General features: G+C 62.2%; 57 protein-coding genes and 1 riboswitch (2 of these 58 cut by a window edge). Of the genes, 39 read left to right on the top strand and 18 right to left on the bottom strand.

What is annotated here, in order from left to right:
- The 12 genes in view from tssF to HX839_RS00340 are tightly spaced (at most 33 nt apart) and all read left to right on the top strand, a layout consistent with a single transcriptional unit that may run on beyond the window.
- Positions 1-425: the 3' end of a type VI secretion system baseplate subunit TssF gene (gene tssF / locus HX839_RS00285; RefSeq protein WP_177066577.1), read on the top strand. It extends 1,351 nt beyond the left edge of the window; the window shows 425 of its 1,776 coding nt (coding positions 1,352-1,776); the start codon falls outside the window, past its left edge; the stop codon is at positions 423-425.
- Complete coding sequence (gene tssG / locus HX839_RS00290) at positions 389-1,396, top strand: type VI secretion system baseplate subunit TssG (RefSeq protein WP_177066578.1); 1,008 nt, start codon at positions 389-391, stop codon at positions 1,394-1,396. Before tssF ends, tssG begins: the two co-directional genes overlap by 37 nt.
- 12 nt (positions 1,397-1,408) lie before the next feature.
- Complete coding sequence (tssH, locus tag HX839_RS00295; RefSeq protein WP_177066579.1) at positions 1,409-3,973, top strand: type VI secretion system ATPase TssH; 2,565 nt, start codon at positions 1,409-1,411, stop codon at positions 3,971-3,973.
- On the top strand, positions 3,973-5,505 hold the full coding sequence (locus tag HX839_RS00300; protein WP_087694178.1) for a sigma-54-dependent Fis family transcriptional regulator: 1,533 nt from the start codon (positions 3,973-3,975) through the stop codon (positions 5,503-5,505). Before tssH ends, HX839_RS00300 begins: the two co-directional genes overlap by 1 nt.
- A gap of 33 nt (positions 5,506-5,538) precedes the next feature.
- Complete coding sequence (locus tag HX839_RS00305; RefSeq protein WP_003208049.1) at positions 5,539-5,670, top strand: hypothetical protein; 132 nt, start codon at positions 5,539-5,541, stop codon at positions 5,668-5,670.
- Positions 5,671-5,688: 18 nt separating this feature from the next.
- Positions 5,689-6,870 carry a type VI secretion system-associated FHA domain protein TagH gene (gene tagH / locus HX839_RS00310; protein WP_177050087.1) on the top strand — a complete coding sequence of 394 codons (1,182 nt, stop codon included), beginning with the start codon at positions 5,689-5,691 and terminating at the stop codon, positions 6,868-6,870.
- Positions 6,871-6,875: 5 nt separating this feature from the next.
- Entirely contained in the window at positions 6,876-7,358 is a 483-nt protein-coding gene (tssJ, locus tag HX839_RS00315) for a type VI secretion system lipoprotein TssJ (RefSeq protein ID WP_177028311.1), read from the top strand.
- A 1-nt stretch (position 7,359) separates the two neighbouring features.
- Positions 7,360-8,688, top strand: a complete 1,329-nt coding sequence (gene tssK / locus HX839_RS00320; protein WP_134326852.1) for a type VI secretion system baseplate subunit TssK — start codon at positions 7,360-7,362, stop codon at positions 8,686-8,688.
- A 4-nt stretch (positions 8,689-8,692) separates the two neighbouring features.
- Entirely contained in the window at positions 8,693-9,553 is an 861-nt protein-coding gene (icmH, locus tag HX839_RS00325) for a type IVB secretion system protein IcmH/DotU (RefSeq protein ID WP_177008249.1), read from the top strand.
- Between the two features lie 15 nt (positions 9,554-9,568).
- Positions 9,569-12,955 carry a type VI secretion system membrane subunit TssM gene (gene tssM / locus HX839_RS00330; protein WP_177066580.1) on the top strand — a complete coding sequence of 1,129 codons (3,387 nt, stop codon included), beginning with the start codon at positions 9,569-9,571 and terminating at the stop codon, positions 12,953-12,955.
- Complete coding sequence (locus HX839_RS00335; protein ID WP_134326849.1) at positions 12,952-13,689, top strand: PP2C family serine/threonine-protein phosphatase; 738 nt, start codon at positions 12,952-12,954, stop codon at positions 13,687-13,689. The genes tssM and HX839_RS00335 overlap by 4 nt, the downstream gene beginning before the upstream one ends.
- Positions 13,677-14,555, top strand: coding sequence for a serine/threonine-protein kinase (locus tag HX839_RS00340; protein WP_177008247.1), 879 nt, complete (start codon positions 13,677-13,679; stop codon positions 14,553-14,555). Before HX839_RS00335 ends, HX839_RS00340 begins: the two co-directional genes overlap by 13 nt.
- On the opposite strand, the gene HX839_RS00345 is transcribed toward HX839_RS00340, so the two are convergent.
- The gene (locus HX839_RS00345; RefSeq protein WP_087694170.1) at positions 14,552-14,881 is read right to left on the bottom strand and encodes a DUF6388 family protein; all 330 of its coding nucleotides are present in this window, start codon (positions 14,879-14,881) and stop codon (positions 14,552-14,554) included. The genes HX839_RS00340 and HX839_RS00345 overlap by 4 nt on opposite strands.
- Positions 14,882-14,908: 27 nt before the next feature.
- Positions 14,909-16,204 (bottom strand): serine hydrolase domain-containing protein, encoded by a 1,296-nt coding sequence (locus HX839_RS00350; RefSeq protein WP_371315615.1) that lies wholly within the window; start codon positions 16,202-16,204, stop codon positions 14,909-14,911.
- 254 nt (positions 16,205-16,458) lie between these two features.
- Between HX839_RS00350 and HX839_RS00355 the strand changes: the two genes are divergently transcribed.
- Positions 16,459-18,552, top strand: coding sequence for an EAL domain-containing protein (locus HX839_RS00355; protein ID WP_177066582.1), 2,094 nt, complete (start codon positions 16,459-16,461; stop codon positions 18,550-18,552).
- Here the strand turns inward: HX839_RS00355 and HX839_RS00360 are convergent.
- The gene (locus tag HX839_RS00360) at positions 18,530-19,396 is read right to left on the bottom strand and encodes a LysR family transcriptional regulator (protein WP_177066583.1); all 867 of its coding nucleotides are present in this window, start codon (positions 19,394-19,396) and stop codon (positions 18,530-18,532) included. The two genes, HX839_RS00355 and HX839_RS00360, sit on opposite strands and share 23 nt — an antisense overlap.
- Before the next feature lie 92 nt (positions 19,397-19,488).
- Here HX839_RS00360 and HX839_RS00365 point away from each other — a divergent pair, with 92 nt between their 5' ends.
- Positions 19,489-20,043: a DUF4865 family protein gene (locus HX839_RS00365; RefSeq protein ID WP_087694166.1), complete on the top strand. Its 555-nt coding sequence runs from the start codon at positions 19,489-19,491 to the stop codon at positions 20,041-20,043.
- Positions 20,044-20,083: 40 nt separating this feature from the next.
- Here HX839_RS00365 and HX839_RS00370 read toward each other — a convergent pair whose 3' ends face one another.
- Positions 20,084-20,812, bottom strand: a complete 729-nt coding sequence (locus tag HX839_RS00370; protein ID WP_087694165.1) for a CbtA family protein — start codon at positions 20,810-20,812, stop codon at positions 20,084-20,086.
- A 15-nt stretch (positions 20,813-20,827) separates the two neighbouring features.
- The gene (locus HX839_RS00375) at positions 20,828-21,040 is read right to left on the bottom strand and encodes a CbtB domain-containing protein (protein WP_003208073.1); all 213 of its coding nucleotides are present in this window, start codon (positions 21,038-21,040) and stop codon (positions 20,828-20,830) included.
- A gap of 31 nt (positions 21,041-21,071) precedes the next feature.
- A riboswitch (cobalamin riboswitch) is annotated at positions 21,072-21,211 on the bottom strand.
- 27 nt (positions 21,212-21,238) lie between these two features.
- On the opposite strand from HX839_RS00375, the gene HX839_RS00380 reads away from it, so the two are divergent.
- Genes HX839_RS00380 through HX839_RS00390 form a run of 3 tightly spaced genes read left to right on the top strand, consistent with a single transcriptional unit; the run spans position 21,239 to position 23,348 of the window.
- Positions 21,239-21,802 (top strand): histidine phosphatase family protein, encoded by a 564-nt coding sequence (locus HX839_RS00380; RefSeq protein WP_177066584.1) that lies wholly within the window; start codon positions 21,239-21,241, stop codon positions 21,800-21,802.
- Between the two features lie 58 nt (positions 21,803-21,860).
- Positions 21,861-22,616 (top strand): precorrin-6A synthase (deacetylating), encoded by a 756-nt coding sequence (gene cobF / locus HX839_RS00385; protein WP_003208076.1) that lies wholly within the window; start codon positions 21,861-21,863, stop codon positions 22,614-22,616.
- 12 nt (positions 22,617-22,628) lie between these two features.
- A complete protein-coding gene (locus tag HX839_RS00390; RefSeq protein ID WP_003208077.1) occupies positions 22,629-23,348 on the top strand; it encodes an alpha/beta hydrolase in 720 nt (239 codons plus the stop codon).
- A 145-nt stretch (positions 23,349-23,493) separates the two neighbouring features.
- Here HX839_RS00390 and HX839_RS00395 read toward each other — a convergent pair whose 3' ends face one another.
- Positions 23,494-24,072, bottom strand: a complete 579-nt coding sequence (locus HX839_RS00395) for a hypothetical protein (RefSeq protein WP_003208079.1) — start codon at positions 24,070-24,072, stop codon at positions 23,494-23,496.
- Positions 24,073-24,144: 72 nt separating this feature from the next.
- Positions 24,145-25,953 carry a monovalent cation:proton antiporter-2 (CPA2) family protein gene (locus tag HX839_RS00400; protein WP_008437055.1) on the bottom strand — a complete coding sequence of 603 codons (1,809 nt, stop codon included), beginning with the start codon at positions 25,951-25,953 and terminating at the stop codon, positions 24,145-24,147.
- Positions 25,954-26,312: 359 nt separating this feature from the next.
- On the opposite strand from HX839_RS00400, the gene HX839_RS00405 reads away from it, so the two are divergent.
- The 3 genes from HX839_RS00405 (at position 26,313) to HX839_RS00415 (ending at position 27,991) form a co-directional block, all read left to right on the top strand.
- Positions 26,313-26,678, top strand: a complete 366-nt coding sequence (locus HX839_RS00405; RefSeq protein ID WP_003208083.1) for a type II toxin-antitoxin system RelE/ParE family toxin — start codon at positions 26,313-26,315, stop codon at positions 26,676-26,678.
- A complete protein-coding gene (locus tag HX839_RS00410) occupies positions 26,671-26,976 on the top strand; it encodes an XRE family transcriptional regulator (RefSeq protein WP_003208085.1) in 306 nt (101 codons plus the stop codon). Before HX839_RS00405 ends, HX839_RS00410 begins: the two co-directional genes overlap by 8 nt.
- Before the next feature lie 118 nt (positions 26,977-27,094).
- Positions 27,095-27,991, top strand: a complete 897-nt coding sequence (locus tag HX839_RS00415; protein ID WP_256579771.1) for a LysR family transcriptional regulator — start codon at positions 27,095-27,097, stop codon at positions 27,989-27,991.
- Here HX839_RS00415 and HX839_RS00420 read toward each other — a convergent pair.
- Positions 27,981-28,382 (bottom strand): RidA family protein, encoded by a 402-nt coding sequence (locus tag HX839_RS00420; RefSeq protein WP_003208087.1) that lies wholly within the window; start codon positions 28,380-28,382, stop codon positions 27,981-27,983. The two genes, HX839_RS00415 and HX839_RS00420, sit on opposite strands and share 11 nt — an antisense overlap.
- 181 nt (positions 28,383-28,563) lie before the next feature.
- On the opposite strand from HX839_RS00420, the gene HX839_RS00425 reads away from it, so the two are divergent.
- Together HX839_RS00425 and HX839_RS00430 are read left to right on the top strand one after the other, a co-directional pair.
- Entirely contained in the window at positions 28,564-30,117 is a 1,554-nt protein-coding gene (locus HX839_RS00425; RefSeq protein WP_177066585.1) for a DUF726 domain-containing protein, read from the top strand.
- Positions 30,118-30,158: 41 nt separating this feature from the next.
- On the top strand, positions 30,159-31,478 hold the full coding sequence (locus tag HX839_RS00430) for an Nramp family divalent metal transporter (RefSeq protein ID WP_087694160.1): 1,320 nt from the start codon (positions 30,159-30,161) through the stop codon (positions 31,476-31,478).
- Between the two features lie 10 nt (positions 31,479-31,488).
- On the opposite strand, the gene HX839_RS00435 is transcribed toward HX839_RS00430, so the two are convergent.
- The 3 genes from HX839_RS00435 to HX839_RS00445 all read right to left on the bottom strand — a co-directional run bounded on the left by HX839_RS00435 (position 31,489) and on the right by HX839_RS00445 (position 33,305).
- Positions 31,489-31,866 carry a type II toxin-antitoxin system VapC family toxin gene (locus HX839_RS00435; RefSeq protein ID WP_003208092.1) on the bottom strand — a complete coding sequence of 126 codons (378 nt, stop codon included), beginning with the start codon at positions 31,864-31,866 and terminating at the stop codon, positions 31,489-31,491.
- Positions 31,863-32,234 (bottom strand): type II toxin-antitoxin system Phd/YefM family antitoxin, encoded by a 372-nt coding sequence (locus HX839_RS31495; RefSeq protein ID WP_003208094.1) that lies wholly within the window; start codon positions 32,232-32,234, stop codon positions 31,863-31,865. The genes HX839_RS00435 and HX839_RS31495 overlap by 4 nt, the downstream gene beginning before the upstream one ends.
- Positions 32,235-32,372: 138 nt before the next feature.
- The gene (locus HX839_RS00445) at positions 32,373-33,305 is read right to left on the bottom strand and encodes a LysR family transcriptional regulator (protein ID WP_102604793.1); all 933 of its coding nucleotides are present in this window, start codon (positions 33,303-33,305) and stop codon (positions 32,373-32,375) included.
- A gap of 118 nt (positions 33,306-33,423) precedes the next feature.
- On the opposite strand from HX839_RS00445, the gene HX839_RS00450 reads away from it, so the two are divergent.
- The 3 genes from HX839_RS00450 (at position 33,424) to HX839_RS00460 (ending at position 34,632) form a co-directional block, all read left to right on the top strand.
- Positions 33,424-33,909 (top strand): DMT family transporter, encoded by a 486-nt coding sequence (locus HX839_RS00450; RefSeq protein WP_026078275.1) that lies wholly within the window; start codon positions 33,424-33,426, stop codon positions 33,907-33,909.
- A gap of 4 nt (positions 33,910-33,913) precedes the next feature.
- Complete coding sequence (locus HX839_RS00455) at positions 33,914-34,369, top strand: DMT family transporter (protein ID WP_003208100.1); 456 nt, start codon at positions 33,914-33,916, stop codon at positions 34,367-34,369.
- Positions 34,370-34,461: 92 nt separating this feature from the next.
- Complete coding sequence (locus tag HX839_RS00460; RefSeq protein ID WP_008437063.1) at positions 34,462-34,632, top strand: metallothionein; 171 nt, start codon at positions 34,462-34,464, stop codon at positions 34,630-34,632.
- A 117-nt stretch (positions 34,633-34,749) separates the two neighbouring features.
- On the opposite strand, the gene HX839_RS00465 is transcribed toward HX839_RS00460, so the two are convergent.
- Complete coding sequence (locus tag HX839_RS00465) at positions 34,750-34,992, bottom strand: DUF6555 family protein (protein WP_003208104.1); 243 nt, start codon at positions 34,990-34,992, stop codon at positions 34,750-34,752.
- Between the two features lie 116 nt (positions 34,993-35,108).
- On the opposite strand from HX839_RS00465, the gene HX839_RS00470 reads away from it, so the two are divergent.
- The 3 genes from HX839_RS00470 (at position 35,109) to HX839_RS00480 (ending at position 37,126) form a co-directional block, all read left to right on the top strand.
- Positions 35,109-35,873, top strand: coding sequence for a helix-turn-helix domain-containing protein (locus HX839_RS00470; RefSeq protein WP_102369315.1), 765 nt, complete (start codon positions 35,109-35,111; stop codon positions 35,871-35,873).
- A gap of 89 nt (positions 35,874-35,962) precedes the next feature.
- The gene (locus tag HX839_RS00475) at positions 35,963-36,136 is read left to right on the top strand and encodes a DUF1427 family protein (protein WP_003208108.1); all 174 of its coding nucleotides are present in this window, start codon (positions 35,963-35,965) and stop codon (positions 36,134-36,136) included.
- 30 nt (positions 36,137-36,166) lie between these two features.
- On the top strand, positions 36,167-37,126 hold the full coding sequence (locus tag HX839_RS00480; RefSeq protein WP_177022769.1) for a zinc-binding alcohol dehydrogenase family protein: 960 nt from the start codon (positions 36,167-36,169) through the stop codon (positions 37,124-37,126).
- 126 nt (positions 37,127-37,252) lie between these two features.
- Here HX839_RS00480 and HX839_RS00485 read toward each other — a convergent pair whose 3' ends face one another.
- Entirely contained in the window at positions 37,253-38,290 is a 1,038-nt protein-coding gene (locus HX839_RS00485) for a purine nucleoside permease (protein WP_102369313.1), read from the bottom strand.
- 20 nt (positions 38,291-38,310) lie between these two features.
- Positions 38,311-39,267 (bottom strand): nucleoside-specific channel-forming protein Tsx, encoded by a 957-nt coding sequence (locus tag HX839_RS00490; RefSeq protein ID WP_032899590.1) that lies wholly within the window; start codon positions 39,265-39,267, stop codon positions 38,311-38,313.
- 224 nt (positions 39,268-39,491) lie between these two features.
- Here HX839_RS00490 and HX839_RS00495 point away from each other — a divergent pair, with 224 nt between their 5' ends.
- Positions 39,492-40,301 (top strand): aminoglycoside phosphotransferase family protein, encoded by an 810-nt coding sequence (locus tag HX839_RS00495; protein ID WP_177066586.1) that lies wholly within the window; start codon positions 39,492-39,494, stop codon positions 40,299-40,301.
- On the opposite strand, the gene HX839_RS00500 is transcribed toward HX839_RS00495, so the two are convergent.
- The gene (locus HX839_RS00500) at positions 40,271-41,218 is read right to left on the bottom strand and encodes an AraC family transcriptional regulator (RefSeq protein ID WP_177066587.1); all 948 of its coding nucleotides are present in this window, start codon (positions 41,216-41,218) and stop codon (positions 40,271-40,273) included. The two genes, HX839_RS00495 and HX839_RS00500, sit on opposite strands and share 31 nt — an antisense overlap.
- A 214-nt stretch (positions 41,219-41,432) precedes the next feature.
- Here HX839_RS00500 and HX839_RS00505 point away from each other — a divergent pair, with 214 nt between their 5' ends.
- Complete coding sequence (locus tag HX839_RS00505; RefSeq protein ID WP_134326840.1) at positions 41,433-42,743, top strand: sugar ABC transporter substrate-binding protein; 1,311 nt, start codon at positions 41,433-41,435, stop codon at positions 42,741-42,743.
- A gap of 22 nt (positions 42,744-42,765) precedes the next feature.
- On the top strand, positions 42,766-43,539 hold the full coding sequence (locus tag HX839_RS00510; protein WP_008437073.1) for an L-iditol 2-dehydrogenase: 774 nt from the start codon (positions 42,766-42,768) through the stop codon (positions 43,537-43,539).
- 163 nt (positions 43,540-43,702) lie between these two features.
- Here the strand turns inward: HX839_RS00510 and HX839_RS00515 are convergent, their stop codons facing one another.
- Complete coding sequence (locus HX839_RS00515) at positions 43,703-44,410, bottom strand: NUDIX hydrolase (RefSeq protein WP_177066588.1); 708 nt, start codon at positions 44,408-44,410, stop codon at positions 43,703-43,705.
- A gap of 147 nt (positions 44,411-44,557) precedes the next feature.
- Here HX839_RS00515 and HX839_RS00520 point away from each other — a divergent pair, with 147 nt between their 5' ends.
- Genes HX839_RS00520 through nadE form a run of 3 tightly spaced genes read left to right on the top strand, consistent with a single transcriptional unit; the run spans position 44,558 to position 47,259 of the window.
- Positions 44,558-45,205, top strand: a complete 648-nt coding sequence (locus HX839_RS00520; RefSeq protein ID WP_003208124.1) for a nicotinamidase — start codon at positions 44,558-44,560, stop codon at positions 45,203-45,205.
- 10 nt (positions 45,206-45,215) lie between these two features.
- Positions 45,216-46,442, top strand: coding sequence for a nicotinate phosphoribosyltransferase (gene pncB / locus HX839_RS00525; protein ID WP_003208126.1), 1,227 nt, complete (start codon positions 45,216-45,218; stop codon positions 46,440-46,442).
- A gap of 1 nt (position 46,443) precedes the next feature.
- Entirely contained in the window at positions 46,444-47,259 is an 816-nt protein-coding gene (nadE, locus tag HX839_RS00530; protein ID WP_087694155.1) for an ammonia-dependent NAD(+) synthetase, read from the top strand.
- On the opposite strand, the gene HX839_RS00535 is transcribed toward nadE, so the two are convergent.
- Together HX839_RS00535 and HX839_RS00540 are read right to left on the bottom strand one after the other, a co-directional pair.
- On the bottom strand, positions 47,239-48,669 hold the full coding sequence (locus tag HX839_RS00535; RefSeq protein ID WP_177066589.1) for a serine hydrolase: 1,431 nt from the start codon (positions 48,667-48,669) through the stop codon (positions 47,239-47,241). The two genes, nadE and HX839_RS00535, sit on opposite strands and share 21 nt — an antisense overlap.
- 25 nt (positions 48,670-48,694) lie before the next feature.
- Positions 48,695-49,609, bottom strand: a complete 915-nt coding sequence (locus HX839_RS00540; RefSeq protein WP_003208132.1) for a LysR substrate-binding domain-containing protein — start codon at positions 49,607-49,609, stop codon at positions 48,695-48,697.
- Between the two features lie 388 nt (positions 49,610-49,997).
- On the opposite strand from HX839_RS00540, the gene HX839_RS00545 reads away from it, so the two are divergent.
- From HX839_RS00545 to HX839_RS00565, 5 genes are all read left to right on the top strand, one after another.
- Positions 49,998-51,557 carry an ABC transporter substrate-binding protein gene (locus tag HX839_RS00545; RefSeq protein ID WP_003208134.1) on the top strand — a complete coding sequence of 520 codons (1,560 nt, stop codon included), beginning with the start codon at positions 49,998-50,000 and terminating at the stop codon, positions 51,555-51,557.
- Between the two features lie 2 nt (positions 51,558-51,559).
- Positions 51,560-52,501 (top strand): ABC transporter permease, encoded by a 942-nt coding sequence (locus tag HX839_RS00550; RefSeq protein ID WP_177066590.1) that lies wholly within the window; start codon positions 51,560-51,562, stop codon positions 52,499-52,501.
- Positions 52,498-53,376: an ABC transporter permease gene (locus HX839_RS00555; protein WP_168197512.1), complete on the top strand. Its 879-nt coding sequence runs from the start codon at positions 52,498-52,500 to the stop codon at positions 53,374-53,376. Before HX839_RS00550 ends, HX839_RS00555 begins: the two co-directional genes overlap by 4 nt.
- Positions 53,373-55,016 carry an ABC transporter ATP-binding protein gene (locus HX839_RS00560; RefSeq protein WP_177066591.1) on the top strand — a complete coding sequence of 548 codons (1,644 nt, stop codon included), beginning with the start codon at positions 53,373-53,375 and terminating at the stop codon, positions 55,014-55,016. The genes HX839_RS00555 and HX839_RS00560 overlap by 4 nt, the downstream gene beginning before the upstream one ends.
- Positions 55,017-55,128: 112 nt before the next feature.
- Positions 55,129-55,217, top strand: the start of a protein-coding gene (locus tag HX839_RS00565) for an OprD family porin (protein WP_177066592.1). Its footprint extends 1,165 nt past the window's final position; only the first 89 of its 1,254 coding nucleotides appear in the window; it begins with the start codon at positions 55,129-55,131; its stop codon lies off the right edge, out of view.

The raw sequence follows: 55,217 nt of genomic DNA on the forward strand, positions 1-55,217 counted from the left end.
GCTTTGCGCCACCCCTGGACAGCGACTTTCTGTGGCGACTCATCAGCAATATGTCGCTCAACTATCTGTCATTGACCGATATCAACGCCTTGAGGGTGATCCTCGAAACCTACGACCTGCCGCGTTATCACGACCGCCAGGTGGAAAAGGTCAGCAGGCGAAGGCTGGGCGCCCTCCGTTCGATCAGTCACCAGCCCGTAGACCGGCTGCACCGAGGCCTGCCATTTCGCGGCTTGCGGGTTGACCTCACCATCGATCCTGAAGGCTACCTGGGGGAGGGCGACGTGTTCGTCTTTGCCTCGGTGCTCAACGAGTTCTTCGCGCTTTACGCCAGCCTCAACTCGTACCACGAACTGCGAGTCATCAGCACACAAGGAGACGTGTACCTATGGCCACCCCGGATGGGCCAGCAGCCCCTGCTTTAACCGCACTGTCCCGAGTGATTCGCGAGTACTCGGTGTTTCAGGCGGTCGCGCAGATTATCGAGCGCCTGCGCGAGGCGCATCCCTCGCTGGACGAGGATGCGCTCTACGATCAATTGGAGTTCCAGGCCAACCCAGGCTTTGGCTTTCCCGGCAACGACATTGATCTTGTGGAGTTTTTTGTCGAGCACGGCCATTTGCGGGCACGGCTTCGCCTCAATGTGCTGGGCCTGTTTGGTACAGGGTCACCGCTGCCGGCGTTCTATGGCGAGCAAGCCTTTGCCGAGGTAGCGGGCGGTAATCCGACGCGGGAATTTCTTGATCTTTTTCACCATCGCCTGCACCGGCTGATAGTGCCGATCTGGCGAAAATATCGTTATCAGGCGAGTTTTCAAACGGGCGCCCGCGATCCCTTTTCCGAGCAGATGTTTGCATGGGTGGGCCTGGGTGGCAGCGCGATTCGCAGCGCGGCTCAACTGAACTGGAAACGCCTGTTGCCCTACCTGGGGCTGCTGAGCCTGCGCGTGCACTCCGCCGCGCTGATCGAGACCGTGCTGCGTTATTACTTCAAGCACAACCGGCTGGTCATCGAGCAGTGGGTCGAGCGCAGGGTAGTGATCGACCAGGAGCAGCGCAATGACCTTGGTCGCGCCTATAGCTCGTTGGGTTCGGACCTGGTGCTGGGGGAGTGCCTTATCGACCGCAGTGGCATGTTCAGGGTTCATGTATTGGCACTCGACTGGCAGCGTTTTCACGAGTTTTTGCCCACCGGGGCGGGTTACGAGCCGCTGTGTGCGCTGGTGCGTTTCGCCGCCCGGGACCCCTTGGAATACGACGTGCGACTGGTGTTGGCGGCGGGCGAGGTCCGGCCGTTGCACCTTGGCGAGCACAACGTCTGCCGCCTGGGCTGGACCAGCTGGCTGGGGCATGAGCGGGCAGACGGCGTGGTCATCCTGGCCAGTAAAAATCATTAGGGATTGATGGATATGATGAATGTGGATCTGCAACAACTTATCCAGGCATTGACGGCGTCCACACGGCGCGACCTGGAACGCAGCGCCGAGCGTTGTGTCACCCGGGGCGGCGGCGAGGTGCTGGTGGAAGACTTGCTGCTGACGCTCCTGGAGCATCCCGAGGGTGTTCTTATGCGAGCGCTGCAGGATGCGGGCGTGGATGCCGGGGAATTGCAGGCCGTGCTGCAACCTCGGGTCGACCAGAGCGCGTCCCGCAATCCGGTGTTTTCGCCCGCCCTGGTGCAATGGCTGCAGCAGGCGTTGCTGGTTGCCCATCTGGAGCTGGGCCGACGGGAAGTGGACCATGGCGCCTTGCTGCTCGCCTTGTTGCGCAACCCGATGCAGCACGCTGGCAGCCGTTACCAGGCGGTGATGAGCACGCTTGATGCACCGCGTGTGCTCGGATTTCTCTTGAGTGAAAACGCGCAGGCGGCTCCAGCTGAGGCGGGGAGTTCCTTGCTGGAGCGCTTTACCCATGACCTGACTCGCCAGGCCCGGGACGGGAAACTCGACCCCGTGCTCTGTCGCGATAACGAAGTCCGGCAAATGATCGATACGCTCGCGCGGCGGCGCAAGAACAACCCCATTCTGGTGGGCGAGGCGGGTGTCGGGAAAACCGCGATAGTCGAGGGCCTGGCCCTGCGGATCGTCAGCGCGCAAGTGCCAGAGGTGCTCAGGAAGGTGCGCCTGCTGACCCTGGACATGGGCCTGCTGCAAGCCGGTGCCAGTATCAAGGGTGAGTTCGAGCGCCGCCTCAAAGGCTTGATCGATGAGGTCAACGCCTCGCCGCAACCGGTCATCCTGTTCATCGATGAGGCTCATACCCTGGTCGGCGCAGGCGGCTCGGCCGGCAGCTCCGATGCCGCCAACCTGCTCAAGCCAGCGCTGGCACGAGGTGAGTTGCGTACCATCGCCGCGACGACCTGGTCGGAGTACAAGAAGTACTTCGAGAAAGACCCGGCGTTGGCGCGGCGTTTTCAGCCGGTGCAGGTGCACGAGCCGACGGTTGACGATGCCGTGACGATTTTGCGTGGGTTGGTCCCGGTGTATGAGGCCAGCCACGGAGTCTACGTGCGCGATGACGCCGTGGTCGCCGCCGCGCAGTTGAGTGCCCGCTACCTGGCCGGCCGCCAGTTGCCGGACAAGGCTGTGGACGTGCTGGACACCGCTTGTGCCCGGGTGCGGATCAGCCTGGTCACGGCGCCGGACGAACTGCAGCAGTTGCGCGCCGAACTGGCCGAGGGCACGCGCCAGCAACGTGCCGTGCGCAGGGATGCCGACGCGGGGTTGGCCATCGATGAACAGGTGCTGCAGCACCTCACCCGGAGACTGGAAGAAGTAGAAGTCGCACAGTTCCAGCTTGAACAACGCTGGACCCACCAGCGCGAACTGGCCGAGAAGGTGCTCTCGCTGCGCCAGCAACTGGCCGACGCCGGTAACCTTGGCGAAAGCACTGAGGCTCTCGCTCCGCTCCTGGCCCAGAACCATCAGGCGTTGCAGGCCATACAGCACGAACAGCGATTGCTCAGCTTCGAAGTATGCCCACGGTTGGTGGCACAGGTTATCAGCGCCTGGACGGGTATTCCCCTGGAGCAGCTTGCCCGCGAACACAGCGCGAAGGTCCTGAACTTTGCGGATGATCTACGTGGTCGCATCCTCGGCCAGGAAGGTGCCGTGCAGGTCCTGGACCGTTGCCTGCGGGCTGTCGCGGCCGGCGTGAACAAGCCTGATGCCCCCGTGGGGGTATTTCTGTTGGTGGGCCCCAGTGGTGTCGGCAAAACTGAAACAGCCCACGCCCTGGCCGACCTGTTGTATGGCGGCGAGCGCTTTGTCACCACGATCAACATGTCTGAATACCAGGAGAAACACTCACTGTCCCGGCTGATCGGCGCACCACCGGGTTATGTCGGTTACGGGGAGGGCGGGGTGCTGACTGAGGCGGTGCGGCAAAAGCCCTATTCAGTGGTGCTGCTCGATGAGGTGGAAAAGGCCGATCCGGATGTCCTGAACCTGTTTTACCAGGTGTTCGACAAAGGGGTAGCCAATGATGGAGAAGGGCGTGAAATCGACTTTCGCAATACCCTGATCCTGATGACTTCCAACCTGGGCAGCGATCTTGTCACCGGGCTGTGCGCCGACAGTCAACGACCGGCTGTCGAAGTACTGCACGCCGCAATCCGGCCGGTACTGACAGCTCATTTCAAGCCGGCGCTGCTGGCCCGTATGCGAGTCGTGCCGTATTACCCGGTGGCAGGCGCGGTGCTGCACCAACTGATTGAACACAAACTTCAGCGCCTGGGCCAGCGTCTGCTTCAGCGCAAGCTCGCATTCAGTCACGCAGGGGATCTTGTCGCACACATGGCCGAGCACTGTAGCCACAGTGGGAGTGGCGCGCGGTTTGTCGACCAATGGATCGAGGAAAACCTGTTGCCGCAGGTGGTGGATCGCCTGCTGGATGCGATGGCCGTTGGCAAGTCCCTGCAGTTCGTCCATGCCAGGCTGGATGCCAACGGCACCGTAATCTGTGAGTTCAGCTGATGGCGGACAATCCGTTTACCCAGTTGCCAAGCCCGCTGGACTACGCCGCTGCCTTGTTGGGATGGTTTACCCGGTTGGGCATCAATAGTGACGAATCGACATTGGCCGATGACTTTGCGGCAGGCGCCGCGCAATTGAGCGGCTGCGAGCTTGGCCAGTTGTACTTGCTCGACCAGGCCACCGGCCGCCTCGAACTGGCTGCCCAGTATTTGCCGGGCCTGTCGCCGCCAGGGGCAGTTGTGAGCTCGGGCGCGGATTTTCGGAACGAGCAACTGTTGCAGTACGTGCTGCAACAGAACCGGGTGTTTAACCTCACCGAGGCAGGCAGCAGTGTGTATGACACGGGGTTTCTGCCAGCGGGCGCGGCGTCCTGGCAATCACTCCTGTGCGTGCCGTTACCGGGGCCGAGCAAGCAGGTATCCGGGATGGTGTTGTGTGCCAGCCTGCGAGCGACGGAGCTGGCTGGCTACGGTGCGTCCCTGGGCCAATTGGGCAGTTTTGTCTTGAGCCAGTTGGCCCTGTTGCGGCGAATGCGCCGGGCTCCCGGTGCGTTGAAGGTGGTTCGCAGCACCCGCAGCACCAGCGCCTACGGCTTGATCGGAAACAGCACGGCCATGGACGAGACGTGCCGCCTGATCGGCAAGGTGGTGCATAGCCCCTACACCGTGCTGCTCCGGGGCGAGACCGGCACCGGTAAAGAGGTGGTCGCCCGGGCCATTCATGCTGCCGGCCCGCGCAGCAGCAAGGCATTTGTGGTGCAAAACTGCGCAGCGTTTCCCGAAGGCTTGCTCGAAAGTGAGTTGTTCGGTTACCGCAAAGGCGCGTTCACCGGGGCCGAAAGAGACCATGCCGGCCTGTTTGACACCGCCCACGGCGGCACGCTGCTGCTCGACGAAATCGGTGATATGCCGCTGTCACTGCAGGCCAAGTTGTTGCGGGTCCTGCAGGAGGGCGAGATTCGGCCGTTGGGTGCCAACACGTCCCACAAGGTCGACGTGCGAATCGTCGCGGCGACCCACCGGGACCTCACCAGCATGGTGGCTGAAGGAAGCTTTCGCGAGGACCTTTATTACCGGCTGGCGCAGTTTCCTATCGAGTTGCCGGCGCTGCGCCAGCGGGACGGGGACGTGCTGCAACTGGCCCGGCATTTCGCCGACAAGGCCTGTGCACTGTTGGGGCGAGCCACGGTGGGCTGGTCGAGTGCGGCCCTGGATCAACTGTCCAGCCACCACTTTCCCGGCAACGTTCGTGAGCTCAAATGCATGGTGGAGCGGGCGGTGCTGCTGTGCGACGACGAGGTGATCCTGCCTGCGCATTTATCGCTGCCATCAACCCTGTCCGCGCCCGCTGTCGACGCAACGCTGCGCCAGCGCATGGAGCGAGTCGAGCGGGTAGTGCTGATCGACTGCCTGCGCAAGAACCGTGGCAATCGAACCCGCACCGCCCGTGAACTGGGCCTCGCCCGGCGCACGTTGTTGTACCGCCTTGCTCGCCTGGACATTCCGTTTGGCGAAGTCCAGGGAGAGTGCTGAATGGCACACCCTTTCAATTCCGGGAGATACCTGATGCCTGTTAGTCAGTGGCAAGCCCTGGTGCTTGTGTTGTTTTTGCTGAGTGGCTGTAACACCAATCATGTCTTTGACGACGATGACTACCGTCCGCTGGGTGATCCGCGGTCCACCGGTCGTGGCCTGTGAGCGCGGAGGAGTCCTGCCATGCAGCTAGTGTTTGAGGTGTGCCCTGCGGGGCCAGCAGAGTCCGCGCCGGCGCTGCGCAAAGTCTTTGACGGTGTGGGGGGCGTCATCGGCCGGGGGGGCGGTTGCGACTGGACCCTGCCTGACACCAGTCGCCAGGTTTCCGGTCGTCACGCGGTGATCAGTTATCGTGACGGCCGGTATTTCCTGACGGATATCAGCAGCAATGGAACCCGCCTGGCAGGCCGCAGTGAGCGTCTGCATGAGGGGCAGCAGCAACCGATAGATGACGGCGCGGTATTTCAGCTGGGGCCGCTGAGTATTCGCGCACGACTGGTCAGCCCACCGCTGGGACAGGGCCAGGACGGATTACACAGGCTGATTCCCGATGATGCATTCCTTGAGCTGGACCCACTGCGGGCACTGGCCAGCGAACTGCAGCGCGAGGACGGGTCGCAAGAGCTGGCGGCCCTGAACATGACCACCTACGAGACATTGCGCTGGACGGACCACGCGGCGGCGGACCGGGATCACCTGACGGTTCCCGAACTTGTGAAGCCTGCGCGCCAGGTTGCCCCAAGTCCGCAATCGCCCGTTCCAGGTCACGGCTCAGGGCCATTCTGGTTGGGGTTTGCGCAAGCACTCGGTATTGATCTGGGCGACCTCGATGAGTCGGCAAGAGAAGTCCTGGCGATCAAGGCCGCGAGCTTGCTCCGGCAAATGACTGAAGGGTTGCAACAGAGCCTGGGCACCCGTAACGAGCTCAGGCAAGAGCTGAAACTGGCACTCACCCAGACGCCGCTCCAAAGCCCCAACCCACTTAGAGACAGCGCAGACGCCAGTGCGGCCTTGGGGTCGCTGCTGGGTGTCGGGCAGCTGGGGCAGGTTTCCGCCGAGATGCTTGTCATGCGGGCGTACCGCGACATGCAGGCTCACGAGGTGGCCTTGCTGGCGGCCTGCCGCGCGGCAGTACGCGGCGCTCTGGCAGCCTTTGCGCCCGGCCATTTGCTGCTGTGCTTCGAACGCCAGGCAAGGCCGCCGCTGATCCCCCGGTGTGGCGCCCGCTGGCGCGCGTATCAGCGCCATTACCAGGCACTGATCGAGGACGAGCACTTGAGCGAGCGCCTGCTGGGCAGCGACTTCGCCAAGGCGTACGAGGAACAGATTCGTCTGATCTCAACCCTTCACCGTTATCCAGGATGATCTTCATGGCCCGAGTCACCGTTGCATTGTTGTGCGCTGTAATGGGTTTGCTGGGTGGTTGCTCCCTGTCGCCCTTTTCGAAGTTGACCAAGCTGGACCTGACACTGACCGCCAGCGAACGGGTCAACCCTGATCTCCATGGTCGCCCGTCGCCGATCGTGGTGCACCTGATGGAGCTTCGACACCCCGTGGCTTTTGAAAATGCGGACTTTTTCAGCCTTTATGCTCATGCCGAGCACACGTTGCCCAAGGACCTGGTGAACCTCGAAGAGCTGGAGTTGCGCCCCGGCGATCACTCCACGCTCAAACTCAGTCTCGAGCCAGGCAGTCGTTATGTCGGCGTGCTGGCGGCGTACCGTGATTTGCCTCACTCGCAATGGCGCTATGTGTTGCCGGTGACCGCGCAGCGATTGACCGGCGCTGAACTGATCCTTGATCAGGCCGGCATTCGGTTGGTCAACCCGCAACCCGCGAAGGTGGGCGACTGACATGTACAGCCAAAAAGTCATCTGGCAGGAAGGCATGTTGTTGCGCCCTCAGCATTTCCAGCAAAACGATCGGTACCACGATCAGCAACTCACGCGCCGCACCCAGCTGTTGTGCCGTCACGCCTGGGGCTTCCTGGCCCTGGAAATCGATGTGCAATACCTCAATATGGGCAAGGTCGTTATCAGCCAGGCCAGCGGCATATTGCCGGATGGCAGTCTGTTCGAACTGGGTGGCGCGATGGAGTCGCTGGTGCTGGAGGTTCCGGTAAATACCGGGAAGCAGTCGATCTACCTGGCCTTGCCGCTGGCCACAGGTAACTGTGTTGAAGCCCGTCGACCCGAGCAGATTGATGTGTTGGCGCGCTACAAGACTCTTGCGGTAGACGTCAGCGACTCCAACGCCGGGGAAGAAGCTCGTCGTCAGGTCAATTGCGGGCAGCTGGATTTTCGCCTGTTGCTGGGGGAGCAACACAGCGACCCGCACTACGTGAAGCTCAAGGTTGCCCAGGTGCTCAGTTGCACCGAGGAGGGCGTCAGCCTGGACCCCGATTTTATCCCGAGCTTCATTCACCTGCATGGCTCCGGCTACCTGCTGTCTTGCCTCAAGGAAGTGATCAGCCTGCTCGCTTACCGGGGGGATGCCATCGCCGAGCGGATTCGCGCCAACGGTACCGCCGCCGGCGCGGAGGTTGGCGACTTCCTGATGTTGCAATTGATCAATCGCACCGAACTGGTCTTGCGTCACTACCTGGGCCTGAGCCAGGTCAGCCCTGAAACGCTGTATCGAACATTGCTGTCGATCCTGGGTGAACTCGCGACGTTTGCCAGCGACAGCAAGCGTGCGCACTTCGAGGGGCATTACCGGCACAGCGACCAGGGCGCCAGCTTTCGTGGATTGATGGAGCCGATTCGCAGCCTGCTGTCGATGGTGCTTGAGCAGCATGCCATTGAGCTAGCGCTGCAGCCTCGCCAGTACGGGGTGCTGGTGTGCCCGGTGAGCGATCTCAACCTGCTGGGTTCGGCGACCTTCATTCTGGCCGCCAGCGCCCATTGTGACGCCGAGGAGCTTCGACACCGGCTTCCGGCGCACCTCAAGGTCGGCCCCGTGGAGCGGATTCGCGAGTTGGTCAACCTGCAGTTGGCGGGCATCAAGGTCAAGCCGCTGCCGGTGGCTCCCCGGCAGATACCGTTTCATGCCGCCAACACCTATTTCATGCTTGAACTCGGTGCCCGGGACATTGAGCAGTTGAAGCAGTCGGGAGGATTTGCCTTCCACGTCAGCGGTGAATTTGCCGAACTGGAACTGAAATTCTGGGCCATCAGGAACTGAGACCATGGACAGGGAATACCCGCAGGACGAGAAAACCGTCCTGCTTGATCGACAGGGACGCGGACCGGCGCAGGGACCGATGACCGACTTCGCATCGCCGCCGCGTTTCGAACAACTGGAAGACCGGATGATCTACGCGGCCCGCTTGCAGGGCGCGGAGCATTTCGACATTGGCCTGAACAGTTTGGTGGCGCCTGCCTGGGAGCTGTTGTCCGAGGTGGTCCGCCTCAAGCGCAGTACCGCCGAGGAAAGCCTGCGCGCCCTGAATGAACGACTCTCGGCTGCAGTCACGCTGTTCGAGACGCGGGCCCGGCATGACGGGGCCCAAGGCAGCGAGGTCATGGCGGCGCGGTATGTGCTGTGCAGCGTGATCGACGAGGCAGTGGTCACCACCTCATGGGGCAGCCAGAGCGATTGGTCGAAGATGAGCCTGCTGAGCAGTTTTCACAACGAAACCTTCGGCGGCGAGAAGTTTTTCCAGTTGCTTGAGCGCATGTCGAGGGACCCCTTCAAGCACCTGGCGATGCTGGAGTTGATGTACCTGTGCCTGTCCCTCGGGTTTGAGGGCAAGTACCGGGTCATGGAGCGTGGGTTGTTGCAGCTTGAACAGGTTCGGGACGCGCTGTATCGGCAGATCCGGCATGTGCGGGGTGATACGCCTGCGGCGTGCGCGCCGTCGCCCAGGCCGGAACAGCCGCGCCGGAAACGGCTGAGGGTCGTGTCGCTCACCTGGATTGCAGTGTTTGTCGCCGCCAGCCTGTTGAGCCTGTATGCAGGATTTGCCTGGGTGCTGGGCCAGCAGCGTGAAGCGATGTTGCAACCGTATCAACTCGTGGCGCCGGATATGTTCCGGGCGCCGCTCTAACGCAGGGAGCAACGCATGAACGCATTCTTCAGGAGCGCGGGCGCCGTGCTGGGCAGGGTTTGGGTCTGGAGCCTGCTGCTGGTGCTCGCGGTCGCAATGACCGTGTGGTTCTTCGGGCCACTGCTGGCTGTCGACGACTATCGATTCTGGCAAGCGGCGGCATCGCGCTTGCTGACAATCAGCGGGCTGTTTTTGTTGTGGGGCCTGGCGATGGTGTATGCCAATTGGCGCAGTATGGCCCGGCAATCAACCGTCGATGACGGCGAGCCACGCCCGCGCAAAAGCCAGATTGAAAACGAGCAGCGGCACCTGCGCGGTCGCTTCAAGGACGCTTTGTACACCCTGAAACACTCCCGGATTTATGGTGAACGCAGCCCGCGTTGGCGTAATGCATTGCCCTGGTATTTGCTGATCGGCAAGGAAGGCAGTGGCAAGTCCCGGATGTTGGCCGCCAGTGGCTTGCAGTTGCTCCAGGATCAGGGCGCGTCGGTAGCGACGCAGGGCGGTGCCACGCGGGACTGTGACTGGCATTTCGCCGAGGACGGCGTGTTGCTCGACGTCGCCGGCCGCTACCTTACCCAGCCTGACAGCCAGGTGGATGGCGCGGGTTGGTCGACGCTGCTGGAGCTGCTCAAGGTGCGGCGCCGGACACGCCCGCTCAATGGTGTGGTGGTGGCGCTGTCGACAGACACATTGCTCCATGGCAGCGAGCGTCAGCTGGAGAATGAGGCGCGGGCAGTCCAGAGTCGGTTGCTGGAGATCCGCCGGACGTTGCATGTGGAGGTGCCGGTCTACCTGGTGGTGACCCAGGCCGACCGCCTGCCGGGGTTTGCGGAGTTCTTCGAGCGGCCGTTGGGCGAAGGCAGTGATGCGGTGTTGGGCGAATCTATCGTCCCAGGCAAAGCGGGTATTGGCATTGCCCAGGTACGACAGGCGTTTGAAGCACTGCTGCAGCGCTTGAGCGGTGAGCTTGTGCAGCGCCTGCACCAGGAACGCAACAGTGATCTGCGCGGACGGATGCTCGACTTTCCCCATCAGGCGGCCCGGATTGGCGAGCGCCTGAGCCTCTATATCGACGTTGCTTTTTGCGGCCCGCGTTATCAGCACACCAACGGCTTTCGTGGTTTCTACTTGACCAGCGCCGACGGTGGCCCACAGGCACTTGAACCACGTGCGTACTTTATCCAGGGCTTGTTCAGCCGGGTGATTCTGGCGCAAGCCGACCTGGCGGACCTCGATAGCCAGGAGCGCCTTCGAATCCGCCGGCACCAGGGGGGGCTGGCCCTGGGCGCACTAGTGGTCGTCGTGGCGGCGGGCTTGCTGTGGACCCACAGTTACTCCTCCAATCATCAACGTCTGGAGCAACTGCAGGCGCTGGCACGACAGCCCGCACCCGTGCAGCCTGGGTCAGACGCTACCCAGGCACTCCTGCCGCTGCTGGACAGCCGCCTGGCGGCCACGCGGATTTTCCCCTTGCCGGGCGAAGCCAGGCTGGTTGAGCGGATGGGGTTGTATCAGGGCAGTATGAGCCGTCCGGTGCTGGAGCAGGCCTACGAGCGTGCCTTGGGCCGGCTGTTGCTGTCCCAGGTCAGCGAGATGCTGCAGGAACAGGTTCGCGGCAGCCTGGAAGATCGTGAGCGGCTGCTGGATAACCTCCGGGCGTACCTGATGCTCAACCTGCGGGAGCGGCGGGATGTCGACTGGCTGCGTGAGCGGGTGGCGGGGCATTGGTCTGTACGGTTTGCCGGTGAGCCCTCCGTGCAAAACCGGTTGAATGAACATTTCGCGCGCTTGCTTGAGCAGCCGTTCGTGCAGCCGCTCGATGACGAGCTGGTGGCCCGCGCGCGCCACGTGTTGCGCGGCGAATCGCTGGTTGACGTGGTGTACCGGGTGCTGCGCGAACAAGCTCGCGGCCTTGAACCGTTGCGCCTTGCACACGGGCGGGTGTTTGAGGGGGGCGAGCGTTCCATTCCGGGGTTTTATACCCGCACGTACCAGCGGCATTTTGAAGCGCAGGGCGCGCGGCTGGTGAATACCATCGTCCAGGACAACTGGGTGCTGGGAGAGGGCGCCGACCTGAGCGCCATGGATTTGCAACGGTTGATGGTGGAGCTTGAACAACGCTACTTCAGCGAGTATGCCGATGCCTGGAGTGAGGCGCTTGGGCAGGTTGGCCTGCGTGAAACTGAAAACTCCAGGCAAGGCGCCGAGCAGCTCGCCAGCTTGACGTCGGCCCAGTCGCCGTTGTTGCAGTTGTTGCAGCAGGTTCGTGACCACACGCGCCTGCCGTCGGCCAGTGAGCGCCTCGACGAGCTGGCTGCCAAGCTGCCTGGGCCAGCGGCAGAGCGGTTGCCGACCGCCGCCGGGCTGGTCAATGCCTTGCCCGACAGCGCACGGCGAGCCATGCAGCGCCGCTTCGAGCCCTTGCACCAGTTGCTGGACAGCCAGGAGAACCCGGGGGCCGAGTTGACCGGCGTGTTACAGGCGCTCAACGACTTGCACCTGCAGTTGGCGAGCTTGAATCGCGAAGGCGCGCCGGAGCCGGTCGCGTTCGAGATGGTCAAGCGGCGGATCCAGGGGCAACAGGATGCGCTGAGTAACCTGCGCAACGTGGCCGCGCGTTTGCCGCTGCCGCTGGCGGGCTGGTTCGAAAGCCTGGCCGACGAGCATTGGCGCCGCCTGCTCGACCAGGCCTATCGGCATGTGAACCAGCGTTATCAGAGCGAGGTATATGGTTTCTACAGCAGGGCGATCAAGCTGCGTTTCCCGTTCAATGCCCACGCCAGCAGCGACGTTTCCCTCAACGACTTCCAGGAGTTTTTCAAGCCTGAGGGGATCATGGCGCGATTCTTTGACAGCTATCTGAAGCCTTTCGTCAGCGGTGATTCCGGGCGCTACAGGCTGCGTAGCCTGGATGGGCGCAGCTTGCCGATGTCTCGGGCGTTGCTCGACCAGCAGGCGAAGGTGCAGGTGATCAGGCGCGGTTTTTTTGCGGATGAGCCGGGGGACTTGCAGGTTCGTTTCACGCTCGCACCCTATAGCCTGGACCCGTCGGTGAGTCGCGCGGTCTTGCGTTTGGGTGGCCAGCAGATGGAGTACCGGCACGGGCCGATTGTCCCCATGGCGATGCAATGGCCAGCCGAGGCTGAGAATGGTCGCAGCAGCCTGGTACTGGAGCGTGGCAGCGAGCGGGCGTTGGGGCTCGAAAAAAATACCGGGGCCTGGTCCCTGTTTCGCTTGTTCGACTTGATGCAGAACGAACCCTCCAGCGGGCAGGATGAGCTGATCCTCAAGGCTGACCTGGCAGGCCTGCGCGCCAACTACCTGCTGACCAGCCGACGCACCCCCAATCCATTCCAGATGGCGCAGTGGCGAACCTTTCGCCTGCCGGAGCAGTTGTGAGCCAACCTCGCGACCGCTGGCACAGCGCCGGTCGCACAGACCGTGGAAAGGTCCGTTTACGCAACGAGGATGCCTTTCTCGATTGCCCCGGGACGGGCTGCTGGGCCGTGGCGGACGGGATGGGCGGGCATCAGGCGGGGGATATCGCCAGCCAGCTGGTGGTCGATGGCCTGGCGTCATTGCCCGGCCAGGGCAGCCTGGATGAACGCGTCGAGGCGACCCGTCGTTGCCTGCAATGGCTCAACCGGCGGCTGGGCGATGAATTGACGCTGGCCTCCCATGGCGCCGAGGCCATCATGGGAAGCACGGTCGTGGCGTTGTTGCTTCAGGGCGATCGCGCTGCGTGTGTCTGGGCCGGTGACAGTCGTTGCTATCTGTGGCGCGGGCAGACGCTGTACCAGCTGTCGCGAGACCATTCGCTGTGTGAGCAATTGATTGACCAGCAGGTGAGCCCGGAACAGGCCAGGGCCCATCCAGACGCACGGGCCTTGACCCGGGCCATCGGCTCGCGGGCACCACTGAGCCCGCAGGTCCTGGAACTCGGTACCTTGGCAGGGGATGTGTTTCTGTTGTGCAGCGACGGCCTGTACCAGGCGCTTAGCCACTCTGAGTTGGGCCAGGCCTTGAGCCAGGGAAATCCGCAACGTGTCCTGGACCAGCTGTTTGCAGGTGTCTTGCGCGGCACGGCCGGCGACAACCTGACCGCTGTGGTGGTGCAGTCATGCGCGATCTGACCCACTTTGCCTTTGCCAAGGCCCCGGTAAACCCACCGCGCGACGGAGCCCCCGAGTTGCTGGCCGGGCGATACCTGATCGAGCGCGTGTTGGGCGCAGGCGGCATGGGCGTGGTCTATCGTGCGCGGGACCTGCTGCACGAACAGTTTGGCGAGCCCTGTTCCAGTGTCGCGATCAAGGTGTTGGGCGAAGCCATTCGCGAATCTGCGGATGCCCACGTGTTGCTGTACAACGAGTTTGCCCTGACCCGCAGCCTGCGGCATGAGCAGGTGGTGCGTGTGTATTCATTTGAAGTGGATGCTCCCGGCCAGATCGCATTCTTCACCATGGAACTGCTCCAGGGCATGACCCTGGACCGGTTGCTGCTGGAGTGCCCCGGCGGTTTACCCTGGCAAGCGCTGCAAGGCATCGCCATGCAATTGCTCGACGCGTTGCGCCATAGCCATCAGCAGGGTGTGCTGCACGGGGATGTGAAACCCGCCAATGTCATGGTGGGAGACGGCGGCTTGCGCTTGTTCGATTTCGGTCTGGGCGAGGCTTGCGGACAGGCCCCGGCGGGTTCTCCAGGCTTGAGTCGTAGCCGCTTCAATGCCTGGACGCCCGCGTACGCCGCGCCGGAGTTGCTGGCTGGCGGAGCACTGTCGGCCAGCGCCGACCTGTATGCAGTGGCCTGTGTGTTGTACGAATTGGCACAAGGCCGGCGCCACGCCAGTGACAGGCCGGCCCGGCCCAGGCAACTGCCTCGTCATTGCTGGCCTGTATTGCGTACGGCGTTGACGGCTGACCCTGAACGCAGGGCCGTTACCCTTGATGAATTACGCGCGGTGCTCGCTGATCGCAGGAAGGGCCTGGGCCGCTGGTTCTAGACGGGCAAGTCGTGCAGCTGGCAATACTCGAACCAACTCAGGCCTGCCATTTGCGCCACCTCCTTGTGCACCTCAAGGCGTTGCGCCTCGAACTCCGCCGGGGAATGCGCCGTCAATTTCAGCGTCAGTTCCCAGGCGAACAAGCCCTGTTGCTCGGCTTCTGCCTCGAAGGCTTCATGCAGGCGCTCGGCGCGGTACTGCTCCATGGTTTCCCCTTTGGCCTGGGCCGCCAGGGGGTTCAATGTATTCAGTTCCGCGGCCAGGGCCGGGTGTTCACTCAAGAATCGGTCCAGGGCTAGCTGGTGGTTTTCGCCGGGTTGGGACAAAGGTTTACTCCACGGTAAGAGAGACGGTCAGTGTGGCTTGGACATTAAAAAAGCCGCCATGGCTGCATAGGCGGGCAAGGTCACCCCATCATTGGCGGCGTTGCCGGCCACCGGGTGGGAGGCATAGCGAACAATCACCATTTCAGCCTTGGGGTCGATGTAGATGCTCTGGCCATGCACCCCGCGGGCCATGAAGGCGCCGTCGGGATTGTGGGTTACCCACCACATGTTGCGATAGCTCCAGCCCTTCAATTGAGCGTAGCCGGCCTGGGCGAACGCCTGCTTGTCGCCGCCCTGGCGAATATCCGTCACCACGTTTTCGGGCACGATCTGCTGGCCATTGAAGCGCCCGCCGTTGCGCAGCATCTCGGCAAACCGGGCCAGGTCCCGCAGCCCGGTGTTCAGGCCGCCACCGGCGAAGGGTGTGCCGATGGAGTCGACGGTGAAGTAGGCGTCCTGTTCGGCGCCAAGCCGACTCCAGATGCGTTCGCTGAGCAGTTGCGCGACGTTGCGCCCGGTCGCGCGGGCAATCACCCAGCCGAGTACGTCGGTATTGACGGTCTTGTAGCCGAAGGCACGCCCGTGTTCGCCACGCTGCTTAACCGTTTGCAGGAACTCGTAGTAGCTGCGCGGCCCGGTGTAGTCCTTGGGTTTGGGCAGCGGGTTGCCGGCCTGGGCGTGGGCCCAGACTTCGGCATTGGGGTCGGCATACTCTTCGCTGTAGTCCAGGGCGGTGGTCATGTCCAGCACCTGGCGCAAGGTGGCGCTGCCAAAGGCCGAACGGCCGAGTTCGGGCACGTAGTCGACGATCTTTTTCTGTGGGTCCAGAGTGCCATCGGCCACCAGCATCGCGCCCAGGGTACCGATCACCGATTTGGTGACCGACATGGCCGCGTGTTGCCCATCCTCCTTGAGCACCCCGAAATAACGCTCATAAACCACCGTGCCGCGATGCATCACCACGATGCCATCGGTGTAGGTGGCGTCCAGGGCCTGGCGCCAGGTCAGCGGCTGGGTCGCATCCACTGGCTGCACGGGGATTGCATCGAGTGCCGGGTCGAGTTTGCGTGGCAATGCCAGCGGTGCGCCGAGCCCGCGGGAGACGCTCACCGTGGGCATTAATTGGCGAAAGTTGGCGACACTCCAGCGCATGGCCGGGAAGCGGAAATAGCTGCCGTCTTCAAAGCGTACGGTGCGGTCGGCCGGTGGCGGTGCGCCGACCATCCATTGCAGCCTGGACGGGTCGCTGGCCTGGGCATCGGCGAAGGTCGGGGTGGCGGCGCCGGCCAACGGGCTGGTCAGCCCAAGCAGCGCACAGGCCATGAGGGGAGTGAATCGCAGCATCAGTCGAGTCCGTTCGAGGGGTGCGTCGTTTTTTACGACAACCAGTGCGCCAAAGGATGGGCCAACCCGAGCCAATCGACAAGCAGCAAGCCCCTGCGGTGATTCTGAATAAATGCGCCAGGGGCGGCAAAAGCCTTTCGCTTGCGGTGTCAGGGCGTGTAGCGTTACCCCGTGATAAGGCGACAGCCAGGTGTTATTTTGCGACCCTGGCATCAGGGACCGAGGGACAGGTGATGGCGCAAACGCTGTTCAAGCTTTTCTTCACCCAGCGGCTGGCGGCCCTCGCCAGTACCGAGTCGTTGCGGGCCATACGCGAGGGGCTGTTGTGGATCCTGCCGTGCCTGCTGGTATCGGCCGGTTTCCTGATCCTGTCCGAATGCGCCCGAGTGCTGGGTTTCGACCCTCAGGTGGTGGCCTTCCTGGCGGGGTTGCACAACCAGATCAGCTCGGTAATCCCGCTGCTGGTGGCAGCCTCCATCGGTTACATGCTCGCGATCCAGCACCGCCTGCCGCAACTCCCGGTAGCGTTCCTGTGCCTGGCCCATGTAGTGATCGCCACGTTTGTGCTGCGGGATTTTCCCCGAGCCTCGGCGACCTTCGTGTTGTTCATCGCCATCGCCTCACCGCTGATCAATGTGCCCGCCATCGCCTGGCTGCATCGGCGTCGCTGGACGCGGTTGATCAACGAAGACCTGGTGGGGCACAACCTCAAGGGCACCCTCAATATGGTGGTGCCGGGGGCAATCACGGCGCTCGGGCTGGTGCTCGTGCTGTCGTTGCTGTTGCAGATTCCGCAGGTGGCACAGCTTCAGGGGCCGCAGGTGCTCGATGCACTGGAGACGCCCTATGGCAGCGGCCTGTTTGTGACCCTGATGAATTCGCTGCTGTGGTTTTTCGGGATCCATGGGGTCTACGCCATGCAGCCGTTTTTTGATGTGCTGGACCAGGCGGTCGGACTCAATAATGCGGCGGCGGCCGCGGGCGAGCCGGTCAAATATCTACTGAATGGCGGCTTGCTGGGCAGTTTCGCGTTTATCGGCGGTTCGGGTGGTGCCCTGTGCCTGCTGCTGGCGATCCTGCTGTTTTCCAAAAGCCGGTCCATGCGATTGGTGGCGATGGCGAGCCTGCCGTTGTCGTTGTTCAATGTCAGTGAAGTGCTGTTGTTTGGCTTGCCGATCATTCTTAACCCGAGGCTGTTCATTCCCTTTCTGGTGGTCCCGGCGTTCAACGTGATACTGGCGTTGATGGTGGTGCAGATTGGCTGGGTGTCGCCTGCGGTGGTGAGTGTGCCGTTTACTGCACCGGTGTTGCTCAACGCCTATTTAAGCACCCACGGCGACCTCGCGGCGGTGTTGCTGCAGGTGGTGTTGCTGGGGGTTGGCACGCTGATCTATGCGCCCTATGTGCGCGCGATCAACCGCCAGGCCACGGAGGGCGGTACGGTGTATTTGAAGTCGCTGGACATGACCTTTCGCGGCCTGGAAGAAAAAGGCCGCTTGCTGGAGTTGGACCCGGTGATGGCGTCCCACAAGGCCCAGGCGCGCCAGGTCAGCGAGTTGAGCCATATCCAGCAGATCAGCGACTACGAGTTCTACCTCGAATTCCAGCCGCAGATTTCCACCCGGACCGGGCTATGCACCGGTTGCGAAGCGTTGATGCGGGCCCGGGACGCCGAAGGTACGGTGCATTCACCCTGGGAGTTCCTGCAATGGCTGGCCCATGCCAGGTTGATGCCCGACGTGGATGTGTGGGTGGCATCCCAGGCTGTGCGCCAGTACCAGAAGTGGCAGAAGGTCGGGTTTACCTTGCCGATGACGATCAATATCTCCAGCGCCACGCTGACTACCCCGGCGTATGGTGATCGGCTGGTGGAAATACTGGCCCAGGCCCACGGGCAGGTTTCGGTGGAGATCACTGAGGATGCGCTGGTGGGCGATATCCAGGGCACGCGGCAGATGATCGAGAAGCTCCAGGCGATTGGTGCCAAGGTGTATATCGACGACTTCGGCACCGGATTTTCAGCGCTGAGTTACCTGCACCAGTTCCCCGTAGATTTCATCAAGATCGATCGCAGTTTCGTGGTCGCCCAGCATGATCCAAAGGGCGCCCAGGTGTTGACCGGGATGCTGCGGTTCTGTGAGGCGTTGAACCTCGGGGTGGTGGTGGAGGGCGTGGAAACCGCCGAGCAACTGGCGTTTTTGCAGTCGGGCTCGGAGCTGATCATCCAGGGCTGGTATTTCAGCAAGGCGCTGCCGGGCGATGAACTGGAGCGGTTCGTGCGCGGGCGGTATACCCAGATGCAATCTAACGCTCCAGAACCCCTCTGAAGGTTGCGCTCAACGCCCGCAATGTCTCGCGGGAGCGGCCGTCGCTGATGCGGCTGTGCAGCACGATTTCACTGACGGGCAATGCCGGTAATCCGTACTGTTCGCTGACGTCCACGGCGCCCGCCGGCGCCACTCGCCGGGCCAGCGCCGCCACACCCAGGCCGGCGCTGACTGCCGCACCTACCGCCATTACGCCGCCGCCGACAAACACTTCGGTCCAGTCAATCCGCGCCTCATCCAGCGCGCGCACCGCCAGGTGTCGCACGCCGCAGGGCGAGGCCATTGTTGCCATGCGCAGGGGCGTGCCGGGCGTGTGCTGCCAGCTAGGCGCGGCGAACCAGCCAAAGCGCTCCACCACCAATACCTCACCGTCCTGGCGATCGCCTTCGTTGCGCACGATCACCGCGTCCAGTTCGTTGCGGTCGAACGCCGCCACCAGGTCGCGGGACGAAGCGATCCGCACCTCCAGGATCACCAGCGGGTCATAGGCGGCCAGGCGGCTGAGCCACAGTGGCAGGTCCGGCCCGGCCACGTGGTCGCTGATGCCGATCACCAACCGTCGGGGGGCGCCATTGCCCATGTCACCCAACGCCCGTTCGTGGGCATTGAGCAATGCGCGGGCGGCGACGATGAACTGCTCGCCCTGGGGCGACAGCCGCACATGCCGCGGTGTACGAACCAGCAGGCGATAACCGAGGCGTTCTTCCAGGCGCTTGAGCTTGAGGCTGATGGCTGCCTGCGAGGTGTCCAGTGCCTGGGCCGCGCGGGTGAAGCTGGCGAAATCGGCGACCAGGACAAAGGCGTGCACGGTGTCGATATCCAGCGGCTTGAGTGCGTCGGTCATTTCAGTTCCTTATCACACCTATATCCGGTGATATCTTGCTGAAATCATGGGCGCTGCGCAAGCTGGGCACTCATCTGAACAGGAGCGCCATGATGTTTGCCAAACAGTATTCACACCGCTTGCCAGCCGATTACGACATGGGTGTCATCCGTGAGCGGGCCGCTCGCCTGGGGCCGTTGTGGGATCATGCCGAGGGTTTGCTGTTCAAGGCGTTTATCGCCCAGGAGCGAGGGCAGGGGCCGGGGGTGGGTAACCTGTATTCGTCGGTTTATCTGTGGTCGGATCCTTTGCAGGCTGCGGATTTCTTGCTCGGCGAGCGCTTCCAGAAGGTCCTCGACAGTTTTGGCCAGCCGCACATTGAGTCCTGGTTACCGCTGGACGTGCAGCGAGGTCCGGCGCAAGACGCCTTGAGCCTGTATCGGGAGGAGTGGGCGCTGGCGCCGGGGGCGGACCGCGGGCAAATCCTCGCCGCAGAAAAGGCCCGCAACCAGCAGCTCGCGGACAGCAGCGATAACTTCGCGGTGTTTCTGGCGCTGGATGTGCAGGCGTGGAAGCTGGTGCGAATTACCTTGTCGGCCAAGGCGCTGGATGTGAACCATCCGGGCAATGGCTACGAGGTGTTCTACCTGGCGCGGCCCGGGGTGTGAATGCCGGTAGCCGCCGATTCGTCGGCGGCTACCTGTACCGTCAGGAGTTGAGACGCGCCTGAGGCTGGCTCAGCTTGCGCTCGGCCACGGCGCCGAACACCAGGCCCAGGGTGGTCCACAGCACCAGTTGAATCCCCAGGGAAGCCACGCGGAATTTCCACAGCAACACTGCCGAGAACTGTTCCGGCACTTCGTTGATGGTCGGGAACAAGCTGCCGGCCACCGACACGATCACGATGTACAGCGCCACACCGAGGATCGCGCCTGTCCAAAGGCCACGGCTGGCAATCAGCTTGCGCGCCGCGTTGATCGCAATCACCGCAGCCGCCACCGACACCAGCAGCATCAGGAAGAACAGCTTGGTGCGTTGCGCGATGGTGGCCGGGTCGCCCACCGATGGCGGGTTGGCCGGATACTTCAGCCCCGGCACCACGATGATCGTCACAAACGCCGCCAATGCCAGCAGCGCTGCCAAGCCACGGGGGCCGACCTTGCCGATGCGGCCCAGGGAGTAGGCGAACACCAGGGCGAAAATGCCACCCAGGGAGACGCTGTACACCACCACGCCGGTGAACAGGCCGAAGGTACTTTGTACTTCGCGGCTAACCAGTTCTTCTTCCGGCGCGTCGCCGTGCATCTGTGCCATCTGATCTTCGAAGGCGATGGCCTTGTCGATCTGCGGCTCACCAAAAGTCTTGGCGAAGCCGAAGGCCAGGATGCCGGCGAGCAGGCCCACCAGCATCCCGCGAACGAGTAAATGTCCTGTCATGTCGTCACGCTCCAATCAATGGCAGGGGAAACCCAGCAGGTGGCGACCGTCATGCACAAACTCATGCACGTACATGCCTTTGAACACGGCCGTCGCGCCTTGCTCGGCGCCGACGAAGTAAATCGCGAGCAACAGCAGCAGGCCGCCGAAGATCGCCCAGGGCAGGATTTCGCCCAGGGGAATGGACGGTATTGAAACGTCGGAGCCAGTTGCAGCGGTATAAGCCATGAGAACCTCCAGGGATGACGCGTCCCGAAATGGATAGCGAGTTGGCTGAAACAGGGTCTGGCTTACGGCTAAAAGGCCGAATACAGTGGCGCGACCGCGCCGGCATTGAACCGGCTTCCTGTTGCAGAATAGTTGAAACATGTTGAAACAACTTCGCAAGTCTACGCTGACTGCACCTTAAAACCAGAGCGATTTGTCATGCAGGCCACCCGTTTGACCCTTGTTGCCCACGCCAGCACCCGTGCCCAGAAACAGGCACGCTTTGCGCTGGATGAGTCGGTGGGGATGGACTGGCAGCAGGCGGCGCTTTCCCAGGGGCAACGCTTCAAGCGTGCACCCCGGGTGCTGTGCGGCCCGGAGGCGCGGACCCGGCAGACGGCGGCGCTGTTTGCCGACGATGCTTTGGTTGAAACAGCCCTGCGCGATTGTGATTTTGGCCGCTGGCAAGGGTTGGCGATCGAGGAGGTTCAGCAGGCCGAACCCGAAGCGCTTCAGGCCTGGTTGACCGACAGCACCTCGGCGCCCCACGGCGGCGAGTCGGTAGTGCAACTGTGTGAGCGGATAGGGCAGTGGTTGCAGTCCCTCGAGCAATCCCCGGGGCATGTCGTGGCGGTGACGCATCCATTTGTGATCCGCGCAGCGCTGCTGCATGTCATGCAATGCCCACCCGCCATGTTCAACCTGATCGACGTGGAACCGCTGTCATCCACCGAGTTGCGCTTCAATGGGCGTTGGCGCCTGCGCCTGGAAACTCACGCCTGACGTCCCGAACATGGCAAAATCCGTTCCCCGCACCGAGACCACCCATGAAGACTTTCCCATGAAACGCATCCTGATCATCGGCATTGGCGCCGGCAACCCTGACTACATCACGATGCAGGCGGTCAAGGCGCTCAACCGCACCGACGTGTTTTTCCTGATGGACAAGGGCCAGAGCAAGGACAAGCTGATCGACCTGCGCCGGGAAATCTGCGAGACCTACATCACCGATCACGCCTACCGCTTTGTCGAGGCCGATTGCCCCGAGCGGGTGCGCGGTGATATCGACTACACCACCGCCGTGAAGGACCTGAACCGCGACAAGCAGCAGACCTTCGAACGGATGATCAATGAAGAAATGGCCGACGGCGAAGTGGGCGCATTCCTGGCCTGGGGCGACCCCGCACTGTACGACAGCACCATTCGTATCCTGCAGGCGATCCTCGCCAGCGGCAGCTGCGAATTCGAATTTGAAGTGATCCCCGGGATCACTAGCGTCCAGGCGTTGGCGGCGCAGCACAAAGTGCCGCTGAACCGCATCGGTCGCTCCATCGAAATCACCACCGGGCGCCGGTTGGCGGCGGGGCAGGCGAGTGATGCCGACACCCTGGTTGTCATGCTCGATGCCGAAGATTCCTACCGCACCGTGGCCGATCAGGACCTGGATATCTACTGGGGCGCCTACCTGGGCACACCGGATGAAATCCTGATCAGCGGCAAAGTGGCCGAGGTTGCCGAAGAGATTGAACGTGTGCGCAAGGCGGCGCGCCAGGCCAATGGCTGGATCATGGATACCTATTTGTTGCGCAAACCCTAGAGGTTGATGCTCATGCTCAAACTGATTGCCCTGACGGTGGCGCTGTTTACCGGCGCCGCACAGGCCGAAGACGTATTGCACACCGACCTGCCGCTGCCTTACCTGGAGCAGACCCAAAGCGATGCCCGCAACGAGCCGCTGGTGATCTTCCTGCACGGTTATGGCAGTGACGAGGCCGACCTGTTCGGGCTCAAGGACCGCTTGCCGTCGACCTGGACCTACCTGTCTGCACGGGCACCGATGCCGGTGGAGGGCGGTGGTTATCGCTGGTTTCGCAAGAAGCCGGGCGATGGCGATTTTGATGGCGAGACCGCCGACCTGCAGAGCAGCGCCAAGCTGATCGAGGCCTTCGTCGCCCAGGCCACCACCAAGTACCACACCCAACCTGAGCGGGTGTTTCTGGTGGGGTTCAGCCAGGGTGCGATCATGTCGTACGAAGTCGGGTTAAGACATCCCGAAACCCTGCGCGGGATTGCGGCGTTGAGCGGCAGCCTGCTGCCGGTACTCAAGGCCGAACTCAAGCCGGATGCGCCACTGGGCAAGCTGGCGATTTTCATCGGTCACGGGACGCTGGACCAGGCGCTGCCGTACTACTCGGCAACGCGGGCCAACGAGGTATTGCAGGGGATTGGCCTCACGCCGGAATTCCACGGCTACCCGGGGATGATTCATACCGTCGGTGAGGCGGAGTTGCTGGACTTGAAGCAGTGGCTGGAAAAGAGCCTGCGTTGAATCCTGCGATGTGAACGCGATCAAAAATGTGGGAGCGGGCTTGCTCGCGAAGACGGTGTTGCAGTCAGCACATGTATTAACTGACCCACCGCATTCGCGAGCAAGCCCGCTCCCACATTGGATTTTCACTGCCAGATAAAACCGGTTATTTACCGCCGATAATCTGCTTCACCAACAGTGCATGACCGGCTTCATCATCCGCCCGGGAAATGGCCTGCACCACCAATTGGTGGCTGCCGGAGCCCGTCAGGAAGGTGGAACTCAGTGTCTTGCCACCGCCCATGGTCGCGGTGCTGTCGACCTGGCGCAGGGCCAGGCCTTTCACGGTGAGTTTCTTCTCGGCGCCTTTCTTGAAGTCCGGCAGGGCGGCGCTTTGTTCCTTGACGAAATCCGCCACGGCACCGTCGAGGAACTGCGGGTCGTTGTCCTTGATCAGGCCGGCGACACTCGGTTTTTCGACGACGAAGATCACGCTTTTGGTGGCCTGGTCACTGTACATCGTGCCGCTGGCGCCTGCGGTGCCGTGCTCGGCATCACCGGCCGGCAGTGGGTCGGCCAGGTAGGACTTGGGCAGGTTGAAGCTGAACTTGCCATCCAGGGTGGAGATGGTCTGGGTGGCGGTCTTCTGCGCCGCTGGCTTGCTGGCGGCGAGGACTTGGCTGGCGCCGAAGCCGGCGGCCAGCGCGAGGGCCAAGAGGGCTGCGGTCTTGCTGAGGGTGGCCATGAAGCTCTCCAGGGATGAACGAAATTGCGCCGTATTCTGTCAGAAAACTCGCAAGATCGTTCATCTCCATCCCTACACCTTGTCGGACTCTTCCTCGATCCGGTCCATCTCAAACAGCCGTGCCAGTTCCGTCCGGGCTTCCTGGGCAGACTGCATCACCTTGGCCGCGTCGTCATACACGGCGTGTTGGGCCGCCAGCAATTGCAGGTCATGGTTTTTGAAGCGGCTGATGCGCGCGTCGGCCTGGGCCTGGGTCAAGCCAAGGCCCACCAGGGTGCGGCGGCTCATTTCCAGGCTGGAGTAAAACGTCTCGCGCACCGGTGACGCGTCGAGGTCCACCAGGCGGTGCACATGCTGGCGGTTACGGGCGCGGGCGATGATCTTCATGTGCGGGTAGAGGCTGCGCACCAGCTCGGCGGTCTTGATGTTGATCTCGGGGTCGTCCATGGCGATCACGAAAAACTCGGCCTGGTCGACTTTCGCTGCGTGAAGGATTTCCGGGCGCTGCGGGTCGCCGTAGAACACCGGCATGCCGCCGAAACTGCGGGTCAGTTCGATGGTTTCCACCGAGGTGTCGAGGGCAATGAACGAGATGTTCTGTGCCCGCAGGATCCGCGCCACGATCTGCCCCATGCGGCCCATCCCGGCGATCACCACCCGTGGCGCATCGCTTTCGATGGCACGGTATTCCTCGGGCACTTCCACCGGCTTGGCCTTGGGCTTGAACAGCTTCGGGCAGAGCAACAGCAGCAATGGCGTCACGGCCATGGACAGGGTGATGGTCAACACCAGGATGTCGTAGAGGTGCGGCTCGAACAGGCCTTGGTCGCGGCCGATCTTGAACACCACGAATGCGAACTCACCACCGGCTGCCAGCACCACGCCCAGGCGCAGCGCGCTTTCAGGGTTCAGGCCGCCTGCCAGGCGACCCACGCAAAACAGCAGCGGCAACTTGATGGCGATCAGCAGCAGGGTCAGCCCCAGCACGATCACCGGCGCGCTGAACAGCAGGCTGATATTGGCGCCCATGCCCACGCTGATAAAAAACAGACCCAGCAGCAGGCCCTTGAACGGTTCGATCTGCGATTCCAGCTCATGCCGGTATTCGGAGTCTGCCAGCAGCAACCCGGCGAGGAAGGCGCCGAGGGCCATGGACACGCCCACCAGCTCCATCAGCCATGCGGTGCCGATCACCACCAGCAACGCGGTGGCGGTGGAGACCTCCCGCAGGCCGGTCTTGGCGACGATGCGAAACACCGGCCGCAACAGATAGCGCCCGCCGATGATCACCACGGCGATGCTGCCCAGTACTTCCAGGCCGTGTCGCAGGCCCTGGGAGGTGGTGGCGGGATGATCGCTGCCCGCGAGCAGCGGCACCATGGCGATCAACGGGATGGCGGCGATGTCCTGGAACAACAGAATCGCAAAGGCCAGTCGCCCGTGGGGCTGGTTGAGTTCCTTGCGCTCGGCGAGGCTTTGCAGGCCAAACGCGGTGGAGGAGAGCGCCAGGCCAAGGCCCAGCACAATCGCGCTGTTCCATGATTGGCCAAACACGAACAGCGCGACCACGCCGATCACGGTGCCCGTCAGCAACACCTGCGCCAGGCCTACACCGAACACTGCCTTGCGCATCACCCACAGACGCTTCGGTGACAACTCCAGGCCAATGATGAACAGCAGCAATACCACCCCAAGTTCGGAAAACTGGCTGACGCTTTGCGGGTTGCCCACCAGGCCCAGCACCGATGGGCCGATGATCACTCCGGCCAGCAAGTAACCCAGCACGGCACCCAGTTGCAGGCGCTTGGCCAGGGGCACGGTCAGGACGGCAGCGAGCAGGAATACAACGGCCGCTTGTAACAGGTTGCCTTCATGGGGCATTGGGAACTCCGGGATCGTTTTGCTGAATCAACAGGTTTTACTGTAGGAGCGAGCTTGCTTTGCAGGTCCCAAGGCCTTCGCCTCCGGGTTCATTGGATGTCGTCCGGTTCTTTCGCGGCACTCTCCAAACTATTAATACCATTTATTTCAATGAGTTTTATGCACGTGGCGGTCGGGATCATCCGTGGTGCCGGCGCTATGGTCGTGTCTTCAGCCGCGCGAAAGGGTGGTTTTTTATGGGCTGAGCATTGTGCGGGAATAATCTACAAACACTTTTCCGGGACAGACGGAAGCCTGTACACGCCAGGAACTCCTACAGTTATGCTCTTGAGTTTATATTCCATGGATGGCATATTTGCATGAGTTGGGACGTTGAATACACGGACGAGTTTGGAATCTGGTGGGGCGGTCTGGATGCAAAGGAGCAATCCTCAGTATCGGCCAGTGTGGATTTACTGGGCCTTCTGGGGCCAGGCCTTGGCTTCCCCCACAGCAGTGACATCAAGGGCTCCAGGCATGGCTGCCTGCGAGAGTTGCGGGTGCAACATGCCGGGCGGCCTTACCGCGTCCTGTATGCATTTGATCCGCGCCGGTGTGCCTTGTTGCTGATTGGCGGGGATAAAACCGGTCGAGGCCGGTGGTATGACGAATACGTCCCGCTGGCTGAGAAGTTGTATGACGAACATTTGGAAACACTGCTTAAAGAGGGCCGTCACCATGGCTAAAAAATTCAGTGAGCTGCAGGCTCGCATGACACCGCAAGCCCGGGCCGATGCAGAGCGCATCTTCCAGCAACACCTGAAAGAAATGCCCCTGCATGAACTGCGCAAGGCGCAACAGATGAGCCAGGATACGCTGGCCAAGGCGCTGAATATCAATCAGGCGGCAGTGTCCAAAATGGAACGGCGCACCGACATGTATATCAGCACGCTGCGTAACTACATTCGCGCCATGGGAGGAGAACTGGAGATTGTCGCTACGTTTCCTGATGGCCAGGTAAAGATCGAGAACTTTGCCCACTGAGTCATCCGCTCCGTCAAAAGCCCGGCCATGCGCCGGGCTTTTTTGTTCGCTGAATGCCTGTCGTCATTGTGCAGCTTAATGGACAATACTCGCTATTCTCGCCCTATCGGACATCAACGTGAACCAACTCCTCGCCATGCGTGCCTTCGTCCGTGTCGTCGAAACCGGCTCCTTCAGCCGCGCATCCGACCAATTGGCACTGCCGCGTTCCACCGTCAGTAAACTCATCACGGACCTGGAGAAGCACCTTGGCGTCAAGTTGATGCATCGCACCACCCGTGCGCTGGCGGCGACGCCGGAGGGGTTGGAGTACTACAGCCACGCGCTGTGCCTGGTGGCGGAACTCGATGAACTGGACAATGCCCTGCGCGGGCAGAAGCTCAAGCCCGGCGGCCACCTGAAAGTGGATGCGCCGGCGTCCTTTGCCAATTGCCTGCTGATCCCGGCGCTGGTGGATTTTCATCGTGAGTACCCTGAGATCACCATCGCCCTGGGCATCAGCGACCGCGCCGTGAATATCGTGGGGGAGGGTGTGGATTGCGTGCTGCGCGCTGGCAAGCTCGATGACATGGCAATGATCGCCCGCAAGGTTGTCGACCTCGAGTACGTCACTTGCGCGGCCCCCGGCTACCTGGAGCGCATGGGTACGCCCGTGTCTCCCGAGGACCTCGAGAAGAACCACCTCAAGGCGGGGTATTTCTTTGCCGGGTCGGGTAAGCCGGAGCCGTTGATTTTCGAGAAGGGCGCGACTCGGTATGAGGTAGGCAACTGCGCGTTTTCCACCAACGAAGGCAACGGCCTCAAGGAAATGCTGCTCGCCGGCCTGGGCGTCGGGCAGCATTTCAAGACCATCGTTGACTACTACGTAGAGGCAGGCCAGTTAGTCCCGGTACTCGAAGACTGGACCCGGCCCGCCACGCCCTTGCACATCATCTATCCACCCAATCGCCATCAGAACGCCCGGCTGAAGGTGTTTATCGACTGGGTGATCGAGCGGTTCGGCGTCAGGCAATAATCGCTGTCACGCGGATTTCAATGCGCATTGCCGGCAGCCCCAGGGCTTCTACTCCCAGCTCAGTCCAGATGGGGGCGTGATTGGGCATGTAATGGCGGTACCACTTGACCATCTGCTCGTTCACCTCCGGCGGGAAACCTCCCACGTGGTAGGAATTGACGTGTACCACATGCTCCCAGCCGGCGCCGGCTGCCGCCAGGGTGCGTTCGAGGTTTTGAAAGGCCAGGGCGATCTCGTCGGTGAGGGATTCGGGAATCTGGAACTCGTCATCCCAGCCGCCCTGGCCCGAGGTTTCGACGCGGTTGCCGATTTTTACCGCCTGGGTGTAATGCAGGGTCTCGCGTGCAATGTCGCCGTAACCGGGTGTGATGAAAAACTCGGGCTTGCTCATGGTGTTCCTCGGTTTCAGTGGTTGACCCGACAAAGGTTAATGGACTGAATCTGCGAACAAAATCCGCGTTTCTTGTCATCACTGTGCAGGGATGTGGATAGTCCGAGTATCAGTTTTTCACATTCCCGTAGCCCGCCCTTTGTTACTATCGCCCTCCGTCGTCGCCAGGAGTCACCGTCACATGCAACACCAGTGGGATGAAATGCACCGCACCCGCAAGCCCACGTTTGTGTTGTGTGGCGAGCCCCAGGGGGATGTGCTCAATCTCTACGTGCATGGTTATTCGGCGTTCTTCAACCAGCAACAACTGGGTAGTTTCTCCCGGCAACTGGCAACCATCGAAGGCTCCACCAACCTGATGCTGTTCTGGCCGGCAGGGCATTTCCTGGAAAACCTGTTTGCGCCGTTCAAGGATGTGATTACCTCGATGTTGGGTGGCGGTAGCCTGGGTGCCGCAACCATCGGGGTGGGCAAGGCGATTGCCTATTTCCTCGACCACTACAAAAGCGTCGAGGCGCGGGTGGATGAGGTCGCCAAAAGCCTGCTGCCCGAATTGGCCAACTACCTCCATGGCGAGTCGATCAAGGTCCGGCAGATCAACCTGATCGGCCACTCCCTGGGCGCGCGGATCCTGGTCAAGAGCCTGCTGGCCAGCCCTGAGGTGGCCCGTGAGTTGCCGCTGAACAACCTGCTGCTGATGGGCGGTGCGATTTGTACCTCCAGCCCCTGGGACCTGGTCTCGGCGCCGCTCAGGGGGCGAGTGATCAACTGCCACTCGAGCAAGGATTGGGCGCTGGCGCTCAAGCCGGACACCGAGCGCTGCATCGGTCGTTATGCGATCCCGCTGACACCGGCGCTCAAGGCCAAGGTCGCCAACGTGCACCTGGCCACGTTCGACCACGCCGCGTATTGGCCGCAACTGAAGACGGTGGTGCAGTACACCGACCTGCTGCAGGAACGCCGGGGCATGATCCGCGCCGATCAGCGCAGCAGCGAAGTGCGCTTTGCGGAAGAGGATGTCGAGCTGTTCCCGCTGCTGGTGCAGGCGCGGCCGGAGGAGTTGCAGTTTTTCGCCGAGCTGATGGCGCAAAAGCGCAGTGCCTCTATCGACGCCACCGTGCGCGAGCCCTTGAAGCTGGCCATCGAGTTGCAGCGCATGGGCGGCGACACCTTTATGAACCTGGCCCGTGGTCATGGCGTGAGCTATCGCGAAATCGCCCAGGACGTGGCGCAGCGGGTGGGTATCAAGTTTGATCAACCGATCGAGAAAGTGGCCCTTGCTGATCTGGAACTGCAGGTTGCCGAGCGGCTGATCGAGCAATACAAGGACAAGCTCAGCCAGGCTGATCGCCAAGTGTTCGAGGCAGAGTTGAAGGCCGCGGCACAAAAGGAACAGGGTTTTTTCAATCGTTTCGATGTCGGGCGCTCAGCCACCACTGCCCTCAGCGGGACCGCGCTGGCCGGGTTGACCGGGTTTATCCTGCGCCGGGGCGCGGCCACGGCCATTCCGGTGGTGGGGCAGGCGCTCGCGGCGGCGATGCTGCTGGTGACCGGCGTGCGGGCGTTTTCCGGCCCCGCGTATTCCATCACCACCCTGGCGGTGCTGGTGATCGGGGTGATTCGCGAGCGCCTGGAGCGTGAAGCACTGAACCAGGAGATGGATCTGGTGGTCCAGGTGGTAGAGGCATTTGATCTGCCCCGGGAGACGGTGATGCGTACCGTTGCGTCTGACTGATAAGCTGCGTTCACGTCTTGTGTGAAAGCCTGGTACCCCGCGTGAAATTCAGCCTGCCCAAAATCGCTACCGCCCCGTTCTGCCCGCCGGAAGTCGCCGGCTCCATCGTCGTTGATCCCCGTGCCTCGTTTTTCAAACGTGCGCTGATGTTTGCCGGCCCTGGCTTGCTGATCTCCATCGGCTACATGGACCCGGGCAACTGGGCAACGGCCATCGAGGCCGGTTCGCGCTACGGCTACAACCTGTTGTTCGTGGTGCTGCTGGCGAGCCTGGCGGGGATGGCGGTGCAGTGCCTGTGCTCACGGCTGGGCATCGCCACCGGCAAGGACCTGGCGCAACTGAGCCGCGAGCGCTACAGCCGGCGCTCGTCGTTCGTGCAGTGGATCCTTGCGGAAATCTCGATCATCGCCACCGACCTCGCCGAAGTCCTCGGCTGCGCCCTGGCGTTTCACCTGTTGCTGGGCGTGTCACTGACCACCGGGATTGTCATCACTGCCTTCGATACCTTGCTGATCCTGGCCCTGCAAAATCGAGGTTTCCGCCGGCTGGAAGCGATCATGCTGGCACTGGTGGCGACCATCGGCGTGTGTTTCTTCATCGAGCTGGTGCTGATCAAGCCTTACTGGCCCGACGTGTTTCGTGGTTTCACCCCGTCGTTGTCCGCCATCAGTGATGCCGCACCGTTGTACCTGGCCATTGGCATACTGGGGGCCACGGTGATGCCCCATAACCTCTACCTGCACAGCTCCATTGTGCAAACCCGGCTGGTCGGCAAGGACCTGGCCAGCCGCCAGGACGCGGTGAAACTGGCGCGTATCGATACCATCGGTTCCCTGTCCCTGGCACTGCTGGTCAACGCGGCAATCCTGATACTGGCCGCCGCCGCGTTCCACCAGACCGGCCACACTGATGTGGTGGAAATCCAGGACGCCTATCACTTGCTCGACCCGCTGGTGGGTGGCGCGTTCGCCAGCGTGCTGTTCGGTGTTGCGCTGTTGGCTTCGGGCCAGAGCTCCACGTTCACCGGCACCATTGCCGGGCAAGTGATCATGGAAGGCTACCTCAACCTGCGCATTCCCTGCTGGCAGCGACGCCTGATCACCCGTGGCCTGGCGCTGATCCCGGCGTTCCTCGGGGTGTGGCTGATGGGGGATGATGCCATCGGCAAGCTGCTGATCCTCAGCCAGGTGGTGTTGAGCCTGCAGTTGCCGTTTGCGTTGTTTCCGCTGATCCGCATGACGGGTGACAAGCGCCTGATGGGGCCGTTCGTCAACAGCTTGCCTACGCGGCTGCTGGCCTGGAGCTTGTTTGTGGTGATCAGCGGGGCGAATGCCTGGCTGATCGGGCAGTGGTTGTTTTGAGCGAAGTGAATTAAGTCAAAACGGCCAATGATGTGTATTTCGCCACCATCGGGTCGGCTGTCACTAACTTCATCGGCTCAATGATAGCCGTTGCAATGATGAGCCGATCAAACGGGTCCCTGTGATGGTGTTCAAGGTCCTTGACCGCGATGGCGTGCTCCGAGGTGATGGGCAGTTCCACGTAGCCGCTTTCCAGGCAGTATTCGCGAATTTCGTCCAGGTTTACGTTGAGCTTCCCGAGCCCGACCTTTATCGCCAGCTCCCAGAATGTGGCGGCACTGACGTAAATTTCAGCCGCGTTCTCGATCAGCTTTCTGGCCTTCGCTGGCAGTTTTGGATCATCGCTCAGGGCCCAAAGCAGGATGTGGGTATCCAGCAGTATTCTCATGGGTGGTTTCCCTCAAACGCATCCAGCATGTCGTCTGGCAATGGCGCATCGAAGTCATCCGGCACCACCAGTTTGCCCTTCATCGCGCCGATTCGCCGGCCTGTCGGTTTCCCGACAGGAACAAGGCGAGCCATCGCGCGCCCATGCTTGGCTATGGTGATGATTTGGCCGGCGGCGGCATCATCGACCAGTTTTGATAAATTATTTTTTGCTTCACCCAACGGTACGGTAATCATTTGGTCTTCTCGAGGTTTTGGCCAAATATAGCCAAAATTTCGTAAGCAGGCAAAGATCAACCGACTGCTGGCGGAGGGTGATTTTTGCGGGGACGATTGCAGGTTTCCGAACGGGTAATGACTGGCATCCATGACGTCTCTCCTGAAGGAATTCCTCGAAGTCTGCCCGAGTGCAAGCGGTTTTTGACCCGTGTTGTGGAAAATCAGAGCGGACTTACTTGAAGGGGGATTTTTCCCGACAGTGCGGGCCGAATAGTTTCCCACAGTTGCTCAACGGTCCCAGTAAGGCACTGCCCCAAAACACTCGACGAAGTAATCAATCACGGTCCGCACCTTCAACGACAGCCGCCGGCTACCCGGCCACAGCGCAGCAATCTGTTGCGGCTCCAGGGTCGTCGCCACTTCATAGTCGCTGAGCACCGCCTGCAGCGTGCCGGCGCGCAGGCCTTCACCGATCAACCATGACGGGAACACCACCAGCCCCAGGCCTTGTTCGGCAGCGTGGGTCAGGGTGTCGGCGTGGTTGCCGGTGATCGGGCCCTTGACGCTGTAGGACGTCCAGTCGCCCTGGTCGCGGCGGAAGAACCAGCGCTGCTGGCCGGTGACGCCCTTGTAGGCCAGGCACTGGTGGTTCACCAGTTCGTCCGGATGCCGGGGCGTACCGAAACGCTCCAGATAGCCGGGGCTGGCAGCGAGACGAAAGCGCTGGGGGGCGAAGATTCGCGCCTGCATGCCGGAATCGTTCAGCACGCCGATGCGAAACAGCAGGTCTGTGCCGTCTTGCAACGGGTCAACGTAGGTGTCGGTTTGCTGGATATCCAGTTGCAGCTTCGGGTAACGCCGACACAGCTCCCCAAGCCACGGCGAGAGGTGGCGTTGGCCAAACACCATCGGCGCATTGATGCGCACCAGGCCGCTGGGTTCGCTTTCCTGCTCCTGCAACGCCTGGCCGGCGGCTTCCAGTTGCTCCAGCATCAATCGCGCATGCCGGCCCAGCAGGCGACCGGCTTCGGTAGGGCTGACCGCACGGGTATGGCGGTACAGCAACTGTTGGCCCAGGGCCTGCTCCATCAACTGGATCTGCCGGGAAATGGAGGAGGGCGCCAGGCCTTCGCGGCGTGCGACTTCGGAAAAGCTGCCGTAGTCCAGTACCGCGACAAACAGGCGAAGCGCCTTGAAGCTCAGTTCGTTCAAACCCTGCATCATCACTCCATGTTGTGCGTATTGCGCAAAGGTGTTGTCGGCATGCTCCCATTTATCGCACAGCAGTGCCACCGGATAATACGCGCCATTGTTCCTCTCTCTAACGCGCAGGTGATGTATGCAGGCTTCTTCAATGGCGGGTGTGGCTCAGGCCCGGCCCAAGACGTTTCTTCGATTGCTGTTGCTGCCGCTGGTAATTTTCGCGGGCATGGGTTTGTCGGTGGAGGCCGGGTTGCTGGGCCCGCTGGGTGTGCAGGTCGGGCATTTGTGGGCGACCTTGAGCATTTTCGGCGTCGGCTCGGCGATCCTGTTCCTGCTGTTGCTGTTCAGCGGCCCGCAAAAGGGTCCGGCGTTGACCGACCTGCCGCGCTGGCAATTGATTGGTGGCTTCCTGGGGCCGATGTACGTGGTGGTGCTGACCCTGGCGACCCCGCATATCGGGATCGCGATGACCATGATTGCGATCTTGTCGGGCCAGGTGGGCAAGAGCGTGCTGATCGACCACTTCGGCTGGTTTGGCACTGCCCGCAAGCGGGTCAACGTGGAGCGCTGGATTGCATTGGCGTTGATTGTGGTGGCACTTGTTCTGATTGCGCGAGGTTAAGGGGATGAACCTGATTCTGTTGTTGGTATTGGTAGTGGCCGCTGGTGCGGTATTGAGTGTGCAGGCCGCCATCAATGGCCGCCTCGGGCAGGCGGTGGGCGTATTGCGCAGCAGCCTGCTGACCTTTGTCGTGGGCGCGATCAGTACCGGGTTGCTGATTCTGTTCTTTGAGCCCGCCCACGCGGTCAGCCTGCTGGACGTGCCGAAGTGGCAACTGACCGGGGCGTTGTTCGGGGTGGTGTACATGATGGTAATGGTCGGCGCGGTCCCGATTGTCGGCACGGCAGTGGCGACGGTGGCGGTGATTGTCGGGCAGTTGGGCATGGGCATGCTGATCGATAACTTCGGCTGGCTCGGCAACCCGGCGATCGAACTGTCCGGCAGCCGCATCGTGGCGATGCTGTGCCTCGCGCTGGCCCTGGTGTTCATGTACCGCAGCAACGCTCGTCGGGCTGACTGACGGGCCTTTGAACCTTGAATCGTTGCCTATAGTCATTGCTTGAGGTGTCGGCGTTCGCCGCACCTGGACGACCACGAAAAAGGAGTCTGACCATGCAAGAGAAAACATGTGCCTGCCCCCACTGTAACTGCCAGTTGGGGAAAAACGCGGTGATGAAGGATGGCAAGGGCTATTGCTGCCAAGGCTGCGCCGAGCATCATGCCCATGGCGAGCCTTGTGCTTCGGCGACCGGGTGCGAGTGTGCCAAGTCGGCGCACGGCTAACGCCGGCTGCCTCCTGTAGGAGCGAGCTTGCTCGCGAAACACCCGAGAGCGACGCGGAGCACCAGGTGCCCCGCGTCATCGTTAACGACCTTCGCGAGCAAGCTCGCTCCTACTGTTTCACGCGCTGGGGCGCGCATCCGAGCGGCGCCATTGCACGTTTTCGATGCCGAATTTCTCGGCCTGGGGCTGGCTCGTCTTCTTCACCTGCTCACGGGCAAAGCGCCCGATGCGGCCTACGCCGGCGTCGCAGCTCGCCCAATGCCAGGCTTCGGCGTTGTCGAGTTTTTCCAGGCGGATGATGAATGACTTGGGCTGGCCATGCAGCGTGTAGTCGATCACGAAAAGTTTTGCGTTAGTCATGGATCCGTAAACCCTCCTTGTGTCTTTAAGTGACCCTGCGCAGGCAGTAAAAATTCACTCGGATTGTCCGGTTCACGTCTTATCATGGCGTTCCATCCTTGAACGATGTGTCTTCCATGGCCCTTGCCGCGCCTCCCGACCTCAGTGATCACGCCGTCCCCGTGCAACCCTTGGCGCGCACCTACCCGCGTGGGTTGTATGTCGAGCCCCATCAACACGATTGGGGCCAGTTGCTGTATGCCATGAGCGGCGTGATGTGGGTCGAGACACCCCGGGAAGCGCTGGTGGTGCCGCCCCAGCGCGCGGTGTGGCTGCCGCCGGGTGTCGAGCATGGGATTCGCGTGGTGTCGGACTTGCAGATGCGCAACATTTACCTGCGCCCGGCGCTGGCAGCGACCCTGGACAGCCAGGTGCAAGTGATCGAGGTCGGCGGGCTGCTGCGCGAACTGATCGTGGCGCTGGTGGAGCAGGGCGACAAGGGGGACCAGGCCTATTACGAAGCCGTGGTCGGCCTGGCCCTGCTGGAACTGCAACGGGCCCGGCGCTCGCCGATCCGTATCGCCTTGCCCGTGGGCGCCGACCGACGCCTGACCAGCGCCTGCCAGGCGGTGATGGCGTCACCGTCCCTGGACATTCCCTTTGAACAGCACGCCGAAGCCGCCGGCGCCAGCGTACGCACCCTGGCCCGGCTGTTCCAGAACAGCCTGGGCATGGGCTTTGCCGAGTGGCGCCGCCAGGTGCAGTTGGCCACCGCCGTGGCCGAGTTGATCCAGGGCCAGTCGGTCAGCGCGATCGCCCGTTCCCTGGGTTATTCGCCGAGCAGTTTCAGCGACATGTTTCGCCGTGAACTGGGGATGGCGCCGTCGCAGTATCCCGTCTGAGGCTTGGCCGAAATCCTGAAGCACTTGGCCGATGCTTCGGTTTCAGGCCCCCTACACTGACCGCATCAACCCTTGCTGCGGAGTGTTCCATGAATTACCTGATTTCCTTGGCCATCGGCCTGTTGGTCGGCGTGATTTACGGTGCCCTGGACTTTCGCTCGCCTGCGCCTCCTGCCATCGCCCTGATCGGGCTGATGGGCATGCTGATGGGCGAGAAGCTCTGGCCCATGGGCCGGCAAATGGTCAGCGCCTGGTTCTCCTGAAACCCTTTTTAACCTCGATGGATATTGGTCATGAAAGCACTGCAATTTTCCGCCACCGGCGATCTCGCTGCCCTTGCTTACGTTGATGTCGCCACGCCGGTGCCGGCGGCCGGTGAAGTCCTGGTGCAGATCAAGGCTGCCGGGCTGAACCCCAGCGACGTGAAGAACGTGCTCGGGCGTTTCCCCTACACCACCTTGCCACGCATTCCCGGGCGGGACTTTGCCGGGGTGGTGGTGGAAGGTCCGCAGGAGCTCGTTGGCCAGGAAGTCTGGGGCACGGGTCGCGACCTGGGCTTTTTCGCCGACGGTTCCCACGCCCAGTACCTCACCGTGTCGGCCAAGGGCGTGGCGCACAAGCCCAGCCACCTGAGCTTTGCCCAGGCCGCCAGTCTCGGCGTGCCGTACACCACGGCGTGGGATGCGCTTGAGCGCAGCGGTGTAACCAAAGGCACGCGCTTGCTGGTGATTGGTGCCAATGGGGCTGTAGGCAGCGCGGCACTGGCCTTGGCGAAGATTCGTGGGGCCCAGGTGCTCGGGGCCGTGCGTCGGCCGGAACAGGTCGAGGCCTTGCGCGAGCAGGGTTTCGAGGGCTTGTTACTGGGCCAGCCGGAAGCGCTGGGAGGGCAGGTCAATGCGCTGTTCGGTACGGGCGCCGATGTGATCTTTGACACCACCGGCTTCTGGTTGCCGGCAGCGGTGGCGGCGCTGGCGCCTTTTGGCCGTATCGCGATCATCGCCGCGCCGGTTGACGGGCACGTGCAACTGCCGGCCCTGGCGTTGTATCGCAAGGGTGGTTCGGTGGTGGGGATCAATTCGCTGCTCTACAACTGCGAGCAATGCGCCGTGATGCTGGAGCAGTTCGGGCGGTTCTTCGATGAGGACTTGTTGCCGCTGCCGACCGGTTTGCGAGAAGTGTCGCTGGCCGACGGTGTGAAGTGCTTTGAGCAAGTGAACCAGGGCAGTGCCGACAAGATTATCTTCCTGCCCTGACCCGCTTATTGTGGGCGCGGGCTTGTGTGGGAGCGGGCTTGCTCGCGAATACGGTGTGTCAGCCAATACATTCGGCACTGATCCACCGCTTTCGCGAGTAAGCCCGCTCCCACATTTGATCTTTGTTCAGGCTTCGGGAACGCCTTTTTCCCACGCCGACCAGTTCTTCAGAATTGCCTGCACCAGCGGATTACCGGTGCGATACAGGTTCTCCAGCGCCGGCACAAATCCGCCCTGGTCCGCATACTTCAGCAGGTTGTCCACTTCGCTGTAGCCCGGGTACGGCCGATCAAAGTCGGAACCGGCCCGCACCACCGCCAGGCGATTGATATCCACCAACCCTTCACGGCTGGCCCGCAGCAACGCTTCATAGGTGGAGTTGTCTTCCTGCTGGGTGGTGCAGTACACGCCTTTATTGTCCGTCAGCAATTTGGTCCAGACCTCGGCGCGCTCACTCAGGCGCGTCCCGGAGAACCAGGTATTGCCCGCCAGGGTGTCGCACTGGGTGACCTGCGGCGGCTGATTGGCCGGCGCGTACGGATAGTGTTTGCGCCAGGCCGTGGACTCCTTGCTTTCACTGAGCTCGACTTTTTGCGACAGCGCAAACGCCTTGGCTTGCAGCTTGGGATTGAGCTCGAACACTTCGGTCTTGTAGTCCAGCGGCGGCTTCTCGTTCGGCCCCTTGGTATTGATGCCGATATAGCCGGTCGGCCAGTCCTTCGGCGCGTCCCGTGAATCCAGTTCCCATTGGGTTCCGAATTCCACCAGGTAATGGGCCCACGCGGCGGTGCCGATGGTGCCATGGTGCGGGTTGATCCCGGCGATCCCGGCGATCAGGAAGTAGCTCTGGCGCAGATCGAACTTGGGCGACAACGCCAGCGCCAGGGTCGAGGCGGCAGCGTTGGTCTGGCCCATGCCGGTCACCAGCAGGCACACGTCCTGGGTGTTGCAGCGGATCACTGGATACTCGGCCGACAAGCCTGGCACGCGAACTTCCTGCTTGAGTTCCAGGCGGTCGATCCAGTTCTGCGCTTCGGGGGCGAACATGGTGATCAGCATCACCTTGGGCTTGATCGGGGCCGGGGCATCAGCCAGCACGACATGCGGCAACAGCGCCCCGGCGGCCAGCCCGATGGCGATTGAAAGGCGGGTAAAGGTCTTCATCTACTGCTCCTTGTTCACACTCAGAATTGATAGCCCACACCGGCGTAGTAACCCCAGCCGTTGGAGCGGGCGCGGAAATTACCGTCGCCAAAGTTCAGCTCGCTGCCGTCTTCCCAGTTGCCGCCGTTGTGGAAGTAACGGCCTACCAGGGTGAAACGCAGGTGAGTGAACGAATACAACAGCACGTTTGTTGCAACCAGGGAGTTGGCGGTGCGCGCGGGGTTGTCTTTGTGCAGATCCGAGCCGAAATCGTAGTTGGTGAAGCCGATATAGGTCAGCGACGCACCATTGTCGAAGCTGCCGATGGGCACGATGTATTTCATCTGCGCACGGTAGCCGTCCCATGAGTATTCGTTGCTGGCGCCGTAGTTTTCCCACTGGTAACGGCCATAGAAGTTGGCCGACAGGTTGACCCGCGAGTGGGTCTCGATGTCGGTGCCCAGGCCGCTGTACAAGGTGTTGGCACGGTTGTCCTTGTTGCTGCCGTGGTCGTAGATCCAGTCAAACGCTACATACCATTCCTTGAACGGGCCGATGGCCAGGCTGCGACCGGCCAGGTAGTCGATGGAGATGCGCGGTTCGTGCTCCATGAACACCGGCGAGCCGTGGTCCCACGCGCCTTTGTCGTTGCTGTTGCCGATCCCGAAGATCTTCGGGATGTCGACGTAGCCATACAGTTCGAACGGGCCCTTGCGGCCGAAGTATTCGTACTCCAGGTACACGTCATCGGCGGGTTTGGGGCCGAAGCTGATGTCTTTGCTGCCGATCACCGTCAGGTCCTGGTTGAACCAGTCCGACAGGTACACGCCTTTTTTCGACGGGCTGGCTTCCGGGGCCAGGGCTTCGCCCTGTGCTGAGTCATCGGTGGGTTTTTCCTGCGCCAAAATGGGTCCGCTGAGTACTCCCGTAACGGCAGCCAGTAGCAGGGAAACAGCAAAAGGGGTAGCCGACGCGGATCGTCTGGAAGTGGGTTGCATTGAAAATCCCTGTTCGTACGCGGTTGGGGCCCGATTCTTCGGGTTGAGGTGAACCTGGTTGCCAAGTTCGTTCCGCAAACGTTTGCACAGGTTGTACCAATTTGTGTCAATTGTATGAAGGAATTGAGAAAAGTGGGAAATAGTCGGCCTTGTGGTCAGAAACGTAACGGACCGGGTAAAGGCGTGTGTGGCATCCTGCAGGACCTCGCACTGGGAGTCGCCCGATGTTCGATCACTATTTGAAACGCTGGAACCTGACACCCGAGGGTGACGCCATCATCACCCCCGGCAGCGACCTGCTGCCGGTGCGCTGGGACGGGCAGCCGGCGATGCTCAAGATCGCCCGCGAGCCCGAGGAAAAGCTCGGCGGCGAATTGATGACTTGGTGGGCCGGCAAGGGCGCCGCCCGCGTGTTTTTCCATGACGGCGATGCCGTGGTGATGGAGCGCGCAACCGGCCCGGGTTCGCTGATGCACATGGCCCTCAACGGCCAGGACGATGAAGCCAGCCGCATTGCCTGCGCCACCGTGGTGTTGTTGCATGCGCCGCGCCCGTCGCCACCGGCGGGCTTGCACTCATTGGAGCTCTGGTTCCGCTCCCTGTGGCTCGCCGCTGAGGGTAAAGGCGGGCGGATACGCGAGTGTGCCGCCACGGCGCGCAGCCTGCTGGCGTCACCTCAGGAACCGGTGGTGCTGCACGGTGATGTGCACCACGACAACATCCTCGATTTCGGCCCCCGGGGCTGGCTGGCGATTGATCCCAAGCGGGTGGCCGGCGAGCGTGGCTATGACTACGCGAATTTGATCTGCAATCCGGATTTGCCCACTTGCACCGATCCGGCGCGATTTACACGCCAGGTCGAGATCATCGCCGGGGCTGCGGGCCTGGAGCGCCAGCGCCTGTTGCAATGGGTTGTGGCGCACGCCGGTTTGTCGGCGGCGTGGTTTCTGGAGGATGACCAGCGACACCGCGCCGATGGGGAGCTGGAAGTGGCACGCCTGGCTCAATGCGCCTTGGTAAACGGCAGCGCCTGATCGCCATTGCGGTTAAACAGGTACATCGCGGTTTCCCGGCGATATTCGCTGGGCGTCTGGTTCATCTCGATGCGAAAGTGCCGGTTGAAGTTGGAGAGGTTGGCGTAACCCACTTCAAAACAGATATCGGCCACTGACATCTCGCTTTGCAGCAACAGGCGGCAGGCGCGCTGCACCCGGAACTTGCGCATCAGGTCGATAAAGCCGTGGCCGGTGACGCGCTTGAAAAAACGCGAGAAGCCCGGTTCGCTCATGTCCAGCCGTTGGGCGATCACCGACAGCCGCAGGTCGCCGGTCAATTCCGTCATCAGGTATTCGAAGGCCTTGTGGATACGCTCCGAGCTGCGGGCATCCAGGCTTGGCGTGTAGCAGGCACTGGCCAGGCAATGGGATTCCCCGGAGGGTGCCTGCCCCAAGGTATGCAGTAACTGGATGAACAGAATCAGGCGCGCCAGGCCCTCGGCGGGGCCGATGGACTCCAGCAGGTGCGCAGCCTTCAGGGCGGTTTCACCGGTGAATTCCAGGCCGCGCCGGGCCCGGTCAAACAGGCCTTGCAGGTCGCCCAGCTCGGGCAGCGTGGTGCGCAGGGCCAGCAGTGCGGCGCCGTCGAACTGCAACACCACATCGCGCCCCGTCAGGTACTCGCCGGGGGCCAGGTCGCCGATCCAGTCGTGGGGCAGGTCGGGGCCGATCAGTGCGACATGGCCGGCGCCAAACGCACCGATGTAGTCGCCCGCCACCAGCTTGCCGCTGCCCTGGCGGATCAGGTGGATTTCAAATTCGGGGTGATGGTTCCAGCGGGCCAGCTCGAACGGATAGTCATGTTCGTACCAGCGAAAGCCATGCTCGGGCTCGGCCAGAATCACTTCCAGCTCGGCGGGGCGCTGCTCGAAAAGGGCGGATCGGCTTGCAGGCATGGGCTTGGCCCTTCTGGGCTTTTTGGAATGGCACCAAAATACGCCCTTTGTCCAAGTAGCCGCTACCCCGGGTTTTGCCCGCCACTGATACTTTTTTGATCTTGGCGATGCGGTTAAAAAAGTATCAGCCAGGCATCCGCCATTCGTTTGTCCGGCTCCGGGCAAGCTGCTGTAATCGGGCCGTCAACAACAAAAACAATAAGTGGAAACCGCCATGCTCAAGATTCCGAAAGCGCTGTTCCTGCTCTCCGGCCTCACGCTCGCGATGGCCGCACATGCTGCCGAAACCGTGACCATCGCCACGGTCAACAACAGCGACATGATCCGCATGCAGCGCCTGTCCAAGGTGTTCGAAGAGCAGCACCCCGAGGTGAAACTAAACTGGGTGGTGCTCGAAGAAAACGTCCTGCGCCAACGCCTCACCACCGACATCGCGACCCAGGGCGGCCAATTCGACGTACTGACCATCGGCACCTACGAAACCCCGTTGTGGGGCGCCAAGCACTGGCTGGAACCGATCACGCCGCTGCCCGCCGACTACGACGTGGAAGACATCTTCCCCGCGGTACGCCAGGGCCTGTCGGTGAACAACACCCTCTACGCGTTGCCGTTCTATGGCGAAAGCACCGTCACTTATTACCGCACCGACCTGTTCAAGCAGGCCGGCCTGGCGATGCCCGAGCATCCGACCTGGACCCAGCTGGGCGAGTTCGCCGCCAAGCTCAACCAGCCCGCCAAGGACCAATACGGCATGTGCCTGCGGGGCAAGGCCGGCTGGGGTGAAAACATCGCGTTGCTGAGCACCATGGCCAACGCCTTTGGTGCACGCTGGTTCGACGAGCAATGGAAACCCGAGCTGACCAGTCCCGAGTGGACGGCGGCGGCGAACTTCTACGTCAACACCCTGAAAAACTATGGCCCGCCGGGCGTCTCCAGCAACGGTTTCAACGAAACCCTGGCGCTGTTCAACAGCGGCAAATGCGCGATCTGGGTCGACGCCAGCGTTGCCGGCTCGTTCACCACCGACAAAACCCAAAGCAAAGTCGCCGACAGCGTGGGTTTTGCCGCCGCACCCACCGAGGTCACCGACAAGGGTTCGTCGTGGCTGTACGCCTGGTCCCTGGCGATCCCGGCCACCTCCAAGCACAAGGACGCCGCCAGAGCCTTTATCACCTGGGCCACCTCCAAGGAATACATCCAGCTGGTAGCGGATAAGGACGGCATCACCAACGTACCGCCGGGCACGCGCCAGTCCACCTACAACGCGGCGTACCTGGCCGCGGCGCCGTTCGCCAAGGTGACCTTGCAGATGATGCAACACGCCGACCCCGCGCACCCGTCGGCCAAACCCGTGCCGTACGTGGGCATCCAATACGTGACGATCCCCGAGTTCCAGGCCATCGGCACCTCGGTGGGCAAGCTGTTTTCGGCAGCGCTCACCGGCGGCATGACGGTCGACAAGGCACTGGCCGAGGCGCAGTCCACCACCGAGCGTGAAATGAAACGCGCCGGCTACCCGAAATAATCACCTCAGGGACACTGCATTGATGAATCGACTGGAAGGTAAAAGTGCGCTGGTCACCGGCAGCGCGCGGGGCATTGGCCGGGCGTTTGCCCAGGCCTACATCAACGAAGGCGCGACCGTAGCCATCGCCGACATCAACCTGGAGCGGGCGCGGGCCACCGCCACGGAGCTGGGCCCGAAAGCCTACGCGGTGGCGATGGATGTCACCGACCAGGCGTCCATCGATGCCGCGATTGCCGCCGTGGTGGCGCAGGCCGGCAAGCTCGACATCCTGATCAACAACGCCGCCTTGTTCGACCTGGCGCCCATCACCGACATCACCCGCGAGAGCTTCGACCGGCTGTTCTCGATCAACGTCGCCGGTACGTTGTTCACCTTGCAGGCGGCGGCCCGGCAGATGATCAAGCAGGGGCATGGCGGCAAGATCATCAACATGGCCAGCCAGGCCGGGCGCCGGGGTGAGCCTCTGGTGGCGGTGTACTGCGCGACCAAGGCGGCGGTGATCAGCCTCACGCAATCGGCGGGGCTGAATCTGATCAAACAGGGCATCAACGTGAACGCCATCGCGCCGGGAGTGGTGGACGGCGAACATTGGGACGGGGTGGACGCGATGTTTGCCAAGCACGAAGGGCTGCCGCTGGGCGAGAAGAAAAAGCGCGTAGGAGCAGAGGTACCGTTTGGGCGGATGGGGACTGCCGAGGATTTGACCGGAATGGCGGTTTTCCTCGCGTCCAAAGAGGCCGACTACGTGGTTGCCCAGACCTACAACGTCGACGGCGGCAACTGGATGAATTGAGCGGGACGCAGCTCCTCGAACCATCGCAGATCAAAAACTGTGGGAGCGGGCTTGCTCGCGAAAGCGTTGTATCAGTCAATCTAGCCGGCGACTGACACTCCGCATTCGCGAGCAAGCCCGCTCCCACAGTTGATCTTCATTGTCCTGGGAAGGGGGCTTGGTCTTATTCGGCAAAGCTGCGATCAAAGAAGTACACCGCCCCAGGCTTCAGATTCTCCACTGTCGCCTGCGGCCGTCCGCCCTCGCCATGCTTCTTGCGCCCCGTCTCCCGCAAAAAACCGGCCTCGGTCAACTTCAGCAACCGCTGGCGAATACTGGTCTTCAGCACCGGCCGCGCCAATACCAGCGAAAAGATCGTAGTCGCCTCCGGCGCACTGAACTCATTGCCCAAAAACATCAATGGCAAGCTGCTGTACAGCGACTTGGAAAACAGCCTTTCCTGTACCGCTGCCACAATCGCGTTGTGATCGAAGGGCAGCTTGACCCCGCCAGTCGCCACGGCATCAACAGAGCACCACTTTTGATGCCCCCCCAGCTCCACCTCATCAGCCACGATCGCCAGGTAATAGGTCGACGACGACCAGCAGCGCGGATCGCGAAACGCATCGCCCACCGTCCCCACTTGCTCATACCAGGCCAGCGGCAACCCAACCTTGTCACTGGCCCGCAACCGCTCCACGGCATCCTGCAGGCTCAGATCTAGCACGCCGCCATTCACCACTACACCGGGCAAGGCCCAGTGCCCGGCGAAGGGCTCGGCGTCGCGCTGGTTGAGCAATATCTTCAGTTCCCCGGATGCACGGCAATAGAACAGCACGCACAAGTCCACGGTGTGCAGGTAGGCGCTAAGGGTTGGGGCGTGGTCTGGCATGTCGGGTCCTGTTGGCAGCGGTGGGGCACAGTCTAACGGATCAAACGGGTATGTCGTGTACTTGATCCAGGATAGATAACAAAATGTTTCTTGCCATGAAAGTACATGACGTGTACTTTTATATCCAGGCCACAGGAGAACACGACCATGACCGTCTCTAAGAACGCTATCGCCTCATTCGACGTTGACGCCCAGAAGAGCTTCACACCGCTGTGCCCCAACGAATTGCCGGTCGCTGGTGGTGACCAGATCGGCGCCGAGCTCAATTACATGGCCAGCCTCGCCGCGCGCCGTGTCGGCAGCAAGGACGCCCATACCCCGCACGCGCCCTGGGTGGTGCAACAGCACAGCGAGATGCTGCAACCCACCGGGCTGGTACATGCCGATGTCACCTGGGTCGCCCACTGTGTGCCCGGCACTGAAGGTTTCACCCTGTTGGACGAATTGCCCACGCCCTATGACTACGACTACTTCATCTGGAAAGGCGTCGAGCCCGACCTGCATCCCTACGGCGCCTGCTACCACGACCTCCACGACAAACTCTCCACCGGCGTCATCGAATACCTCAATGCCCAGGGCATCCAGCGTGTGATTGTCGGCGGCCTGGCCCTGGACTACTGCGTCAAGACCACCGCCTTGCAACTGCTCAAGGCCGGTTTCGAGGTGATCCTGCACCTGCCGGCATGCCGTGGCATCAGCGAGGAGGGCGGTGTGCAGGCGGTCAGCCATTTGCAACAAGCAGGCGTTGTAATTACCCGCAATCGGGAAGAACTGGCCGCGATGGCCGCGCGTTAAGGAGTACCTCATGGAAAGTGCATACGACTACGAAAACGCTGTGATCCAGGGCCTGCTGGACACCGACTACTACACCTTCACCATGATGCAGGCCGTGTTGCACCAGCACCCGAATGTCGATGTGGAATACCAGTTCATCGTCCGCTCCAGAGAGAAACTGGGGCACCTGATTCCCGAGCTGCGGGTGGAGCTGGAAAAACTCGCCGGCCTCAGCATGCGCGAAGGCGAGCTGCGCTTTCTGTTCAACCAGCGCCGTGAGTACTTGACCCCGGATTTCGAGCGCTTCCTGGGGCTGTTCCGCTTCAACCTGCGCTATATCCACGTCAGTGAAATCGACGGCCAACTGAACGTCCGCGTGGTCGGCCCGATGCTGCACTGCATCATGTTCGAACAGCCGGTATTGGCCCTGGTCAGCGAGCTGCGCAACCGCGACAAATACCCCGACGTCAGCCTCGAAGACGTCACCCGCAAGCTCTACCAGAAATTCGACTGGCTGGAGAAAAACCTCACCCGCGACGAACTGGCCGACCTGCGTGTCTCGGACTTCTCCACCCGCCGGCGGTTGTCGTTCAAGGCCCAGCGTGAAGTGGTCGACATCATGCGCCGCGACTTTCCCGGCCAGTTCATCGGCACCAGCAATGCGCACCTGGCCTACGAATTCGACCTGCCGCTGATCGGCACCATGGCCCACCAGTGGCTGATGGTGCACCAGCAACTGGGGCGGCTGCGGGAAAGCCAGAATGCGGCGCTGGAAAACTGGGTGCGCGAATACCGTGGGCGCTTGGGTATCGCCCTGACCGACTGCATCAGCACCGACTTTTTCCTCAAGGATTTCGACCTGTACTTTGCCAAGCTGTACGACGGTTTGCGCCAGGACTCCGGTGACCCGATCGTCTGGGCCGACAAGGTGTTGGCCCGCTACAAGGAGCTGGGCATCGACCCGATGACCAAGGACCTGATGTTCTCCGATGGCCTGAATTTCGAGAAATGCCTGCCGATCCTGCGGCACGTGCGGGGCAAGGCCAAGTTCGGCTTTGGCATGGGCACCAGCCTGGCCTGTGATGTCGACGGAGTGGAGCCGCTGAGCATCGTGATGAAACTGGTGCGGGTGCACGGCGAGCCGGTGGTGAAATTCTCCGATGACCCGATCAAGAACGTCTGCGAAGACGCCTCGTTCCTGCAGTATGCGGCGCAGGTGTTCAACGTCGGCAACGTCAATCCGCAACTGGGGGTGTGACATGGACACTCAGGCACGTATCGCACAAGAACTGAAGATCAACCGGCTGCTCGGCAAGGGAGGCGAGGGCGCTGAGCTGCAACGGCGCATCGACTTCATCAAGGGCACCTTGCGCCAGTCCGGCTGCCATGCGCTGGTGCTGGGCATCAGTGGCGGTGTCGACTCACTGACCGCCGGGCGGCTGTGCCAACTGGCAGTGGAACAACTGCGCAACGAAGGCTACGAGGCGCGGTTTATTGCCATGCGCCTGCCCTATAAAACCCAGGCGGACGAGCGCGACGCCCAGGCTTCCCTGGACTTTATCGCACCGGACCGGATCGAGACGCTGAACATCGCCGCCTGCGTCGACGGGCTGATGGGCAGCCTGTCTGCCGCGCAAGCCAGCGCCGAACGCATCGACTTTATCAAGGGCAACGTCAAGGCCCGGGCGCGGATGATGGCGCAGTACGCCGTGGCGAACCTGCACAACGGCCTGGTGGTGGGCACCGACCATGGCGCGGAGGCGCTGATGGGGTTTTTCACCAAGTTCGGTGACGGCGCCTGCGACCTGGCGCCGCTCTCAGGGCTGACCAAGACCCAGGTGCGCCTGCTGGCCAGCGCCCTTGGCGGGCCACGGCAGTTGGTGGCCAAGGCACCGACTGCCGACCTGGAAGAACTGGCACCGGGCAAGCCGGATGAGTTGGCGTATGGCTGCAGCTATGACGAGATCGACCGCTACCTGATGGGCGAGGCAGTGAGTGAGCGGGTGAGGGCGATTGTCGAGAGCGCCTACCTCAAGACCGCCCACAAGCGAGCATTACCGGCGGTTCCCGACTAAGACTTCCTGTTCCTTCCCGGCACTGTTGACGTTGACCGTACGCGCCACGCTCACGCGGTCACCGTCAAACCCGCATACCACCCGATCGCGAAACGCGGTTTGCGGGTAGATCCAGGTCATCTCCAGCGTCCCGGTATCCAGCCAGCGCGCGCCGGCAACGATCTGCGCATCCTTGAACTCATAACCGTGGTGCAACGCCCGGCCCGGCATGTTGGTGGTGCCGGCGATCCAGTGATCAATCCCCACCTCTAGGGCATGAGTCGCCTTGCTGTCGGTCAGTTGGAAGCGCAGTACATTGCCTTCGACGGCGAACGCCAATTGCTGCACATCCAGCCCGTTGGGCTCTACCTGATACACGCCCGTGAAATCTCTCGGCCCTGCACACGCTGAAAGCAACTCAGGCCGCTGTGCCATGCTCGCCAGACGTTGCTGCAACCGTGCATCCGCTTCGGGTTTGACCGTGCAATCATCGCCAAACGCCGCCGGAAAATGCCGCTCGACAAACGGAGTCAGCTCCGCCGAATTCTTCATCCCGCCGATCACCACCAGCGTTGCACCGTACTCGCGGAACACCATCGCCATCTGCACAAACACCCCGACAGCGCTGAAGGCGTGTGCCGGTTTCATCATCCAGTGATAACCGTAGCGGCTGTCCGGCCCGCCTTGTGGTCTGGTGGCCGCTGCAACCCAGGCCGCCGGTAGAACCTGCTTGCCATGCCACACGCCGCCTTGTGCATGCAGCACACCCAGCTTGAGCATGGCCGAGGTCGGCGCCTTCAAGCCATTGCCGCCGGGATTCACGCCATCGGGGCCGATGTCCCAGCTTTCATTATGGATATCCAGCGGTACAAACAGCCGGGGCTTGAGGTACGCGTGCAAGGTTTGCCCGGTGACCTTGTTGATCAGCGCCGAGAGCATGTAGCTGGCCGCACTCGTATAGACGTAGGTGGTGCCCGGTGCATAGGCCAGCGGTATCTTGAAGAACTCGGCAATCCAGCTGGTCTCGATCCCCCGCCACACTGACCCCGAGGTATTGGCGGCGTGGCCGGTGCGCATGGTCAGCAGGTGTTCTACGGTCATGTCCGCCAGGCGCGGGTCGGCATCCACCGGCACACACTCCGGAAAGAACGCCACCAGCCGGTCATCCAGTTTCAGCAAGCCTTCATCCACGGCCAGGCCAATGGCGCAGGCGGTGAAGCTCTTGGCCACCGAGTGCAATACCCGCGGCTCGTTGGGGTCCACCGGCCAGCTCCAGCCTTCGGCGACCACGTGGCCGTGGCGGTGCAGCATCAGGCCTTGCAGGTCGAGGCCGGCCGCTTTCACTTCATCGAGAAAGGCAATCAGGTGCTCGGGATCAACGCCGACGCTGCTGGCGCTGGCGCGGGACAAACCATCGTAGGACATGGGCATAAACAGGCTCGTAGGGGGAGGGAAATCAACGGCTGCGGTGCACCAGCCGCGAATAGGAAATCAGCATGCTGGTCAGTTCCTGGCTGACGCTGGTGAGCGGCGACGAACGGCGGCTGATCAGGCATACATCGCGGGTCGCCAGCGGTTCTTCGATGGCGATGGTGGTCAGGGCGCTGGAGAACAGCTTCATCCCCGGCAGCATGCGCGGTTCGATGGTCAGGTAATCGGTTTCCGAAACGATGTGCAGGGTTTCCAGCAACGAATCAGTGGTGATCGCAATCTTTGGCGGCGCCAGGCCCTGGGTACGGAACAGCTCGATCAAGCGGTTCTCCGCGCCGCCCACTACGCCGGCCGGGCGTACGCTGATCCACTGGCAGTCGGTGAGGGCTTGCACGGATTTTGCGTGGGCCTGCGGGTGGCCCTTGCGCGCAATGATGCCGGCGTTTGAGCTGTAGAGGCGGTCGATGGCCAGGTCGATATCGGCCACGTTGGGCGCCAGCGGGCACAAGACGAAATCCAGGCGGCCATCGCGAACTTTTTCCACCAGGCCCTTGGTAGTGCCGCTGGCCACGTGCACCTGCATGCGCGGGAAGCGCTGGGTGAAGTTGCTCAGTACCGGCAGCAGCAATTCGGCCAAGGGTTCGGAGGTGACGCCCAGGGCGATATGGCCTTCGGGCTCGCCTTTCCAGGGTTGCAGGTCGAGCAGGGCACGTTCGCAGTCGAGAGTGATGGAACGGGCACGGGCCAGGAACACCTCGCCGGCCGGGGTCAGGTTGATGCCTTGGTTGGAGCGTTGCAGCAGCACCACCCCGAGTTCCTTTTCGAGGGTCTGGATTGACTGGGTCAATGTGCTTTGGGCCACATCCAACTGGCGTGCGGCCGAGCGGAAGCTGCCTTTTTCAACCACGGAGCAGAACGCGCGAAGATGGGTGAGGGTCATGACGGTGGGCTCGCTCAGTGCTGCATTTAAACCATTGAATGCCAGCCAGCTTATCTGATGACTATAGGTGAGCACAGATCGGTCTGGATGATCGCGATCATTATTTTTGATCAGGAAAACCCCATCTTTTCCAGCTCAAGGCCCTGATTTCTCGGTACGGTAAGGCCAGGGCAACCCACGGACGGTTGATGATCGGATAAACCGAGCCCGATCACTCGGAGCGTTCTTCTCAAGTTGATTGGGGGGCGAATAAGATCGGTCCAGGAACATTCGCAAACCGTAATCAGCGACTAAAACAACAACAACTATTCAGGTGTTCGGCCGTGCCTCTTTTTGGTCCTGCCAGCGTCCGAACCCAAGCGTAAGGATCATTCAAGGTGCATTTATCATGAACAAGACTTTATTCCTGGCTGGCGCCTTGTCCGCCGCGCTGGTGGGCACTGCCCACGCCGAGAATCTATTGAAAGTCGCGTTGAACGCCGACATTCGCAGCACCGAGCCAGGCGTCAACCGTGACACCAATTCCGACGCCGTCATCTTGCACATTACCGAAGGACTGGTGGCCTTCCGTGAAGATGCCACCGTCGGCCCGCTGCTGGCCAAAGACGTGCAGGTGTCCGACGACGGCCTGCGCTACACCTTCCACCTGCGCAACGGGGTCAAGTTCCAGAACGGTGCGCCACTGACCTCCGCCGAAGTGCTGTGGACCTGGAAACACTACCTCGACCCGAAAACCCAATGGCGCTGCGCCCCTGAATTCGACGGCCATGGCGGCGCGAAAATCGTCGACATGAGCGCCCCGGACCCACTCACCGTGGTGTTTACCCTGGACAAGCCCAACGGCCTGTTCCTCACCAGCACCGCGCTGCCGGAATGCGGTGGCAGCGGCATCCTGCACCCCGACTCGGTGGTCGACGGCCAGTGGAAAGCCCCCATCGGCACCGGCCCGTTCCGCCTGGGCGAGTGGAAGCCCGGCCAATACATCGACCTGCTGCGCAACGCCAACTACACCCCGCGGGACGAGAAAGAGCCGGATGGCTACACCGGCAATAAAACCACGACCCTCGACCGCGTGCGCCTGCTGGTGATCCCGGACCCGGCGGCGGCCAAGGCGGCCTTGCTGTCGAAGAACGTCGACCTGCTGATTGACGTCACGCCGCTGGACGCCACCGAACTGGCTGCCAACCCCGGCATCAAGGTCACCTCCAGCGGCACCATGTCGGTCAACGCGTTGCTGTTCCAGACCCGCGACCCCTTGCTCAAAGATGTGCGCCTGCGCCAGGCCATCGCCCATTCGCTGGACTCCGCACAAATCGTCGCCGCCCTGACCGGTGGCCGTTCCCAGGCCAACAATTCGATGGTCGCCAGTGGCAGCCACTACCACCAGGCAATCGAGAACCAGGGCTTCGATTTCGACCCGGCCAAGACCGCCCAACTGCTGCGGGAAGCTGGCTATAAAGGCCAGCCAATCAAACTGATCGTCAACAAGCGCTACGCCGCGATCTTCGACATGGGCGTGTTCGTGCAAGCCATGGCCAAGGCCAGCGGCATCAACCTGGAACTGGAAACCCTGGAGTGGGGCACCCAGCTGGAGCGCTACCAGACCGGCAACTACCAGATGATGGCGTTCCCGTATTCCGAACGCCTTGACCCGGCCCTGAGTTTCGACTCGATGACCGGCGACAAGGACAAGGAAGCGCGCAAGGTCTGGGACAACCCCCAGGCCCAGGAATGGCTGCGTGAAGCCCAGCGCGAAGGCGATATCAGCAAGCGCCAGGCGCTGTTCGACCAACTGCATCAGCAGATGCTCAAGGACGTGCCGATGATCCCGATGTACAACGGCAACGCCATCGCCGCCAGCCGTGATTACGTCAAAGGCCTGCGCACCTGGCCGGTGTCCAAGCCGCGCCTGTGGACCGTCAGCGTTCCTGCGACCGGGAGTAACTGAGGATGTTGCGTTTCATCTTTCAACGGCTGGCGATGTCGATCCCGACCTTGCTGCTGATCTCGCTGATGGTGTTCGCGATCATCCGCCTGGTGCCCGGTGATCCGGCGCTGCTGATGCTCGGCGACATGGCCGATGCCCACAGCCTGGAGGTCGCCCGTGCGTCCCTGGGCCTGGACCAGCCGCTGCCGCTGCAGTTTGTGATCTGGCTCAAGGCGGTGCTCAGCGGCGACCTCGGGCATTCCATCACCACCAATGAAGCGGTGTTGCCGCTGATCCTTGACCGCTTCCAGGTGAGTGCCGGGATCGTGCTGGTCTCGGTGTTGCTCGCGGCGTTGATTGCGGTACCGGCGGGCTTGCTCTCGGCGTGGAAACAGAACAGTTCCCTGGACTTTGGCGTGGTCTCCACCGCGACCCTGTTGCTGTCGATCCCGAGTTTCTGGCTGGGCCTGCTGTTGCTCTACTCGTTCGGCATCAAGCTCGGCTGGCTGCCGGTGGTGGGTTACGTGTCGTTCGGCCAATCGCCGTGGCAGGCCTTGAGTTTTATCGTGCTGCCGATTGTCACGCTGACGTTGGTGGAACTCGGCGCGATCACCCGCATGGCCCGGGCCAGTGCAATTGAAGTGCTGCGCCTGGAATACATCACCCATGCCCGCGCCAAGGGTTTGTCGGAGCGGGCGGTGTTGTGGCGCCATGCGCTGCGCAACTCGTTTGCACCGACCCTGACCCTGATCGGCCTGATCCTCGGCAACCTGCTCAGCGGCATCGCGGTGCTCGAAACCGTGTTCACCCTGCCAGGTATCGGCCGGCTGATGGTCGACGCCATCTACGCCCGGGACTACCCCGTGCTGCAAGGCTGCCTGCTGCTGGTGACCTTTGTTTATGTGCTGGTCAACCTGTTGGTGGACCTGCTGTACCCGCTCTTCGACCCCAGGGTTAAGTTATGAATAAGCCTCTACCTGTCGCACCCGAGGTGCTGTTGCCGGCACCGGCGCGTGCCCCCAGGGCCTGGCGTGTGCCGCCGCTGAACGCGCTGATCGGTGCGCTGCTGCTGGCCTTGTTGTTGATCATGGCCTTGCTGGGCCTGGTCTGGACGCCCCATGACCCGTTGGCCTTGAACCTGCTGGCGCGCTTGCAGGCGCCCACCGCCGCGCACTGGCTGGGCACTGACGAGTACGGTCGCGACGTGCTGAGCCGCCTGATGATCGGCGCGCACACCAGCCTGTGGGTGAGTGTGTTGACGGTGACGCTGGCGATCACCGCCGGCACGGTACTGGGCCTGCTGGCCGGGTTCCTGCGGGGCTGGGTCGACCGGGGCTTGATGATGGTCAACGATGCGTTGCTGGCGTTTCCCGGGATCCTGCTGGCCCTGGGCTTGATGGCGATCATCGGCCCGAGCCTGTACGGCATCGTGTTTGCCTTGAGCCTGGCCTACACACCGTCGGTGGTGCGGGTGGTGCGCGGCACGGTGTTGTCGTTGCGCGAGAAAGAGTTTGTCGAAGCCTCGCGGGTGATCGGTAACTCCGAGCTGTACACCATGCTGCGGCACATCGCGCCGAACTGCGTGGCGCCGGTGTGCGTGCTGGCCACCAGCATGTTCGGCTGGGCGATCCTGGCGGAAAGCTCCCTGAGTTTCCTCGGCCTGGGCGTCCCGCCGCCGGCCGCCACCTGGGGCAACATGCTCGCCGCCAGCCGGCCGTATATCGCCACGGCCAGCTGGCTGGGGCTGTTTCCCGGTGTCTGCATCGCCATGGCGTTGCTGGCGTTCAACCTGTGTGGCGATGCCTTGCGCGATCGTCTCGACCCGCGGATGAGTAAATGACCATGACTGACATCCTTCTGGCAGTCGACAAGCTGAAAATCCGCGTGGGGGCCAACGGCCCGCTGGCGGTCAATGACCTGAGCTTCACCATCGCCCCCGGCGAAATCGTGGCGCTGGTGGGCGAGTCCGGCAGCGGCAAGACCATGGCCGCCCGCGCCGCCATCGGCCTGCTGCCACCGCCGCTTGAGCAATGCAGCGGCCAGGTGCGTTTCCAGGGCCATGACCTGGGCAGCCTTGCGCCGGAGCAATTGCGCCAGTTGCGCGGGGCGAAGATCGGCATGGTGTTCCAGGAACCCATGGTGTCCCTCAACCCGTCCATGAGCATCGGCGAGCAAATGGCCGAGGGCCTGCGCCTGCACACCAGGCTGAGCGATGCGCAGATCCGCGAGCGCAGCCTGGAGATGCTCGGGCATATCGGCATCAAGGACGCCGAGCGTTGCCTGGCGGCGTTTCCCCACGAGTTCTCCGGCGGCATGCGCCAGCGCATCATGCTCGCCTCGGTGATGCTGCTGCGCCCGGCCTTGCTGATTGCCGACGAGCCCACCACGGCCCTGGATTGCCTGGCGCAACTGGACGTGTTGAAACTGATGCTCGACCTTACGCGCGAGCAGGGCACGGCGATCCTGTTTATCAGCCACGACCTGTCGCTGGTGGCGCGCTACGCCGACAAAGTGGTGGTGATGCGCGAAGGCCGCGCGGTGGAGCAGGGCACCATCGAGCAGATCCTGCTGGCGCCCAAGGCCGAGTACACCCGGCAACTGCTCGAGGCCCTGCCGCGGCGCGGCACCCTGGCAGCCTTGCCCAAGGCGGACCGGCCGTTGCTGACGGTCAAGGACGTGTGCATCGAGCACCCGGGGCCGCGCAGCCTGTGGGGCCGCAGCCAGTTCAAGCGGGTGGTGCATGCGGCCAACCTGTCCATCGCCCCGGGGGAAACCCTGGCGCTGGTGGGCGGCAGCGGCTCGGGCAAGACCACCCTCGGCCGGGCGATTGTCGGCCTGAACAGCCCGTGTTCCGGTGCCATCGAGTTTGAGGGCGTGGACATTCTCAAGGCTGGCAACCGTGACCATCGCCTGCAATGCCAGATGATTTTCCAGGACCCGTATTCGTCCCTCGACCCGCGCATGAAGATTGGCGACATCCTCGCCGAACCCCTGCGCCATGTGCCCGGCATGACGCCCGCGCAGCGTCGTGAGCGGGTGGCGAAAACCCTGGTGGACATCGGCCTGGCGGAACAGTTTGTCGACCGCTTCCCGCACCAGTTGTCCGGTGGCCAGCGTCAACGCGTGGCCATTGGCCGGGCGCTGGTGCGGCACCCGCGACTGGTGATTGCCGATGAGCCGATCTCGGCGTTGGACATGACCATCCAGAAGCAGATCCTCGAGCTGTTCGAACGCCTGCAGGCGCAGTACGGCTTTGCCTGCCTGTTCATCTCCCACGACCTGGCAGCGGTGGAACGCATCGCCCACCGGGTGGCGGTGATGAGCGAGGGCAGGGTGGTGGAAATGGGTGCCCGCGACGAGATCTTCGACCGCCCGCAGCACCCCTACACCCGCAAGCTGCTGGCCGCCGCCAGCCCCTTGGAGAAACTTGAAAACGGTGGCTACCGCATCCGCCAGGGCCCCGTACCGCTAGCGCTGTAACCCAGGACTGACGTCACCCGCCGCGCAAATCGCCGATTTGCGCGAACGGCGAAGCCATGCCCGAAGAACAATAAAAACACCAACCCCCACCCCACTGCCAGGAGCTAAAAAAATGAAAAAATCCCTGACTCAACTCATCACCGGCGTCGGCGTTGTCAGCAGCGGGCTGGTCCCGTCACTGGCCCATGCAGACTTCATCAA

This window comes from Pseudomonas sp. I8001 (assembly GCF_013385345.1).
GTDB lineage: Bacteria > Pseudomonadota > Gammaproteobacteria > Pseudomonadales > Pseudomonadaceae > Aquipseudomonas.

Bases quoted from the DNA above. Each gene is read 5' to 3' on its own strand.
- tssG (WP_177066578.1), top strand. From the start codon at position 389: ATGGCCACCCCGGATGGGCCAGCAGCCCCTGCTTTAACCGCACTGTCC.
- tssH (WP_177066579.1), top strand. From the start codon at position 1,409: ATGATGAATGTGGATCTGCAACAACTTATCCAGGCATTGACGGCGTCC.
- HX839_RS00300 (WP_087694178.1), top strand. From the start codon at position 3,973: ATGGCGGACAATCCGTTTACCCAGTTGCCAAGCCCGCTGGACTACGCC.
- HX839_RS00305 (WP_003208049.1), top strand. From the start codon at position 5,539: ATGCCTGTTAGTCAGTGGCAAGCCCTGGTGCTTGTGTTGTTTTTGCTG.
- tagH (WP_177050087.1), top strand. From the start codon at position 5,689: ATGCAGCTAGTGTTTGAGGTGTGCCCTGCGGGGCCAGCAGAGTCCGCG.
- tssJ (WP_177028311.1), top strand. From the start codon at position 6,876: ATGGCCCGAGTCACCGTTGCATTGTTGTGCGCTGTAATGGGTTTGCTG.
- tssK (WP_134326852.1), top strand. From the start codon at position 7,360: ATGTACAGCCAAAAAGTCATCTGGCAGGAAGGCATGTTGTTGCGCCCT.
- icmH (WP_177008249.1), top strand. From the start codon at position 8,693: ATGGACAGGGAATACCCGCAGGACGAGAAAACCGTCCTGCTTGATCGA.
- tssM (WP_177066580.1), top strand. From the start codon at position 9,569: ATGAACGCATTCTTCAGGAGCGCGGGCGCCGTGCTGGGCAGGGTTTGG.
- HX839_RS00340 (WP_177008247.1), top strand. From the start codon at position 13,677: ATGCGCGATCTGACCCACTTTGCCTTTGCCAAGGCCCCGGTAAACCCA.
- HX839_RS00350 (WP_371315615.1), bottom strand. From the start codon at position 16,204: ATGGCCTGTGCGCTGCTTGGGCTGACCAGCCCGTTGGCCGGCGCCGCC.
- HX839_RS00355 (WP_177066582.1), top strand. From the start codon at position 16,459: ATGGCGCAAACGCTGTTCAAGCTTTTCTTCACCCAGCGGCTGGCGGCC.
- HX839_RS00360 (WP_177066583.1), bottom strand. From the start codon at position 19,396: ATGACCGACGCACTCAAGCCGCTGGATATCGACACCGTGCACGCCTTT.
- HX839_RS00365 (WP_087694166.1), top strand. From the start codon at position 19,489: ATGTTTGCCAAACAGTATTCACACCGCTTGCCAGCCGATTACGACATG.
- HX839_RS00370 (WP_087694165.1), bottom strand. From the start codon at position 20,812: ATGACAGGACATTTACTCGTTCGCGGGATGCTGGTGGGCCTGCTCGCC.
- HX839_RS00375 (WP_003208073.1), bottom strand. From the start codon at position 21,040: ATGGCTTATACCGCTGCAACTGGCTCCGACGTTTCAATACCGTCCATT.
- HX839_RS00380 (WP_177066584.1), top strand. From the start codon at position 21,239: ATGCAGGCCACCCGTTTGACCCTTGTTGCCCACGCCAGCACCCGTGCC.
- cobF (WP_003208076.1), top strand. From the start codon at position 21,861: ATGAAACGCATCCTGATCATCGGCATTGGCGCCGGCAACCCTGACTAC.
- HX839_RS00390 (WP_003208077.1), top strand. From the start codon at position 22,629: ATGCTCAAACTGATTGCCCTGACGGTGGCGCTGTTTACCGGCGCCGCA.
- HX839_RS00395 (WP_003208079.1), bottom strand. From the start codon at position 24,072: ATGGCCACCCTCAGCAAGACCGCAGCCCTCTTGGCCCTCGCGCTGGCC.
- HX839_RS00400 (WP_008437055.1), bottom strand. From the start codon at position 25,953: ATGCCCCATGAAGGCAACCTGTTACAAGCGGCCGTTGTATTCCTGCTC.
- HX839_RS00405 (WP_003208083.1), top strand. From the start codon at position 26,313: ATGAGTTGGGACGTTGAATACACGGACGAGTTTGGAATCTGGTGGGGC.
- HX839_RS00410 (WP_003208085.1), top strand. From the start codon at position 26,671: ATGGCTAAAAAATTCAGTGAGCTGCAGGCTCGCATGACACCGCAAGCC.
- HX839_RS00420 (WP_003208087.1), bottom strand. From the start codon at position 28,382: ATGAGCAAGCCCGAGTTTTTCATCACACCCGGTTACGGCGACATTGCA.
- HX839_RS00425 (WP_177066585.1), top strand. From the start codon at position 28,564: ATGCAACACCAGTGGGATGAAATGCACCGCACCCGCAAGCCCACGTTT.
- HX839_RS00435 (WP_003208092.1), bottom strand. From the start codon at position 31,866: ATGAGAATACTGCTGGATACCCACATCCTGCTTTGGGCCCTGAGCGAT.
- HX839_RS31495 (WP_003208094.1), bottom strand. From the start codon at position 32,234: ATGGATGCCAGTCATTACCCGTTCGGAAACCTGCAATCGTCCCCGCAA.
- HX839_RS00445 (WP_102604793.1), bottom strand. From the start codon at position 33,305: ATGCAGGGTTTGAACGAACTGAGCTTCAAGGCGCTTCGCCTGTTTGTC.
- HX839_RS00450 (WP_026078275.1), top strand. From the start codon at position 33,424: ATGCAGGCTTCTTCAATGGCGGGTGTGGCTCAGGCCCGGCCCAAGACG.
- HX839_RS00455 (WP_003208100.1), top strand. From the start codon at position 33,914: ATGAACCTGATTCTGTTGTTGGTATTGGTAGTGGCCGCTGGTGCGGTA.
- HX839_RS00460 (WP_008437063.1), top strand. From the start codon at position 34,462: ATGCAAGAGAAAACATGTGCCTGCCCCCACTGTAACTGCCAGTTGGGG.
- HX839_RS00465 (WP_003208104.1), bottom strand. From the start codon at position 34,992: ATGACTAACGCAAAACTTTTCGTGATCGACTACACGCTGCATGGCCAG.
- HX839_RS00470 (WP_102369315.1), top strand. From the start codon at position 35,109: ATGGCCCTTGCCGCGCCTCCCGACCTCAGTGATCACGCCGTCCCCGTG.
- HX839_RS00475 (WP_003208108.1), top strand. From the start codon at position 35,963: ATGAATTACCTGATTTCCTTGGCCATCGGCCTGTTGGTCGGCGTGATT.
- HX839_RS00480 (WP_177022769.1), top strand. From the start codon at position 36,167: ATGAAAGCACTGCAATTTTCCGCCACCGGCGATCTCGCTGCCCTTGCT.
- HX839_RS00485 (WP_102369313.1), bottom strand. From the start codon at position 38,290: ATGAAGACCTTTACCCGCCTTTCAATCGCCATCGGGCTGGCCGCCGGG.
- HX839_RS00490 (WP_032899590.1), bottom strand. From the start codon at position 39,267: ATGCAACCCACTTCCAGACGATCCGCGTCGGCTACCCCTTTTGCTGTT.
- HX839_RS00495 (WP_177066586.1), top strand. From the start codon at position 39,492: ATGTTCGATCACTATTTGAAACGCTGGAACCTGACACCCGAGGGTGAC.
- HX839_RS00500 (WP_177066587.1), bottom strand. From the start codon at position 41,218: ATGCCTGCAAGCCGATCCGCCCTTTTCGAGCAGCGCCCCGCCGAGCTG.
- HX839_RS00505 (WP_134326840.1), top strand. From the start codon at position 41,433: ATGCTCAAGATTCCGAAAGCGCTGTTCCTGCTCTCCGGCCTCACGCTC.
- HX839_RS00510 (WP_008437073.1), top strand. From the start codon at position 42,766: ATGAATCGACTGGAAGGTAAAAGTGCGCTGGTCACCGGCAGCGCGCGG.
- HX839_RS00515 (WP_177066588.1), bottom strand. From the start codon at position 44,410: ATGCCAGACCACGCCCCAACCCTTAGCGCCTACCTGCACACCGTGGAC.
- HX839_RS00520 (WP_003208124.1), top strand. From the start codon at position 44,558: ATGACCGTCTCTAAGAACGCTATCGCCTCATTCGACGTTGACGCCCAG.
- pncB (WP_003208126.1), top strand. From the start codon at position 45,216: ATGGAAAGTGCATACGACTACGAAAACGCTGTGATCCAGGGCCTGCTG.
- nadE (WP_087694155.1), top strand. From the start codon at position 46,444: ATGGACACTCAGGCACGTATCGCACAAGAACTGAAGATCAACCGGCTG.
- HX839_RS00535 (WP_177066589.1), bottom strand. From the start codon at position 48,669: ATGCCCATGTCCTACGATGGTTTGTCCCGCGCCAGCGCCAGCAGCGTC.
- HX839_RS00540 (WP_003208132.1), bottom strand. From the start codon at position 49,609: ATGACCCTCACCCATCTTCGCGCGTTCTGCTCCGTGGTTGAAAAAGGC.
- HX839_RS00545 (WP_003208134.1), top strand. From the start codon at position 49,998: ATGAACAAGACTTTATTCCTGGCTGGCGCCTTGTCCGCCGCGCTGGTG.
- HX839_RS00550 (WP_177066590.1), top strand. From the start codon at position 51,560: ATGTTGCGTTTCATCTTTCAACGGCTGGCGATGTCGATCCCGACCTTG.
- HX839_RS00555 (WP_168197512.1), top strand. From the start codon at position 52,498: ATGAATAAGCCTCTACCTGTCGCACCCGAGGTGCTGTTGCCGGCACCG.
- HX839_RS00560 (WP_177066591.1), top strand. From the start codon at position 53,373: ATGACCATGACTGACATCCTTCTGGCAGTCGACAAGCTGAAAATCCGC.